The organism is Bacteroides sp. DH3716P (genome assembly GCF_025914115.1).
In the GTDB taxonomy this organism is placed as follows: Bacteria; Bacteroidota; Bacteroidia; order Bacteroidales; family Bacteroidaceae; genus Bacteroides; species Bacteroides ovatus.
Window position 1 is genome coordinate 5,872,467 of sequence record NZ_CP083673.1, and the last position, 48,293, is coordinate 5,920,759.

Annotated in this window: 39 protein-coding genes and 2 pseudogenes; 1 reads left to right on the forward strand and 40 read right to left on the reverse strand. The window is 42.1% G+C overall.

Annotated features, from left to right (window positions below; translation table 11 throughout):
- The coding region (locus KQP79_RS22485; protein WP_264386565.1) for a DUF5113 domain-containing protein at nucleotides 1-4,200 on the reverse strand (4,200 nt) is incomplete at its 3' end.
- A gap of 153 nt (nucleotides 4,201-4,353) precedes the next feature.
- On the opposite strand from KQP79_RS22485, the gene KQP79_RS22490 reads away from it, so the two are divergent.
- Entirely contained in the window at nucleotides 4,354-5,292 is a 939-nt protein-coding gene (locus tag KQP79_RS22490; protein ID WP_008777022.1) for a ribose-phosphate pyrophosphokinase, read from the forward strand.
- Between the two features lie 189 nt (nucleotides 5,293-5,481).
- Here KQP79_RS22490 and KQP79_RS22495 read toward each other — a convergent pair whose 3' ends face one another.
- The 39 genes and pseudogenes from KQP79_RS22495 to KQP79_RS22685 form a co-directional block, all read right to left on the reverse strand.
- The gene (locus KQP79_RS22495; RefSeq protein WP_008777023.1) at nucleotides 5,482-6,651 is read right to left on the reverse strand and encodes a phosphatidylinositol-4-phosphate 5-kinase; all 1,170 of its coding nucleotides are present in this window, start codon (nucleotides 6,649-6,651) and stop codon (nucleotides 5,482-5,484) included.
- 85 nt (nucleotides 6,652-6,736) lie between these two features.
- Entirely contained in the window at nucleotides 6,737-8,020 is a 1,284-nt protein-coding gene (locus KQP79_RS22500) for a M16 family metallopeptidase (RefSeq protein ID WP_008777024.1), read from the reverse strand.
- A gap of 4 nt (nucleotides 8,021-8,024) precedes the next feature.
- A complete protein-coding gene (gene kdsB, locus KQP79_RS22505) occupies nucleotides 8,025-8,777 on the reverse strand; it encodes a 3-deoxy-manno-octulosonate cytidylyltransferase (protein ID WP_008777025.1) in 753 nt (250 codons plus the stop codon).
- On the reverse strand, nucleotides 8,778-9,164 hold the full coding sequence (locus KQP79_RS22510; protein ID WP_004318143.1) for a 2-amino-4-hydroxy-6-hydroxymethyldihydropteridine diphosphokinase: 387 nt from the start codon (nucleotides 9,162-9,164) through the stop codon (nucleotides 8,778-8,780).
- Between the two features lie 4 nt (nucleotides 9,165-9,168).
- Nucleotides 9,169-11,496 carry a transglycosylase domain-containing protein gene (locus KQP79_RS22515; protein WP_004295820.1) on the reverse strand — a complete coding sequence of 776 codons (2,328 nt, stop codon included), beginning with the start codon at nucleotides 11,494-11,496 and terminating at the stop codon, nucleotides 9,169-9,171.
- Between the two features lie 253 nt (nucleotides 11,497-11,749).
- The gene (locus KQP79_RS22520; protein WP_004295819.1) at nucleotides 11,750-11,842 is read right to left on the reverse strand and encodes a smalltalk protein; all 93 of its coding nucleotides are present in this window, start codon (nucleotides 11,840-11,842) and stop codon (nucleotides 11,750-11,752) included.
- Between the two features lie 68 nt (nucleotides 11,843-11,910).
- On the reverse strand, nucleotides 11,911-12,435 hold the full coding sequence (locus KQP79_RS22525; RefSeq protein ID WP_008777026.1) for an HU family DNA-binding protein: 525 nt from the start codon (nucleotides 12,433-12,435) through the stop codon (nucleotides 11,911-11,913).
- A 160-nt stretch (nucleotides 12,436-12,595) separates the two neighbouring features.
- The gene (locus KQP79_RS22530) at nucleotides 12,596-14,158 is read right to left on the reverse strand and encodes an ATP-binding protein (protein WP_373167111.1); all 1,563 of its coding nucleotides are present in this window, start codon (nucleotides 14,156-14,158) and stop codon (nucleotides 12,596-12,598) included.
- A gap of 23 nt (nucleotides 14,159-14,181) precedes the next feature.
- Nucleotides 14,182-15,744 carry an ATP-binding protein gene (locus KQP79_RS22535; RefSeq protein WP_225483462.1) on the reverse strand — a complete coding sequence of 521 codons (1,563 nt, stop codon included), beginning with the start codon at nucleotides 15,742-15,744 and terminating at the stop codon, nucleotides 14,182-14,184.
- Between the two features lie 355 nt (nucleotides 15,745-16,099).
- Nucleotides 16,100-16,639 (reverse strand): WbuC family cupin fold metalloprotein, encoded by a 540-nt coding sequence (locus KQP79_RS22540; RefSeq protein WP_008777029.1) that lies wholly within the window; start codon nucleotides 16,637-16,639, stop codon nucleotides 16,100-16,102.
- A gap of 6 nt (nucleotides 16,640-16,645) precedes the next feature.
- Complete coding sequence (locus KQP79_RS22545; protein ID WP_008777030.1) at nucleotides 16,646-17,662, reverse strand: MraY family glycosyltransferase; 1,017 nt, start codon at nucleotides 17,660-17,662, stop codon at nucleotides 16,646-16,648.
- Nucleotides 17,663-17,702: 40 nt separating this feature from the next.
- Nucleotides 17,703-18,581, reverse strand: coding sequence for an NAD-dependent epimerase/dehydratase family protein (locus KQP79_RS22550; protein ID WP_008777031.1), 879 nt, complete (start codon nucleotides 18,579-18,581; stop codon nucleotides 17,703-17,705).
- Nucleotides 18,582-18,589: 8 nt separating this feature from the next.
- Nucleotides 18,590-19,339 carry a WecB/TagA/CpsF family glycosyltransferase gene (locus KQP79_RS22555; RefSeq protein WP_061448147.1) on the reverse strand — a complete coding sequence of 250 codons (750 nt, stop codon included), beginning with the start codon at nucleotides 19,337-19,339 and terminating at the stop codon, nucleotides 18,590-18,592.
- Between the two features lie 10 nt (nucleotides 19,340-19,349).
- Nucleotides 19,350-20,471: pseudogene (locus tag KQP79_RS22560) on the reverse strand (nucleotidyltransferase family protein).
- A 374-nt stretch (nucleotides 20,472-20,845) separates the two neighbouring features.
- The gene (locus KQP79_RS22565) at nucleotides 20,846-22,180 is read right to left on the reverse strand and encodes a glycosyltransferase family 4 protein (RefSeq protein WP_061448144.1); all 1,335 of its coding nucleotides are present in this window, start codon (nucleotides 22,178-22,180) and stop codon (nucleotides 20,846-20,848) included.
- Nucleotides 22,181-22,250: 70 nt separating this feature from the next.
- Nucleotides 22,251-23,039, reverse strand: coding sequence for a hypothetical protein (locus KQP79_RS22570; protein WP_008777035.1), 789 nt, complete (start codon nucleotides 23,037-23,039; stop codon nucleotides 22,251-22,253).
- An 8-nt stretch (nucleotides 23,040-23,047) separates the two neighbouring features.
- Entirely contained in the window at nucleotides 23,048-23,617 is a 570-nt protein-coding gene (rfbC, locus tag KQP79_RS22575; RefSeq protein ID WP_008777036.1) for a dTDP-4-dehydrorhamnose 3,5-epimerase, read from the reverse strand.
- Between the two features lie 35 nt (nucleotides 23,618-23,652).
- On the reverse strand, nucleotides 23,653-24,552 hold the full coding sequence (locus tag KQP79_RS22580; protein WP_008777037.1) for an NAD-dependent epimerase/dehydratase family protein: 900 nt from the start codon (nucleotides 24,550-24,552) through the stop codon (nucleotides 23,653-23,655).
- Nucleotides 24,553-24,592: 40 nt separating this feature from the next.
- A complete protein-coding gene (gene rfbG, locus KQP79_RS22585) occupies nucleotides 24,593-25,660 on the reverse strand; it encodes a CDP-glucose 4,6-dehydratase (RefSeq protein ID WP_008777038.1) in 1,068 nt (355 codons plus the stop codon).
- 28 nt (nucleotides 25,661-25,688) lie between these two features.
- Nucleotides 25,689-26,504: a glucose-1-phosphate cytidylyltransferase gene (gene rfbF, locus KQP79_RS22590; RefSeq protein ID WP_008777039.1), complete on the reverse strand. Its 816-nt coding sequence runs from the start codon at nucleotides 26,502-26,504 to the stop codon at nucleotides 25,689-25,691.
- A gap of 25 nt (nucleotides 26,505-26,529) precedes the next feature.
- Nucleotides 26,530-27,717, reverse strand: a complete 1,188-nt coding sequence (locus KQP79_RS22595) for a glycosyltransferase (protein ID WP_008777040.1) — start codon at nucleotides 27,715-27,717, stop codon at nucleotides 26,530-26,532.
- A complete protein-coding gene (locus tag KQP79_RS22600; RefSeq protein WP_032849724.1) occupies nucleotides 27,714-28,916 on the reverse strand; it encodes a hypothetical protein in 1,203 nt (400 codons plus the stop codon). The genes KQP79_RS22595 and KQP79_RS22600 overlap by 4 nt, the downstream gene beginning before the upstream one ends.
- A complete protein-coding gene (locus tag KQP79_RS22605; RefSeq protein ID WP_008777042.1) occupies nucleotides 28,897-30,270 on the reverse strand; it encodes an O-antigen ligase family protein in 1,374 nt (457 codons plus the stop codon). Before KQP79_RS22605 ends, KQP79_RS22600 begins: the two co-directional genes overlap by 20 nt.
- Nucleotides 30,267-31,652, reverse strand: coding sequence for a lipopolysaccharide biosynthesis protein (locus KQP79_RS22610; protein WP_008777043.1), 1,386 nt, complete (start codon nucleotides 31,650-31,652; stop codon nucleotides 30,267-30,269). Before KQP79_RS22610 ends, KQP79_RS22605 begins: the two co-directional genes overlap by 4 nt.
- Nucleotides 31,653-31,655: 3 nt before the next feature.
- The gene (locus tag KQP79_RS25935; RefSeq protein ID WP_061448142.1) at nucleotides 31,656-32,159 is read right to left on the reverse strand and encodes an acyltransferase; all 504 of its coding nucleotides are present in this window, start codon (nucleotides 32,157-32,159) and stop codon (nucleotides 31,656-31,658) included.
- The gene (locus tag KQP79_RS22620; RefSeq protein WP_008777045.1) at nucleotides 32,156-33,094 is read right to left on the reverse strand and encodes a Gfo/Idh/MocA family protein; all 939 of its coding nucleotides are present in this window, start codon (nucleotides 33,092-33,094) and stop codon (nucleotides 32,156-32,158) included. The genes KQP79_RS25935 and KQP79_RS22620 overlap by 4 nt, the downstream gene beginning before the upstream one ends.
- A gap of 18 nt (nucleotides 33,095-33,112) precedes the next feature.
- Nucleotides 33,113-34,063: a Gfo/Idh/MocA family oxidoreductase gene (locus KQP79_RS22625; protein ID WP_008777046.1), complete on the reverse strand. Its 951-nt coding sequence runs from the start codon at nucleotides 34,061-34,063 to the stop codon at nucleotides 33,113-33,115.
- 7 nt (nucleotides 34,064-34,070) lie between these two features.
- Nucleotides 34,071-35,111 carry a nucleotidyltransferase family protein gene (locus tag KQP79_RS22630; RefSeq protein ID WP_008777047.1) on the reverse strand — a complete coding sequence of 347 codons (1,041 nt, stop codon included), beginning with the start codon at nucleotides 35,109-35,111 and terminating at the stop codon, nucleotides 34,071-34,073.
- Nucleotides 35,112-35,113: 2 nt separating this feature from the next.
- A complete protein-coding gene (locus KQP79_RS22635) occupies nucleotides 35,114-35,794 on the reverse strand; it encodes a cytidylyltransferase domain-containing protein (RefSeq protein ID WP_008777048.1) in 681 nt (226 codons plus the stop codon).
- A 4-nt stretch (nucleotides 35,795-35,798) separates the two neighbouring features.
- Complete coding sequence (gene neuC / locus KQP79_RS22640; protein ID WP_008777049.1) at nucleotides 35,799-36,950, reverse strand: UDP-N-acetylglucosamine 2-epimerase; 1,152 nt, start codon at nucleotides 36,948-36,950, stop codon at nucleotides 35,799-35,801.
- A complete protein-coding gene (neuB, locus tag KQP79_RS22645; RefSeq protein WP_061448141.1) occupies nucleotides 36,947-37,954 on the reverse strand; it encodes an N-acetylneuraminate synthase in 1,008 nt (335 codons plus the stop codon). Before neuB ends, neuC begins: the two co-directional genes overlap by 4 nt.
- A complete protein-coding gene (locus KQP79_RS22650) occupies nucleotides 37,954-38,592 on the reverse strand; it encodes an acetyltransferase (protein WP_008777051.1) in 639 nt (212 codons plus the stop codon). The genes neuB and KQP79_RS22650 overlap by 1 nt, the downstream gene beginning before the upstream one ends.
- Nucleotides 38,593-38,621: 29 nt before the next feature.
- Nucleotides 38,622-39,857, reverse strand: a complete 1,236-nt coding sequence (locus KQP79_RS22655; RefSeq protein ID WP_008777052.1) for a LegC family aminotransferase — start codon at nucleotides 39,855-39,857, stop codon at nucleotides 38,622-38,624.
- Nucleotides 39,858-39,898: 41 nt separating this feature from the next.
- The gene (locus KQP79_RS22660; protein WP_008777053.1) at nucleotides 39,899-41,107 is read right to left on the reverse strand and encodes a polysaccharide biosynthesis protein; all 1,209 of its coding nucleotides are present in this window, start codon (nucleotides 41,105-41,107) and stop codon (nucleotides 39,899-39,901) included.
- A gap of 173 nt (nucleotides 41,108-41,280) precedes the next feature.
- Nucleotides 41,281-42,422, reverse strand: a pseudogene (locus KQP79_RS22665) (UDP binding domain-containing protein); the annotation flags it as partial.
- Between the two features lie 185 nt (nucleotides 42,423-42,607).
- Nucleotides 42,608-43,945, reverse strand: coding sequence for a nucleotide sugar dehydrogenase (locus KQP79_RS22670; protein ID WP_008777055.1), 1,338 nt, complete (start codon nucleotides 43,943-43,945; stop codon nucleotides 42,608-42,610).
- Nucleotides 43,946-43,983: 38 nt separating this feature from the next.
- Nucleotides 43,984-46,404 (reverse strand): GumC family protein, encoded by a 2,421-nt coding sequence (locus KQP79_RS22675; RefSeq protein WP_061448140.1) that lies wholly within the window; start codon nucleotides 46,402-46,404, stop codon nucleotides 43,984-43,986.
- A 7-nt stretch (nucleotides 46,405-46,411) separates the two neighbouring features.
- On the reverse strand, nucleotides 46,412-47,242 hold the full coding sequence (locus tag KQP79_RS22680) for a polysaccharide biosynthesis/export family protein (protein ID WP_008777057.1): 831 nt from the start codon (nucleotides 47,240-47,242) through the stop codon (nucleotides 46,412-46,414).
- A 16-nt stretch (nucleotides 47,243-47,258) separates the two neighbouring features.
- Nucleotides 47,259-48,293, reverse strand: a 1,035-nt coding sequence (locus tag KQP79_RS22685; protein WP_264386566.1) for a UDP-N-acetylglucosamine 4,6-dehydratase family protein, incomplete at its 5' end; no start/stop codon positions are given.

A 48,293-nucleotide genomic window follows, 5' to 3' on the forward strand; every position in this document is an offset into this window, starting at 1 on the left:
CAGATATTCCGTTCCCCTCAACTCCCCTTTTTCACCGGAAGTCATACGTGCCAGATTCGGATAAAATAGTTGATTCAACTCTTCCACACTCTTCTCACGTCTCGTATCCGTAAAGAGGAAACGAATATATTCATTATCCTTGCGCGCTTGCAGACGTATCACTCCATCTTCACGCACAGTCAATGCTTCATCAATCAAATTTTCCAATAGAAAACGCAACTGATTCACGTCTCCTATCACCTTCGCCTCCATCGACTCTATTTCCAATTCTATCCTCTCCGGCCGATTCTTCATCAACTTCTTGAAATATTTTCCGGCAGCATCCAAAAGTTCCTGCACCGGAATCACCGTACGCCGGAAAGTGACTTCCTCCAATTGACGAGAAGCGCACGAACTCAAAATCGTAAAAATTCCCTTATAATATTCGATCAATTCCGTCATAGTCTCCACTGCTTCACGCTCCTCCGTTTCCGAAAGCTTCTGCGTATTCAACCGCCCTACAATCTGTTTGATTTTATTCGGATAATAAATCGTCTCATGTTTAATAGTCGACAGACAGTTGTCAAGCACCATATTCTGAACATGCAACATGCTGTCTTCCCAGGAAGCCCGGCGTGTTTCTTCGTGTGCCGACTCGATATCCCGGTATTTTGTAGCCAGTTTCACCACTGCGTTAAACACAACAATAGCCACATAACGAGCTACCAGTTCAAAAAGCAGTCGATCCGTCTCCTGTTCCGTTCCTTCTCTGCGCTCCAGATAAAGCACACCAACACATTGATGCTCGCTCCCTGCTTCCACCATCAGCGGAATTGCCTGAAGATGCTGTTCAGAAAGATATTTCCCGGAACTAAAACACTGCTCTACCATCTCCGGCATTTCCTGTCCGGGACGAGAAGCATATTCCAGCCGATGTGTCGTTTCATTATAAACGGCAATTCCCATCCGGTCAATCGTCAGTAATTCATTTACCGAACCGAATGCTTCATCCACAATCCGCTGCGGAATTTCTTTAAGCATACTCTCTTCCCGTTGAAGCGCCTCTGCATTTTCCTGTTCCTGCGGTCTCACCAAAGATGCAGCAAACACCTTCTGGTTAATCTCAAGTACCTGTTCGAGATTCAAACGATTCTGCAAACGTTTTCTCATGTACAGAAAATAATATCCGACCAACGAAACAATCAATAAAACAAAGCATAAAATAATTCCTACCGTCTTATTGGTATTCGAACGCTCCAACTGCCGGCAATATGCTTCGAGAGTTTGATCCTCTCCCTGCAACTTATACAAATCCGTAAATGCCGAATTATTATAACTATATGCATCCAACTGTTTCAAAGCCAGAAAAGCAACTGACGCCTCATTCCTGATATCCAAAATTACATGATAATCCGAATCAAACAGTTCGTTCCACCAACTGATTTCAGCAGGCGTTCCCTCACCTACCAGCTTCATATACCGATGCGGGCGATCCGGACGCGCATATTTTTCATAATGCTCATTCAGAAAAAGCATCGCAGAATCTATATATTGCAAAGCCAACTCATAATTTTCATCCACATTAGCAAAATAGGCAGCATTCGCATAATCCGACGCTACATCCAGCAAATCCTCATACGCAGAATCCGTAACTACTACAATCGAATCGCCATCCTGCAACATGGGAGGAATCGGATCATGCAGACAAGAAACCATCCCCAACGGAAGCAACAAGCAAAGCAACAATACCCCCATCGCTTTACGCACTCCCGAAGGCAAACGAAAATAAAAACGGCTTCCCTTCCCCAGTTCACTCTCCACATCAAAAACGCATCCCCGGAATAAATCATTCGTTTTCTTATACTTCTCAATGATTCCCTTACAATTCATCAATCCGAAACCACTACCTTTGTTTTCTTTCAACACTTCCGGATCGGCTGCATTCTTCATTCCGATCACACGGGAATCATACACCTTCTCACCAATGATATACGCCACATCCTCTTCGGAAATACCTCTTCCGTTATCCTCCACAGAGATCTCGACATAGGCATCCTCCGTAGTGCGGGCATACACTTTAATGGTTCCTCCTTCCGGAGTATATTTACGGGCATTTTCTGCCAGCGTATTAATCATAAACAAAGTCAGTGCCCGGTCGGCCTTCACCATAACCGTAGTCGGTTCAATTTCCAACTTCTGATTTTTCATTTCAAAAGCACGTCTTCCCTTGCCTAGCAGCTCAAACAGTTCATTGAGACTGAAAGTTTCAATATTCAGGCTAAGCGTTCCTTGCTTCATCTTAATCCAAAGAGCCAGAATATCGTTGTACTCATTAATCGTAGTTACCAGTTCGTCAATGTATTGATACTTCTCTTTCTTAATCTTCGCATTATCAATATACCCCCGCTCCGTCAACTTATGCACCTCGTTCAAGATACGGTCGATATAAGGATTAATTCCATTGACAATAGCCAGACAAGCCTTCTTTATAAGATTCTGGCGTTTATTTCCTGCAATATGCTGTTCGTAAACATACCGTTGCTTTTCCAACTGCATCCGCTCGTCACTCAACGCTTCCACCATCTGCTCATTGTCCGCAGCCCAAACAATATACGGCTCAAGCACATGCACCAAAGCTTTTTCATCACGGTTCAACCGATGCAGAGGAACCAGTGCCGCTTTTCCTTCCTCCGGAATTTCCAGTTGAAGACGTCCTTTCCCAAATAATTGATCGATACCTTGTTGAATTAATGGAACATTCATCGGAATGGACGAAGTTATGTCCCGACAAAGAGTCAGAATCCGTTGCAGACGCTCCACGTCTACCTGATTCCTTATTTTAGACCGTTTATTGAAAAACCACCAAAGAATAACCACTAGTACAAGCCCGACAATAACCAAAGAAAGTACAAGCGTCATTTGTCGTGAATCGGCTTCCAATGAAAGATAGCGGCTCTCCAACTCCTTATCCTGACGGGTATAATTCAAAATATCCAAATATATATTCCGGTTGTAATCAGAAGCATACTTCATCCCGAGCCCCGCATACGACACACTCAATTGCTCCCGAATTCTTGAGATCCATTCAGGTACCGTTCTCACATCTTCCTGCATGATCCATGGAACCCCGGTATAAGTCGTATCTCCTTCTACAAAAACATGTAGTTTATCCAATGTATCCGCCGCATGGTGATAATAGAGCATGTGATGTTGATTCACACAATCCAACGCTTTTGCAAGCGTATCCAATGCCTCCGTATAACGTCCGTGCTCATTCATATATTTACCGATAGACACATACGCACCGGCAATCTGATACAAATCATTGTACTCACGAAATTTTTCAAGCGCACGCTGTGCCATTCGCAAAGGCAAAAGCGAATCTACGGGAAACCCAAACTGATCTAGCGCATATCCCCTTCTCGTCCGAAAAAGTTCGAAATTATTAGGTGAAACCATCAGATTAGCCAATCCTTGCAGACCATTTCCTTCGAAATAAGGATGATTAGTCTGAACAGCTGTCCGCCAGGTAATATAAAGTTGGTCGAACTCACGCATTTTCCGGTCTTCCGGCTTGGTTGCTTCCACCAACGAGGCCGAACCTTTAATATAATGATAATAAAGCAACTGATTAGTATCTGTCAAAGCTTCATCTTCCGGAATCCGGTTAAGAGATGTGATGGCCTCCTGCCGTTGCTGCAGATAGTAATAATAAATAGAAGAAACGATGAAAAATTCGGTGAATGCATAATCCAGCCGTAGTGCCTCGTGACGGTCGGCAAACAAATCACTCTCTTCACGAATACGTTTCATGCGCTTGAGCGCACTATTACGATAATCATAAAATTCTTTGTTCATAGCCGTCCGCTGACAGATTTTCATCAGTCCGATGTCGGCAATCAACAGTTCGAGTTCATTTTTAGTCAGTTTATATACTTCCTTATGCAACGCTTCCGCCCGGTCAAAGTCCATAGCCATAAAAGCACAGAACCCCAGGTTGTTGGATGCTTCCGCTTTCCCCGACTTGTAGAAATTCACCTGTCTATAGGCTTCATTGGCATATTTATAAGAAGAATCCAGGCTTCGATAACGATAAGCATACGCTTTCCCGTTTAATGAATCAATCAGGCGCACCTCTTTGGTCGGCACCATATCAGTGCACGAAAAAAAAGAGGCAAACAACACTATACCTATTATATATAAAGGAAAGCGTGAACTCATTTTTGACTATTAACTGTTTTCAGAAAGCAAATCTACAAATATTTCCGATAAGTTGGAGAGAAAAATATTTTTTATACAATAAGTCCTTCTAAATAATAAGAGAAATTCCTACCTTTGCAGGCAAATTAACAAATAGGTAACATCTATTACAAAATGAGCGAAAAAGCACCCTTTATGGTATTCTCGGGAACGAACTCGAGATATCTGGCAGAAAAAATCTGCGCAAGCCTGGATTGTCCTCTGGGAAATATGAACATTACCCATTTTGCCGATGGCGAATTTGCTGTTTCATATGAGGAGTCAATTCGTGGCGCACACGTATTCCTGGTTCAATCCACTTTCCCTAATTCAGACAACCTGATGGAACTTCTCTTGATGATCGATGCTGCAAAACGTGCGTCTGCAAAGAGTATTGTAGCTGTAGTCCCCTATTTCGGATGGGCACGTCAGGATAGAAAAGACAAACCCCGTGTATCTATCGGCGCTAAGTTGGTAGCCGACCTGCTGTCTGTTGCAGGTATCGACCGTCTGATTACGATGGACTTGCATGCAGACCAGATTCAGGGATTCTTCAATATCCCGGTAGATCACCTGTACGCATCAGCAGTATTCCTTCCTTATATCCAGTCATTGCAACTGGAAAATCTGGTTATTGCTACACCGGATGTAGGAGGTTCAAAACGTGCCAGTACTTTCTCCAAATACCTCGGTGTACCATTGGTACTCTGTAACAAATCACGTGAAAAAGCCAATGAAGTAGCATCTATGCAAATCATCGGTGACGTAGAAGGTAAAAACGTAGTATTGATTGACGATATCGTAGACACTGCAGGAACAATTACCAAAGCAGCCAACATCATGTTGGATGCCGGTGCCAAATCTGTACGCGCCATCGCCAGCCACTGCGTAATGTCTGATCCGGCTTCTTTCCGCGTGCAAGAGTCTGCCCTGACAGAAATGGTATTTACCGACAGCATCCCATACGCAAAGAAATGTCCGAAAGTAAAACAGTTGAGTATTGCCGATATGTTTGCTGAAACAATCAAACGAGTGATGAATAACGAATCTATCAGTTCACAATACATCATTTAATAGATGATAGGTGACAAATGCTAGTTGATAGTTGAAGTTACTTTCAACAGGAAATTATAAAATGGATAATGACCGCTTTGGGTTATTATCCATTTTTCTTTGTCCATACCAATTATCATTATTCCATCATCTGGTACATATATGCAAAAAAATAGGCCACGCAATGCGCAGCCCACTACCATTTATCATCTATTGAAGTCTTCCGAATTTATAGGTTCCTTTTTTAATCACCTTCCCATCTTTATCTGTTTCCACAAAAGGACCATTTTTCTTTCCTTGTTTGAAAAAGCCCTCGAAGCGATTACCATCTTTGTCGATTTGTACGCCCTGTCCATCTTCCAATCCGTCAACAAAGCCACCTTTATATTGCATCCCAGCAACGGTTTTCAGAGTACCCTGTCCATTGGGACGGTTGTCTTTCCAATCACCGTCATAAACATCGCCATTGCTCCATTTATAGACTCCTCTGCCATCACGTTTATTGTTTTTCCAGCTTCCTTCGTACACAGCACCATTCGCCCAGGTAAAAGTACCCTTTCCGTCTTGCATGCCATTTTTGAAATTACCTACATACTTGTCGCCGTTAGCATGATAATAAACTCCTTCACCGGTGCGTTCACCTAAGAGATAAGAACCTTCATAACGATCGCCCGTGTGAAAGTAGTAAGTACCTCTTCCGTGTTGAATATCATCCGCCCAGTCACCATCGTATTTATCTCCATTGGTATATTCAAATACCCCTTTTCCGTGACGGACATCATCTTTCCAATCTCCTTCATACTTACAGCCATCGTCCCAGTTCATGATACCTTTGCCGTTCTTCTTATCATTTTTCCAATGACCGGTATATTTGGCTCCATTCGCCCAAGTGTATGTACCTTCGCCTTCACGTTTATCATTCACCCAATGACCTACATATAAATCACCGTTATGATAATACATTGTTCCTTCACCATGCTGATAATCCTGATACCACATACCGTCGTAACGGTTGTTATTCATAAAATAATAGATACCTTTTCCATGCTGCTGATCCTGGAACCACTGTCCTTCGTACTTTTCTCCGTCAGGAAACATATAAATTCCATATCCTTCACGTTTCCCCTTCACATATTCACCTTCAAAGACATCACCGTTTTTAAAGACTGTTTTTCCTTTTCCATTCGGTTTTCGTCCTTTCATTTCTCCTGTATAGACACTGCCATCCTTAAAAGTATAGTTGCCAATCTTTATTTCAGTGGAGAATGTATCTTTAATTTTTCCGAAAAATCCGCCTTTTTTTCCTTCATTTTCTTGTGCCATCACTCCCTCTTGTGCAAGAAGAGCCAATAAAAGTGTAGTATATAGATATTTCCTCATTGGTTTTAGTCGTTACTCATTTTAGAATTACAATTTGGACAAAGATACAATTTCTATCCCAAACAGCCCACTTTCGGAAAGCAATTTATGACAACTTTTTACCTGCAATGACCTCTTTTAATGTCTCTTTGCACAAATAGCGCTGTGCCAAATCCTGTATTTCCATCGGAGTAACCTCATTCACAGCCAGCAGAGAACGTGAAAAGTAGTCATCATCCAGACCGGAAGTAGCTATGAAGATCCACGCATCCGAAAGTGAGAAAGGCGACTCATAACTACGGCACATTTCTCCCAACATATAGTTGCGTACAATAGTCAATTCTTCGGCTGACACAGGTTCCTGATGCAGGAGGTCTATTTCATGATACACTTCCTGTATCAACGGTTCCACATATTCATTATCCGTTTCTGTCGAGATAGCCAATAGTCCGCTATCCGGATAAAACATGATTCCTGCCGAAATACCATAAGTATATCCCTTCTCTTCACGAATATTAGACATCAGCCGACTACCGAAATAACCTCCGAATAAAGTCATCAATACCCGAAGTTTCAAATAATCAGGATGATTACGAGTAATGGTCGTATATCCCATCTTCACAGCACTCTGCATGGCGTCTTCACGCTCTGTAAAAATTCTCTTTCCGGGAACAGCAGTAAAAGGAAAACTTAATCTCGACACCTGCTGCTGATGCTGACCGAAAGAAGTGCCGAATGTATCTGTCACCCGGCTGATAATATCCTCCGTCACCTTACCGGACAAAAAGATAGAGCAATTACCCGAATGATAATACCGTTCATAAAATTCACGGAGCACTTCCGGAGTGATGGCATGATAATCTTCCTCCACCACTATTTTACCACATGGATGCTGTTCACCGTAAAGCGACTGCAACAGACTGCGGTGTGCCAGAAAATCAACTTTGGAAGTATTGACCTGGTATTGTTGGATATTGGTATCGAGAATGGTATGCAATTCCTTTTCCGGAAAAAGCGGTTCTCTAATCATGGATTCCACCACCTCCAATGTTTTCGCCAAATACTTATTCAACGAATAAACAGTGATATATGCATATTCCGACGAGCTGGACAATTCGAGCCATGAGCCGTAGTAATCCAGTTTTTCGGCAATGGTGGCAGCCGTATATTTTTTCGTGCCTTCGCGCAGCATCCGGTTCGTAAACAGAGCTTGCAGTTTCTGCGATTGCTGCCAGCGTCCCCCGGCAAAAAGCACATCTATGCGTACTACTTCCTGTTCACCCGCATTAATAACAGTCAACGGAATGCCGTTTGGCAACGTCATTCGAACGGGAGGAAGTATACGAAAATTTTTCAGGGTTTGTATTTCAGGTTGTATCGTACGATCCATAAGATTAGATTCTATTCTTCAAAAAATCTTCTGCCCGTTCCAAGTCTTGTGGAGTATCGATTCCAATAGTTTCCACCTCACTGATACCGACCTTTATTTTGTATCCGTTCTCCAGCCAGCGAAGCTGCTCCAAAGATTCGGCCAACTCCAAAGAAGACTGTGGAAGCATGGTAATCTCTTTCAGCACCTCTGTACGATACGCATACAATCCGATGTGCTTGTAGTAGGTATGTCCCTTCAACCAGTCCTGTTTCTCGGCATTACGCTGATAAGGAATGATAGAACGACTGAAATAAAGTGCGTTCCAGTTCTTGTTGACTACTACTTTCGGTGAATTCACGTTTTCCAGTACGGCAAACGGTTCATCGGCAGTAAAAGGCTTCACCAACGTAGCAATCTGCGTGGTTACATCTTCAAAACAAGCCTTTACCGCATCCAGTTGTGAAGGCTGAATAAAAGGCTCATCTCCTTGTATATTCACTACGACGTCAAAATCACCTCCAATCTTGGTACAGGCTTCATAACAACGATCCGTACCACTTTTATGGTGAACGGAAGTCATCACAACCTTTCCCCCGAACGCCTTAACGGCAGCTTCAATGCGTTCATCATCCGTAGCTACATAAGCGTCATCCAAAACGCCTGCCACTTGTTCGTATACGCGTTGTATGACTGTTTTTCCGCCCAACATAGCCAACGGTTTCGCAGGAAAACGAGTGGATGCATAGCGGGCAGGTATAATTCCAAGAAATTTCATCTACTTAATAAATAATGAAGAATGGAAAGCAGATAATGACTGTTGTATATATCCCCTTTGCCAATCCTCCGGTTTTAATATTTTGTTATCATATAAAAGCATGTCAATATCCAGACAAACCTTTTCCTCTTTCTTATCCTCCGAACGACGTCCGGACCTCTGTTCTATATCTTTCAGCATTTTCCTCACCGTCTCTTCATCCTTATCGGAATAGAACAGAACCACTTGATTGGAAAACAGAGCCGGATTCTTAAAAAACAAAGGTTTAGTTTCCAGTTCGGGAGCAAAACATATAGAAGAGAACGATTCAGTCAGCTTCTGCCTGGCAAAAGTCAAGTTCTCTTTCCTGTTGTAATTACTCCCTATGCAAACAATATACTTGTGCACTTCTTTAATTGAAAAGATCGTCCAATCCCCCTTCTTCTATCACTTCGCCATCAGGAGTTTCCGAACCGGCACACGGGTCAAACCCTTCAGGGAGTTTGAATCTCTCCTGCTGGTCATATCCCAAGGTCGGATCGTCATACACTTTCTTCATATACATTGCCCAGATAGGCAAAGCTGCAGCAGCACCCTGTCCATAGGTCATTCTACCGAAGTGAATATCACGTTCGTCCCCTCCTACCCAACAACCGGATACCAGTGAAGGAGTGAATCCCATAAACCAGGCATCGGAGTTATCATTGGTCGTTCCAGTTTTTCCACCCATATCGGCGGTAATCCCATATCGACGAACACGTCCACCCGTTCCTTCATTGATAACGGCACGCAGCATAACCAGCATTTTGTAAGTGCTCGACGCGCTTATTACTTCTTCCATTTGCGGTGCAAAAGTAGAAATGACATTGCCATCACTATCCTCAATACGGGTAACGAACAATGGAGCCACCCGGATTCCTTTATTGGCAAAAGCTGTGTATGCGCTGACCATTTCACCGACAGAAATTTCACAAGGTCCCAGACAAAGTGAAACCACCGGATCAATTGCTTTATTACGTACACCAAAACTATGGATCAAGCGTACCAAATCATACGGATTCAGCTTACCCATCAGATATGCAGAAATCCAGTTATCGGAGTTTGCCAATCCCCATTTCAGAGTTACCATTTCTCCATAACGCTTATCATTTGCATTACGTGGTGTCCAGGGAGTTCCATTCTCATCAATCAAAGTCTGCTCTACGTGGCGTGCCTGATCGCAAGGAGAAAATCCGTTCTCCATTGCCAATGTATATAAATACGGCTTAATAGTAGAACCTACCTGACGACGTCCCACCATCGCCATATCATACTGGAAATATACATAATTCGGTCCGCCCACATAAGCCTTCACGTGTCCGTTTGCCGGATCCATTGACATAAATCCCGTCCGCAAGAAAGATTTGTAGTAGCGGATGGAATCCATCGGTGTCATAATCGTATCTTTATCACCCTTCCAGGAAAAGACAGTCATTTCTTCCGGTGTATCGAACGCCTTACGAATCTGTTGTTCCGAAGCTCCCGCCTCTTTCATGAGGCGATAACGTTCCGTTTGTTTCATTGCTTTCGTCAACAACTCTTCCACTCGTTTTTCCGGTAGTGATCGTGCATACGGAGCATTCTTACTTCCCTCTTTTTCTTTGAAGAATATAGGTTGCAGATAATCACCCAAATGCTCTTTTACAGCATCTTCGGCATACTGCTGCATACGTGAATTGATAGTTGTATAAATCTTCAATCCATCTGTATAGATATTATAATTTGTACCGTCTTTCTTCTTGTTTTTCGCACACCAGCCATATAACGGGTTAGTTTCCCAAGCGATGGAATCTTCGTAGAATTTCTGCATTTGCCAACCACGATAATCACTTCTTACCGGTTTCGGTGCTGTCATGACGCCACGGAGATATTCACGGAAATAAGTAGCCAGCCCCTCTTTATGGTCAACACGATTGTAAGTCAGTTTCAACGGAAGAGCCTGCAAAGAATCACATTCTGCATCTGTGATATATCCAGCTTTACGCATCTGCTCAAGCACCACATTACGACGGCCACGGGAACGTTCGTTGAAACGAACCGGATTGTAGAGTGACGGATTCTTACACATACCCACCAACGTAGCTGCTTCTTCAATCTTCAAGTCCTTCGGTTCACAGCCAAAATAGGTATATGCAGCAGTTTTGATACCAACAGCATTATTCAGAAAATCAAATTTATTGAGATACATACTCAATATTTCCTCTTTGGTATAGTAACGTTCAAGTTTCACCGCAATCACCCATTCAATCGGTTTTTGGAAAAGACGTTGAAGTGTATTTCTCGCCACATTTTCTGTAAACAACTGTTTAGCTAGCTGTTGTGACAAGGTACTACCCCCACCTGCATTTTTCTGAAACATCAAACCACGTTTCACAAACGCACGGAACAATGCTTTGGCATCAATACCCGAATGCTCGACAAAACGAACATCTTCCGTTGCAATAAGAGCATTGATAATACTGGGTGACAAATCCTTGTAAGCCGTGTACACCCGGTTTTCCTTGCTGTAAGACCATGTACCAAGCACTTTCTCATCTTCAGAAAAAATCTCTGTTGCAAATTTATAGCTCGGGTTCTCGAGTTCCTCTACAGGAGGCATATAGCCAATCCAACCCTTTGAAATGGAGACAAAGACTATAACAATAGCCAATACTATGACTGCCAAGAATATCCAAAGAGCTTTTATTATTTTTCGAATCATGTTTTTTCTCGCTTAAAATGACGCATTTAATTAAGATGCAAAGGTAGATAAAATCCGCTATTCAGCCAACGAGTTTGATTATAATTTCTATTTTGTTAAAATATAGAGCGATACTCCTAACAAATAGCATGAAACAAAACAAAAAAGAGCATTTTTCAAGAAAGCAACCCTCTTATTATATCTAAACACAAACAGGCGGGAAAAATCCCGCCTGTTATTCATTCATAAATATACCTATTTATAAGATAATCAATTACAAGGTTGCTGCCTGCACACCTACCACTCCGGCAATCGCACCGGCAACAGCAATAATCACTTTCAAAATAATACTCCACGTTTTTTTCATAGACATTTCTCTTTTTAAATTAAACACTAAATGAACACTCTAACCGTCAGCTATTAATCAACGAGACATTAAGCTGCGGGATCCGGTGCCTCTCCGCTACCGCCACCTTCATCTCCGCCACCTTCGCCTTCATCCGGTTTCTCGGGATCTTCCGGAGATACAGTAACGCTAATTTTCTTCAGATATTCATCCAGACTGATCAGATCTAACTTCTCATCTGCACGGGTAGCAGTTTTGGTGACACGCAACTCTTTATTGGCTTGGAAAAAGATACGAACACTATCCACACTCTTAGCATTAATATCCTTCGCCAACTCCGCACCTTTCGAACGGGCAGTCAACATAAACACACCCAAACCTTCGATATTCACAGACTTACCTTCCAATAACTGCTCCTTCATTTTTTCCACAAAATTCTGGATTACACTCTTGATGTCACCGACAGACAGCGAAGAACGATCCTGCATTTTCTGTGCAATATATTTCAGGTTGACGGACTGACCTAAAGTGATCAGATGCGGATAATATCTCTTAGGAGAATTGGGAACACGCGGATCTGTTGGCCGCGTAATGACTTTGTAAATTACACTCATACTACGTTTTTTTAAGATTTAAATTCAAGTTATTTATTCACATTTTGTTGATCAACGATGCAAAGGTGAAGCTTTTATTCCGGATAGAAAAGAAAAAAGCCCCTTGCGGAGCTCTTTATATTCAATCAAGTATATAGCGACTTATAAATCAATGATATAATCAAGCATTTATAATCTTCCAGTCTCCAATCGTACACCGTTCGCTATCAAAACTGACAGCCACCTTTACGACAGGCAATCCACATAAAGCAAAACGTTCCGGATAATTCTTCAAATCAATTTGCTCCATCGCTTCACCAGCACTTTTATCCAATTTCAGTTCCATCACATACAATGTAGTCTTCGTACGAAGTACTATATCTACCCGTCCACGAGGAGTACGAACCTCCACATCCACGTAATACCCTAATAAACTAAATATGATATAAAAGACCTGTTGATAGTGTCCTTCGAACCTTGTATTGTCGCAGTAAGGAATCGTAGACAGAAATTCCTGCAAACGGTGTAAAGCAGCATCCATATCACCATTCTGAATATCATAAAAAAGATAAGCCACCATGGTAGTTGCTTCAGGTGTCTTGTTATTTACATAATAAGGAAGAAGGCTCTCCATAAGTCCCAGCCTTACTTCTTTATTGGGAATATCCAGCGTATAAAGATCTAGCATCTTATTATAATCCTTAATAGTGATATACCCACTTTGGTACAATAAAGGCACTGCATCAGTCACCGTTTCAGTAGGAGCATCGAAAACTGAGGACTTTAGTTGTTTACATCCAATTTCGGAAGGTTTCACTCCGAATTTATTCAGCATCTTTATCAGATATGTGGGAGTACCGCTACCAAACCAATAAGAATTAAATTTACCATCCGCAAAAGCATTTAGCAAACTGAAAGGATTATATATATCGGGCGAAGGAGATGTAAAATGATAACCATCATAATTTTCTTTCAATTTCATCAAAGCCTCTTCAGGTGTTATCTCCAATTTCTTTGCCAATCCTCCCAAATCATCCTTCATTTGCAAACGTATCTCATCTTCACTAATTCCACAGATAGCAGCGTATGGCTCATCCATACTAATATTCTTTATATTATTCAACTCACTAAAAATACTTAGTTGGGAGAATTTGGTAATACCAGTCAGAAATACATATCGCAAATAAGGATCACAAGCTTTTAACAGGCTGTAGAAGTTACGCATGATGTTACGCAATACATCCAGATTTTCCCGTTCGTGCACCACATCCAGCAAAGGAGCATCATATTCATCAATAAGTACAACCACTTTCTTTCCGGTCTGCTCATAGGCACGTTTTATCAGTCCCATCAAACGCTGATTGGGATTAACCTCCTCCTCCAGCCGTCCATAAATCTGTTCATAACCATATAGTTTCAGATTCAATTCTTGGAGCAACTGTTCACTATCCGCATGTTTGGCAGTACTCATATCGAAGTGAAGCACCGGATATTCCACCCACTCCTTCTCCAGTTTCTCCATAGCCAATCCATGAAACAGCTCCTTGCGTCCGGAGAAATAGCTATGCAGCGTGGAAGTAAGTAATGACTTACCAAAGCGCCGTGGACGGCTCAAGAACATATATTTGGCAGAGGAATGTGTCATCCGATAAACATATTCCGTTTTATCAATATAGAGGTAATTCCCCTCCCGTATTTCCGAAAATGTCTGTATCCCAATGGGGTATCTTTGCAAATCTTCCATATCAATCATATTTATTACAATACTTAAGCATTTATAATCTCCCAGTCCCCAATCGTACACCGTTCGCTATCAAAGCTGACAGCCACCTTTACGACAGGCAATCCACATAAAGCAAAGCGTTCCGGATAATTCTTCAAATCAATTTGCTCCATCGCTTCACCCGCACTTTTATCCAATTTCAGTTCCATCACATACAATGTAGTCTTCGTACGAAGTACTATATCTACCCGTCCACGAGGAGTACGAACTTCCACATCCACATAATACCCTAATAAACTAAATATGATATAAAAAACCTGCTGATAGTGTCCTTCATATTTCGTATTATCGCATTGCGGTATAGTGGACAGGAACGTTTGCAAACGGCGTAATGCAGTATCCATATCCCCATTACGGATATCACGGGAAAGATACGCCACCATCGTATTGGCTTCCGGTGCTTTGCCGCCAACATAATGTGGAAGAAGACTTTTCATCAGGCCTATTCTCACTTCCTTATTAGGAATATTCAATGTATACAAGTCTAATTCCTCATCATAATTCTTAATAGTGATATAGCCACTTTGATATAGCAGCGGGATAATACTTGTCATCCTTTCTGTTGGTGCATCAAAATCCTCGACCGAAACCCTATTATTTCCAATTTCGGAAGGTTCCACGCCAAACTTCTTCAACATATTTATCAGATACGTAGGCGTACCGCTACCAAACCAATAAGATCCAAATTTTCCATCTGCAAAAGCATTTAGCAAACTGAAAGGATTATATATATCGGGCGAAGGAGAAGTGAAATGATAACCATCATAATTTTCTTTCAATTTCATCAAAGCCTCTTCAGGTGTTATCCCCAATTTCTTTGCCAATCCTTCCAAATCATCCTTCATTTGCAAACGTATCTCATCTTCACTAATTCCACAGATAACAGCGTATGGCTCATCCATACTAATATTCTTTATATTATTCAACTCACTAAAAATACTTAGTTGTGAGAATTTAGTAATACCAGTCAGAAATACATAACGCAAATAAGGATCACAAGCTTTTAACGGACTGTAGAAGTTACGCAATACATCCAGATTTTCCCGTTCATGTACCACATCAAGCAAAGGAGCATCATATTCATCAATAAGCACAACCACCTTCTTACCTGTTTGCTCATAAGCACGCTTAATAAGATTAACTAAGCGTAGATTGGCATCCCCCTCTACTGCGTTAACAGCAAACGTACGTTCATATTCAGCAAGCATAAAATCAAGAAGACGTTCCAATCCTCCTTTATCCATATGTTTCGCCATACTCATATCAAAGTGAAGCACCGGATATTCCGTCCACTCCTTCTCCAGTTTCTCCATAGCCAATCCGTGAAACAGGTCCTTGCGTCCGGAAAAATAGCTATGCAGCGTAGAAGTAAGTAATGATTTCCCAAAACGTCGTGGACGGCTCAAAAACATATAGCTGGAAGCCGAATGAGTCATCCGATAAACATATTCCGTTTTATCAATATAGAGGTAATTCCCCTCCCGTATCTTCGAGAATGTCTGTATCCCGATAGGATATAATCTTTGCAAATCTTCCATATCAATCATATTTTTCACAAAGCTACTAAAAATTATCCATCAGTCATTGCTTTACAAAAAAAATATCAACTATCTTCACAGACGGTTGATATAATAGAAATCACATCGGATTTACACCGACATGAGGGCGTTGATCAGGAATACACCGCTGTGTATTTCCTGACCACAAAATGTAGGGATCTTCATGTGTGTAGCATGAAGTTAGGGACCTACATGTTTCATCTCACTTATAAGCATCCAATTTTAACATAACGATAAAAACTCATCCTCCGCCAGATCTCGATTGAACTGTTGATGTAATTACAGCAACAAAGATCGGTTGTATTGTTGTATTCTCATAAGGTGTAGTCGTGGCTGGAGGACACTATATACCCATTTCCTTCATACACTTTTCAACATCCTCAAGTGGGACATTGAGCATTCGGCTGACGTAGAGAGGAGTAACTACATCCATGGATCCAGACTGACGCTCCATACCGATGAGGTAAGTGATTTGCTCTTTGAGTTTCTTCATGGAATCAAATATCTCTGACCCATCCTGTCCGAAAGCAACATCTTTCGCTTCATAGATAACTGTTGGCTCAAGCACCTCTACTGTATGCCACACGTCAGCAGGGACGACACAACCAAAGTTACCTAAGGTTGGATCAAGGAGTAAGCGGTCGGTTTCGTTTCCCTCATCATCATACAACACCTCTACGAGCTTTCCGCAAAGTAGAATAACATTCTCGTTGCTTCTTGGATGGCGATGAATAGGCACCACAGTTCCAGGCATCATTGCGTTCAGCATTCTTTGAGAGGTATCACTCTCAGAAGTACGCAAATCATAATTCATACGCTTGCGCTCCGAGACTACAGCCTTATCAAATAAATTCTTTATTAGATCTTTGTCAATCTGTATCATAATAAATTACTTTTTTAATGAAGCCAAATACTCCTCATGAAGATGGTAGTACTTCTTTTTAAAAAGAATATATGCTAAAGCAAAGACAATAGCAGTAGCTACCAAATATCCCCAATGGGCTGCAATGGAATTAGGACAGAGATAAATAAAGCCTAATGATACTGCCAACTGCATAACCATGTAAAGTAGACTAATTTTTACGTGTCCAATCTTCAGTTCATTACACATTAATTGATATGCATGCTTACGATGAGCCTCTCCGAGGTTTTCGTGAAGCATGATGCGATGGCAGATAGTCAGTACGCCATCTACACCATAGATAAGCAAGAATATCAGATAAGTAAAATCACCAGTAGCAATGATTACCTTACCGATAAGGAAAAGCATGATGAATGCGATACCGATAGAACCGACATCACCAGCAAAGCACTTTGCCTTACCTTTCGGACGAAAGTTGAAGATGCAAAATACTAATACCGAAATGATGCTCACCAGAATCAGACTTAGGTCTGCATCATCTGATACCAATGCAAGAGGTGCAAGAACTGCCAGGGCATAACCAGCCGTAATGCCATTGATGCCATCCATAAAGTTGATTACGTTCGTTGCACCCACATACACAACGAGGGCGAGCATAATGAACAATCCACCCATCAGTATGCCATATTGTGAGAACCAGGCTGCATTCAGCATACCCAACTGATAGAATGCCAAAGCAGCTGCTGCGAACTGAGCTACCAAACGCACGCTATCGGGCAAAGAACGGATATCATCAATAAAGCTAACACCCGCGATCAGAGTCAAGCCCAGAATAAACCAGGGATATTGAAATCCGAAGAAAGCGCTCCACACCCATGCACCCAGCAGGAAGATGATGCCGCCACCACGAAGAACAATTGTGGAATGGCTCGAACGCTCATTGGGTTTGTCTATGATGTTGCACTTATCGGCAATCTTAAAGTATGCCAACTCAAGGGCAAGTAAGATTACTAAGATAATTCCGTAAGTAATGTAAATACTCATATAGATATCTGTTACTATGGTCTTTGAATATTCAAATTCTTTATTTTTTCTCCAAACTTTCTGCAACACGCTTGAGGGATTCCTCAAAACTTACCAACTGATAATCAAAGTCCATCTTCGACATCTCCGGGTCGTAGTAGTATGTAGCAAACATCTTGTTGATAGGCTGCAACACAAAACTGCCTAACCACACAAACGGATTCAGCAGTTTGGTGATCCAAACCTTGTGACCGGTTGCCTTTGCAAAATAACGAATGATTTCAACCGTATCTGATTGCTCTTTATTTTGAGGATAGAACGTACCAGATAACTTGCGCTTAATTGCTTGCTTTACAAACTCAGACAGATTATCTATGTAGAGCATGCTTCTCTTATTGTGCCAGCAAGGAAATACAGGCACCTTGGTCGCAAGACCTGCTAAACGAGGGAAGTTTCCCTTCGCATTCGGGCCGTATATCATACATGGACGAAGGATGCAGACTTTGAAATTCTCATCCTCCAGTGGTTTGATGCCAAGTTCTGCCTGAAGTTTACTATCCCCATAGAACCCGTTAGGATTCTCTTTAGTGTCCTTAGTCAGCACCTCTCCTTTGAGCGACTGGCTCTCATGGAAGACAATCTGTGAACTCATGAAAATGAACTGCTTCACACAATTGGCCTTAGCATGTTTCGCCACCTCGATGGTGAGGTCGCGATTCACCTTGTAATACAGTGGCTCCATCTTAGGGTCAGCATTCACATGCGCAATACCTGCCACATGAAACACCACATCATACTGACTGTAGTCTGCCATTTTCCAATTGTCGCCCATGGTGTCAACGGAATCTATCTGATACTGTTCGGGAGCAGTTCCGAGAATATAGTTGCGCACTGACTCGCCTACATAGGAGCCAGCACCTGTTATAAGTACTTTTGTCATATATTGCATTATTTACATTCCACCATTTTTCTTTTCATCGCCTTTGCTCTCTTCTTTTCCTCCAGATACATCTTAGGCATCATCAGGAGGAATTTGCCTACACGTGAGAGCTGCTTCTTGGGCTCCTTGAAAATGCGCTCCAACCAGATGAAGCGGAGGCCTCGGATCTCCTTCTTATTGTTATGAAGGTCTCCGGTATAGAAATTGAAGGCAGCTCCAATGCCGAACAATACTCCTTGCTCTATGCAGGGGAAGATGTTATGAATGAAAGTTTCCTGCTTAGGAGCACCTAACGACACCCATACGATATCCGGATGCAGTTCGTTAATCTGCTTGGCTATAGCTGGATAATCGAACTGATCAACCGGCACGAAAGGCACATCTACATGGGTTAAATCCAGGTCGAGCCCTTTTTCTGCTACCTTGGCCTTAATCTGGTCCACCTTCTTTTGTGTATTACCTACCAATACGTGCTTGTATGGTCGCTCGATGTAGTATTCAAACAACTCAGGACCATTAAAGGCAGAGTAGCTTGTGCCATAGATAGCATTGGCCATCTTGGAGATAGAGCTACCATCACAGGTATTGATATTGGCTCCCTTGACTATCTCACGATACTTCAAGTCCTTCTGTGCGATGGTGATTACATTCGCGTCCACCACACAAACGTATGCCTTTTGTTTCTTCGCAATATAATCTTCTACAGTCTTGCAGAAGATCTTTGAGTCAAACTCGATGTGTATATTAAATATGTTCATATCTTTAGGGTTATACTTTATCAAACCAATGGTTCCAGAGCATCTTGGTGTATGAAACCAATACATTCTCGTTGCGGAACAGACGATACTTCCAACTACTGTGGAATATCTTCTTCGTCTGCCATATTCGGTACTTAACAATATTCTCAGACGACATCTGTCCATGTCGGCCGCATAAGGTATCATCTAATAGTCGTTCTGCCAACTGCTCAATGCCGGGGGCTGTAGGAGGATAATCACCATCTATCGCAAACTGGTATTGGGTGATCCATCTGACAGCATTGGCAAACTTCAACATATTCAGTTGCTCCATCCATTGGAAGTAATCATTCCAATCCACCTCCTTACAACAAGCCTTTACAAACATTGCCCAATCACAAAGCTGCCTCAGCGACAACTCATCTTCCATAAAGTGCTGGTAGGCATGAACCGTTAAGAATTAAGCCTCAAATTGCGCAGAATTTCTAATCTCCAAAAGATTTTGAAGATACATTTCAAAAGATTTTTTCTCCTTCGACCCTCGTGCAGTAGTCAGCAGGCGATGGTTTTCAACAATAAGACCCTTGTAGGATATGTGCGAATGCTTGTAGTCATGGATATCCACCTTCGCGCCAAGGATCTCAGCCAAACGATTACCTTCTTCATACGCCCACTCATGACCACCCATATAGCATCCTGAAACTCCTTTGTCACCTGAAACCTGAAATTTGAAACTTGAAACTTCCATAGGCTCCTCCAACAGAAACACATCCAAGTCACCTAATGCCCGCTTTTCGGGATCGGGATAATAGCGAGCGCAAGATTCACCTTTCAGAACCACAAAAATGATACCCTTAGAACGGTACACCTCCAGCAGATCATGTGCCTTCTCTCGATAGCCCTCGTTACTGCTCTTTATGTATTCCACCTGCCCCAGCCAATCCATGAGGAGATCCATAGGGGGCAACTGGCTCTTAGGCAATTTTTCAATAGCGCTAAAAACAGTTTCCGTCAGCCCCTGATTGCTAGCCAAATCATATAGTACGTTCCAGTCCTTTTCTGTCAACGTTCCATAACCTACAAGACTGCAATCGGTTTCACCCAATGCAGACCTCAGCAGAGTCCAATTTTTTTTTTCTATTCGTTTGTTCAATGTGGTAGAAAATTCTGGTAATATAACATTTGGCGAACTATGGATTAGTTCACCTGTTTATGGTTCGTTAAAAGGAGACGGTTATTAATTTAATAAACACTCATCCACCAGATAGAATGTCAAATGTCAACTTGATAGAAGCAAAGTGTAGAACAACAAGCCAGCTTGATTGTTATGCCGGGGCAACAACAAGTCGGCAAAGCCAACTTAATCGAAATGTTTTTTTAGCAGGCTGGACAATCCAATTGTCAGCTTCTCGCCTTGTCACCTGATTATCCTTTACTCCATACTTTTCTTCAAGCACTCGAGCTTGGTCTTTCAAACAGTGCTTCGGTGAATTGCACTTCGGACTTCTTGCGACCGGCTTGATACCTCTATTTCTTCTTTGCCTTAAACCTCTCAACCGCCTTCTCGTACTCCTTGACCATCTTGCGGGCATTGGCTTCCCATGATATTTCGCGTTGGCGATCGATACATCCGGCTGAGAGTTGACGAAGAGTGTCACGCTCGGTATCCAGGTCGGCTATGATCTTAGCGAACTCCTGTGCGCTGGCTTCGGGATCCTTGGGTTGTACCTTGCGACCAATCTCGTCATCCACAATTACACCAAAACCTCGCATGTCGTGACAAACTACAGGCAGTCCGGCACTGATGGCTTCGGGAACTACAGTAGAGGTGGCATCATGCACACTGGTGAAGAAGAAAATATCCATCTCCTTCATCATCTCACGAGTCTTGACGTTAGGCACAACTCCCATCAGGTGTACGTTCTCTTTCAGACCCTTGTCCTCTACCATCTTGGTGTACTTCTCCACATCCTTCGGATATCCATTACCGGCTACCCACAGGTGGATGTTCTTCTTATCTTTCAGCAGTTCCATAGTGCGGATGGCAATTCCGAGCTGCTTACGAAGGTCATATTTTCCCACCCATAGTAGGTTCAGTTCCTTCTTGTCCGAAGCATGAGGCTTGGAAGTCTCGTCAATAAATGCACCTGTCTCGTTTATCAGAACCGTATCCGGACGATACACATCACGAAGTGCCTCATAGGTCTCCTTATATGCACCTACTATGGCATCTGCACGTCTGGCAGCCTTACCCACACGAGGCTGGAAATGGAAGGTAAGATAGTTCAGAAAGTTCTTCAGGTTCTCCTTAAACAACGACACAATGGGTTCGTCTTTCATGTATGGATTCGTCATACCGGCATAACCACCTATAGGCCCCCATACGAAAGGCTTGTTTTTTATCTTCCATAGGTACCCGGGCTCACGATAGCAGATCATATTGAGCTTATGTATCACATCAATCTCACGATGTTCTTTAAGCTCTAAACTCTCAGCTTTAAGCTCTGAAATAATCTCTTGTGCTTTTTCATAGGCTCGTCTCTCCCACTGCTCATAGTACATATAGAACTTCCATGTGCCCTGGTTCCAGCACATCTCACGCACCTCCTTCGATACCGGTAGGTAAAAGAAGTGCATGTTTTCTGCCTGATGGCGAGTGAGTCCTGTAGGGTTGACTGTCTTATCCATATTATTCATCATGGCAGCGGATAGGGATTGTTCAATCTCCGTTTGCCACTCGCCTTCTGTTATGATATACAGATTGCAGAATTTGGCAAGATTGCTCACCCAGTTCCAACCCATTCCTTGCTCGCTTCCCCAGTTAGGAGCTATTGCGTATGCGTCTATTAGAATGTTTAGCATTATCAGAATATTATTTGTAGCAGACAACTGATTCGATCAGCAGCATCGCGCCATTTGTCTGCTTGATTAATTACCGACTCATAAACTTTTGCATGATGCGTATTATAACACGAGCTGGAATCTTGAAAAAACCATGTTGCTTCATGCAACATGACATAAACTTACCCTCTACCTTACGGCCAGCTGCTTCAACATTAAAGCCATTCTCGATAAGATAACGGTAGCCTTCGCGCGTCCATATACCTTTGCGAATTCCTGTACCGTCTACCATTGGGAAACCTATATCTGCTTTGCGTTTAGAGTTTACGACCGAGCCCCTTATATTAATTTTGTTCTTCTGAATATAATCACAAATATTACGTTCGTAGTCCCAACCAGTCCATCCTTCTATACAGAACTGATGGAGGCTATCTTTTTTCCAAATAGAAGGTTGAAGACTGAAAGCATATTTGGCAGCAACAGGGTCCTCGCAATAATCTATATTCCCATGGATAGGGAGATTATCTCGATATGGAGCTTCCAAACGAATATAATCAACATTATTATCCGAACAAAAATGCACATGCTTCTCTACTGCATCTGTACTCATTGGAGCCCCAAGAAAATAGTCTTCCTGTAGATATAGTATATACTCTTCATGTATCTCTGCCAGTGCCTTCTTTGTATTACTTCCCCAGCCAAGATGCTCACCCACTTTAATCGTTCTTATGCTCTCATCACCACTATCTTTGTGATTACTGATGAGATATATTGAATATGGGCAGTCACTCCAATACTGATGGATGGAATGAAATAGTGGCTTCCAACAATCACTATACAGATCGCAGGAACTGATTACTACTGCTAAATTTGCTGCCATGTGTTGTCTTACTTTATTTTTTCCATATACTCCTTCAAACTCATCAGGTTCTTGTCCTTCTCTGAGATAATCATATTCTCGATGCCACCAATCTTGTCAAAAGGCCATACGATGCCCATGTCGGGATCATTGTAGCTGATACCAGCATCACCTTCCCCATAGAAAACTTCACCACACTTATAGCTGACAACAGAATCCTCGAGCACAAGGTAGCCATGACCGAAGAACTGAGGTATATAGAGGGTTTTCTGATTATCTCCGGTAAGGTCAAAGCCTTGCCACTTGCCGAAGGTAGGCGAATCAGGACGGAGGTCGATGATAACATCATACACGTGTCCGCTGATGCAACGAACCAACTTTGCCTGCTGCTTCACGAGCTGAAAGTGCATAGCACGAATAACACCCTTCTTGGATATGGTGTAGAATACTTCCTTAAGTTCATGCTCAATACCATTGGCCTTGAACATGTCGATATTATAATCCTTGACAAAGCCACCACGTTCGTCAGTAGCATAGAAGGGTGTAATCTCAAAAGCACCCTTCATTTCAAGTTCCTTGAATTCAAATTTCCGAACCATTTTCGTAAATGTTTAAAGTTTAATGGTTTAAGAGGCTAAAGGCTCTTGAGCCAAGCAATTGTTTTGTTGATACCATTATCAAAGTCGGTAGAGACATACTCTCCAACAGCCTCAACAAGGTCTTTGTTGCAAAACATGTCCATTGAGTACTTGATGCCATCATCAGGACGGATGCCGATGCCTACCTTGTCAGCATAACCAACCAATTCGCCAATGCGAAGGAGATAATTCTTCAGGATGCGAGGAGAGCCGGAACCGATATAGTAGAAAGCCTTCTTGGTTTCGTTGGCTCCAAGGCGATAGACTGCCTCAATCAGATCTTCTACATAGATAAAATCGTATGGTTGGAGTGCAGGACTGAAAGTAGCCTCTTTGCCTGCCATCAGTTCGCCAAGTGTGTAGCTGACCAGATTGCCGGTCTTGTTGCCTACACCATAGATATTAGAGAACTGCATCCATACGAAGTTCTGACCGATGTTCTTGCAGTAGTCCTCTACGATAAGTCGACAAGCATGCTTTGCAACACCATACATCATACCGCCAGAAGTCTGCTGAAGGTTAGAGAGGCTGAAGGTTGCGTTCTCAGCAACCGTACCTGCACAAAGGTATTTCTTCACGCTCAACTTCTTGCAGATGTTGGCACAATCGACAGCCATCTGGATATTGGCAAGCTGAACGGTAGGGTCTGCTTTCTCAGCTCCGTTGACACCTCTCCAAGCAAGGTGGTAGAATGCATCATATTCGCCAGCAGGAATCTTGTCGGCAAGAGCTGCATCCACACCCGGCTCAATCTTGGTGATGAGGTCGGTAGCAGGCAGACGGTCGCCTGCAAAAGTAATATCAACGGCAACCACCTCAACGTTGTTGGCTACCATCTTCTTGATGAGCGAAGAGCCAATAAAGCCGTTCGCTCCGGTTATGATAACTTTCTTCATTATTTGAATAAGAGTTTATTTGGTTATTGAGGTTATCAGGTTATTTACCTAAAAACTCTGCAATCTGCTTATCCATACAAGCACGAACATCGCCACCAGCGAGCCAGCACTTGCTCCACTCAACAATCTTCTCCATGGCTTCATCGAGATTCCAACGAGGAGTCCAGCCGAAGGTGGTCTTCAGCTTAGAGCAATCAAGTTTAAGGAAGTTGGCCTCATGAGGACCGCCATCGTACTTGTTGATCCAACGCATGCCCTCACCCCACTTGGTAACAAAGAGGTCAACGAGTGCACCTGTCTGGAAGCAATCTACATCATCCGGACCTACGTTATAGTAGTCGGCATACTTGCTATCCTCGTACTGCTTCATGGCGATTACGAGATATGCGTACAGAGGTTCCAGAACGTGCTGGTAAGGACGAGTAGAGAACGGATTACGAACCACAATATCCTCATGCTTTGCAGCTGCACGAATTGAATCAGGAATGATACGGTCATTAGCAAAATCACCACCACCGATAACGTTACCTGCACGAGCAGTAGATATAGGAATGATAGGCTGTCCGTCCTTGTCGGTAAAGAAGGAACGCTTGTAGCTGTGGGTAACGAGCTCTGAACAAGACTTGGAGTTAGAGTAAGGATCATATCCGTCCAACTCCTCGTTCTCGCGATAGCCCCAGTTCCATTCCTTGTTGAGATAAACCTTATCGGTAGTTACATTGAGGAACGACTTTACACAGTTCGATTGGCGAACGCACTCTAGGATATTGACTGTACCCATGACGTTAGTCTCGTAGGTATAGACAGGATCCTTATAAGAGTCACGCACAATAGGTTGAGCTGCAAGGTGCAGAACAATCTCAGGTTGTGCCTCATCGAAAGCAGCCTTAAGAGCAGCCATATCGCGAATGTCACCAATCACAGAGTGGATGTCACCCTCGATATTAGCTATCTTGAAGAGCGAAGGCTCTGTAGGTGCTTCGAGTGAATAACCGGTCACGATGGCTCCTGCATTGGCAAGCATCTTGCACATCCAAGAACCTTTGAAGCCTGTGTGACCTGTCAGGAACACACGCTTACCTTTATAGAATTCAAATATATTTTCCATTTCTTTGGTTACTGAGTTTATCGAAGTATTATTTTGCGTAATCAGGAATTTCTGGAACAACACGATCCCAACGCTTCCAAGGAGCCTTATCCTCGGCAAGGAGTTTCTCGAGCATGCTCTTCTCGCGGATGTTATCCATACACTGCCAGAAGCCAGTATGTACGTAAGACATCAGTTCGCCTTGTTCTGCGAGCTGTACAAGAGCAGTTTTCTCGAAGACACATGAATCGCCACCAGGGAACATGTCGAATACCTCAGGCTGGAGCACCATATAGCCCGCATTGATAGGAGCGCCATCAGAAGCAGACTTCTCACGGAATGCTCGAACGGCCTGATCCTTGGTGATATCCAGTACACCCTTGTCCTGAGCCATCTTGACGGCAGTAAGTGTAGCGAGCTTACCATGGCTCTTGTGAAACTCGATGAGCTTGTCAATCTCCACATCACACACGCCATCGCCATAGGTCATGAGGAAAGGCTCGTTGCCCACATACTGTTGGATGCGCTTGATGCGGCCACCGGTCATGGTATTGTAGCCGGTATCGACTACAGTTACTTTCCAAGGCTCCATATTGGTCTGATGAACGGTCATCTCGTTCTTACCATTGCGGTAGTCGAAGGTGACGTCAGAATTGTGAAGGAAGTAGTTGGCAAACCACTCCTTGATATACTCCTGCTTGTAACCTGCACAGATGATAAACTCAGTATGTCCATAGTAGGCATACTCCTTCATGATGTGCCAAAGAATAGGCATACCGCCAATCTCGATCATTGGCTTGGGTTTGAACTGGCTTTCTTCACTGATGCGTGAGCCGAAGCCACCGGCAAGAAGAACTACTTTCATATAGTTTTGACTAAGTTTCTAATTACTAATGTTTGGCAATTTTCATAAGTTCTCGTAAATACATATCAGCAACAATCTCGTCTGTTAACTGATTGACAGTTTTCCTCGCAGCATCAGCTATTGAATCTAATTCGAGACATGACATTGATTCTATCCTGTCGAGAATATTTTTTAATTCCGTGTAATTGCCTGATTCGCACAAAAAACCATTTATTCCATCTTGAATAATCCCATCCATTCCTTCGCCACGCGACGCTATGGTAATACAGCCGTTTGCCATTGCTTCAATGTATACTAATCCGAACGCCTCACCAGAACTAATCATTATGAAACACTTTGTTTCTTGTAGTAATTTACAAACTTTTTCGCGAGGGACACGACCAGCAAAGTTTACCATTTGTGCCATCTTGTACTTTTGCGATAAAGCCTTTAAATCACTCTGCATTGCTCCAGTTCCTATATAATTAATAAAATAAGAGCCTTTGTCATTCTTTAAAGCTTCAAGTAAAGCCTCAGGATGCTTTCTTTTTACCATAATACCAACGTACGTATAAATTCGTCTTCGACTTGAGACAGAGTCTACCTCATTAGGTATTAACGCTTGAGGTATTCCCGAATAGCACATAAATTGCTGTTTATCACTAAGGTCAAACTGTTTTATACAATCTTGGCGAATAGGTTCAGAACGGTATCCAATTAAGCTTATTGATTTTAAAGCCTCAATATTAGCAGAGGTGGCTGGTGGTGCTCCATGCGCTATGAATGCTACCGGGATATTATATTTCTTTAGTAACCTACTTATTATATTAAGACCTGGTCTGTCCCAGTGTATAGAAATAACATCTGGTATATAACTATTACTTTTAACAAAGTCTTCAATCTGTTTTGCATGCTGATTAAGACTCTTGTCAGTATAAAGACTATGAGGATAAGATTTGTAAATTGATCTGCGATGAACATGCACACCCTCTAACACATAGTCATCATCTTTTAGTGGACGTGTTAAAAAAGAACCTCCATACTTGTTTTGTATGAGATTCTTGCACATCATCAATAAAGGATAAACAATTTGAGGGAATTTGGGGACACTATGAATGACATGAACGTCATGTCCTGATTTTACCCATTGCCTAGCAAAATAATGAACCACAGGAGTTATATCCTTTGGAATATCCACGCCAGGATAACATGCTGTAATTATTAAGATTTTCATTGGATAGTATTGTTCAGGAATTTAACGATTAAATCGGAGGAGACTTGTTTCGATTGCATATTGATATCTATTCTATCAGCTTCCTCCTTATCTATATAAAAAGGAGTAGTATCTATCTTTACATCTATACTTAAATAATTAACAAATTTATATGATTTGAGATTATAACTATCTTTTACTAAGCCATCCTTAACAAAATCATAATAATAGCATCGGATTGGCAAATATATTGCCTCAAAAAATATTGTTGAATTTGCAGAAATCAAAACATCCGTACGTTCTAATGATTCAAGGCACGACTCTTGTTTAGGAGATATTACCTCAATGCCTAATTTTGCAAACTTATCACAATCCACAGATAGGTTAGGATGTGGTCTAAATAAAAATCTGCAATGTTTAGTACTATCGTTATTTTTTAGCAAACAGAAAAGTTCATACACTTTCTCGATATCATCAAGCAAATTTGCTGCAACAAGAATATTAATACCTTGGTGCTCTATCCTTTTCATTTTTATATATGGATCAAGCCTTGGTGACCCTAATAATATCTTCTTCGTAAAATCTGCAAATCGATACAGATGGAGAGCATCCGTGCCTTCTAAAAGTGCATAATCCGTTTTAATGGTAGGATATAAAGGACTTGCACTTGCGTGGGGTAAATAAACAGTAGGAATTTTTAAATCATGGGCAGCAAGAACTGACGATCTTAAAATAGGATGTGATGGATTCGTTATTACAACTGACTTAGGTCTGTTTTTTGAGAAGTACCTTTTAAAGGATTTGTAATAATAATAATAAGCTGCAGCATTGTAAATTTGTTTCCAAGATGTGTTAGATCTCTTAATTATGTAACTCACTTGGAATATAAAATCCCAGAAATACACCAAGGCAGGAAAATAAAATATCCTAGAATTTGATATATTCGCAGAATCAAGCCTAGGCCTAATTACCGCTATTGAATCGTCGACTAAAGGAGAAACAGAACGCATTTGATTCTGTGTCAAAACAATACATACAGTCTTGCTTGAAATATCAGGATTCTCTTTGAAAATTGAAGTGATTGTTATTAAAATTTGATTTAACAACTTACTTACAATTAAAATAATCACTTTTAATGATGAAGCTCCTGATATAATTATATCATTGCTCTGTTCCTTGCATAAGATTTCGTCATAAAGTTTATGAATATATGCTTTCATCTGATTGAATATTATTATAAGACAAACTTAACGACAATGCTAACATTATAAAATAAGGCGGTAGAGCATAAGCAACCTGGGACACATTAAACAAATCTTCACCCGTATATACAACAAAGGAAAAACATAAAATACCAATAAACAAGATAGAACCTAACATTCTCGTTCTATTTTTCATTTCTTTGTAGCTTCTAAATGCAATGAACAGCAAAGTGTAAACAAGCCAGATAAGAGCCATAATTCCTCTTTCTGCTAAGGTTGTATAGTACATACTATGTGCATTTGAGTAGTTACCAGCTCTACCTGCGTATTTAAGGTTAAAATTTGCAAAGCCTATTCCTAAATAGTGAGTATCTTCTGCAAAATCTTTTGCCGTAGACCATATCTCGTATCGCTCATCCTCCTTTGCTGATTCGAACATATTTGTACCCTGATTTGTAAAACGATCAGATATAACTTCTGTAATATCTACGCCAGAACTAACAATGTTCACAACTATTGACAAACATGCAACACCAACAAGAATTTTAATCATCTCCGTTTTATTTTGGAATGGATTAAATATTGTAACTAATAGAAGCATGAGCAATACTGCCATATACATTGTTCGTGAATTGCTAAGTAACAATATCAAAAATATTCCAAGAGTGAATAGAATTAATCGTTTCTTAGTAAGATTTTTTTTTACTATACTATCATGTGGCAAAAATAGCAATGGGAGGAACATAAAAACATTTGTCATCAAAATTCTATCGCGAAAAACACCCAATCCGGATCCTATACCATATATAAATAGGCCTTCATAATCAGGATCATATTGAACAACTCCACCTCTGAAAAAGTTAAATATTGAGATTACAAAGAATAATCCTAAGACAATGAAGAGATACTTAAATATTACACTCAAAATAGTGCTCTCTTTATGAATGTTACAATTTAGCACTTTGCTTGCAATAAGGGCAAATATAGAAGGATTGACGACAGACAGCCAATAGCCATTTAATGACCTTATGAAGTCCTGAGTATTAACAAATTGAAACAGATTAACCAGTATGTACAACGACACGAAACGAACTATTAGCCTGTTTGGCCCGATTCCAGGAATCTTTTTATAGATGAGTATCAGTATAAATGCCTGTATATACTCCAACCATACACGTTTAAATGGCAACTGTCTATATGAAAGAACTGTGTCCATTTTGTACTCTGGGAAATAAATATACTGCATCATCGGGGAGAAGGTCATTAAAAGCAGCACAAATCCTACTACACCCCAATAATCTTTAGAAGACAACGATGAAAAAACCAAATATATAATTGTAATATATATACAGATAAATACAATTTCAATCATAAATTATTCCTGATTTTATTCAATAGAATTAATATTGATATTGAAAATATAACTTTTATATATAAAGGTGTTTGCATTATAAAAAAAGCGACAACTAAGAGGGCGTGAAGAGCTATAAATATATTCCATACCTTATAAGGTAAAATATACAACTTTCTTGTTGAAGGTAGGACATATCCCAAATACCCAATCGCTAAAAATGAAAGATATGTTATAATAGCAGCAGATGTAATTCCCCATAAAGGAATGCACATACAATAGCCAAGGAATGCAATCAGGCCACCAGTAAGAGATATTTTCATCAAAGACGCTGTCTTCTCATAGTAAAACATAGCGGAAGTAACGGCAAGATACAGAGGGCGGTGTATAAAACCTGCAACTAAAATAGAAGCAATCCAATAAGTGCTTGATAAATCTTCATTCCGTACCATTACTAGAAAGATCTCTCGCGACCATATAATAAATCCGCATACAGCGATAGAAAAAAATACCAGAGATTGCTTAAATATCCTGTGAGACGCCAGGATATTACCACGCTTCAGTTCTTCCATAAACATGGGAGAAATCGCTGAATTTACGGCAGAGGCAAACAATTCAAAATAGCTCATGAATTCCGAAGCAAAATTAAATTGACCTATTGCACTTAGCGGTGTATTCGCTCTATCCATTACAAACTTATTTGATCCATTAATCAAATATGTAGAATACGCATGGGGGATTGTAGGGAGAGAAACTTTCAACACATGTTTAATAGCCTTTAGGTTTAATATGTAGGAAGGTTTCAAGCCTAATCTATGATTTAGGACATACCAATATGACGCATTAATACAGAATGTACCCAAGAAAGAGCTAATATACCAGCCCATATAGCCACTTTCTAAATATACTATAAATATCAGATTGGAAAAAACTGTTATCAACCCACACGCTAAACTCCTGAATACAACAGGCTTAGGTTCCTGATTAAGCCTATAATACATAGCACCCAGAATTGCGGATGGTCCAAAAAAGACATTGTTAAAATTCGCTAATATTATTATTAGCCAACGATTTTCTATGGCCTCTTCTGGAATTATAAAGTATAGAAGGACGGATTGAAGAATGGCAAAAAGAACCATCCAATATTGTAGGAATCCATATACCTGTCTCCAGATAATTTTATAATGACTACCGTAGTGATAGAAACTGCTTGTGATAAATGCAGTACACCCCAAAGTTGAGAAAGCTGCTATAGCTGTAGTATAGGCTACAATAGTTCCGGCGATTCCGTAATCGACAGAAGTAAGATGCATAGTCAGCAAGGGTAGCAATAAAATGCTTACAACCTTAGGGACAGCTGGTACAATACCATAATATGCTGTATTCTTGAGAAGTTTAGACATGAATTAATGATATTTTTTTGCAGAAACTAACTCTTCATAATGTGCTATGTCTCTATACTTAAATACCTTAGCTGGTACACCTCCTGCAATACCGCACTTCGGAATATCTTTAACCACCACAGCACCTGCTTGAATAATAGCTCCGTCTCCAATTGATACTCCTCCCAAGATTATGACTCCATATCCTAACCAAACATTATTACCAATGATAACATCTTTATGAATCATTGTTGAGTCATATGGTAATGCTTCACCTTCAAAATTATGATTAGATGTAATAATACGACAATGTTCACCAGAATGGAAATTGTCACCAAAGGTTACATTACCCAAACCCTGTATAATTAACCCATTGAAATTAGGATTTAACCCCAGGATTGTATTACGAGTCAACATAGTAGGTGCCGGTCCTAGGAAAAGTTCCCCTCGATGGCTTTTCACATGGCGTAAAAGATACCATCGAAAGAACTTGCGAAACAACTTAAAGCTGAAAAGCAATTGCATCATAATCCCTTGATTTTAACGTATATGTCATTCAAATGTCCCAATTGTTCCATAATAGGACACAAATTACTCGTACAATTCTCAACAAAAGCTTTCGTCTCAAGATAAAAACCTGGTTTAAATTCCTTATCCAAATGGTCATCAATTTCAACAGGAGTGATAGTGACACTACCTATATTCTGTATCTGAAGTTGTTCCATTGGACGAAGGTAAAGACGATGCTTAGCTGTTAAGATTTCAACACCCCAACGACCTGGTGCAGCCCAGTTTGCGCAATAATTGAATAGTGCGCCCTTTTCTGTCATTCCTGCTCCAGCAAAAGCCGCAGGCTTATGCCATGAGAGCTCCCCAGAAGTAAAGCAATTTATCTGTACAGGATTTCCTCCGAGGTAGAAAGCGAGATCTATAACATGGGAAGAATTTGCATACATCCAATTCTCAAGATCTCCCTTGGGTTTATCCATCTTTTCTATAACATGTCCCCATTCAGTGAATTCAAAGTTAAAAGATTTTACCCCACCATCTTCCGCGATTATCTCTTGAGCTTTAAGGACTGAAGCAAAGAATCTACGATTATACGCAAGGTAGACTTTTGCATGATTGGCTTGCGCTACCTTAACAACCTCTTCGCACTCCTCAGGATATAGAAAACCGGGTTTTTCACAAAATATCTCTTTTACCCCATACTTTATTAGTTGTATGGTGTTCTGACTGAGGGCGCTAAGGTTTGTAGCAACAATAGCCTTATCTGCTACTCTTGGATTAGTACTTAAAAATGCTTCTAATCCTCCAATAACAATATCTCTCCCTACAACTTCCTTATACTTCTGTGCGCTTGTTTCTCCACGGCCAATAACAGTATAATCATAGCCAAGGCTGTTCAACACCTTTCCGTATTCTTGTGCAATCAATCCTGCACCAATAATCCAAATATTCATACGCTTTATTTTAATAAATTAGGTTATCGGGCACGATTCAGAAGTCCAGCCCTTAATTTTATTGATAAATGGTGCAATCTTGCTAAGATATGCGACATGGTAAGATGCTGATTGTTCATAATTAGCAAGCCTACAACTTCCCTTTTCTAGAAGCTCGTCTATCAATATTCCGGATAGACCACTCTGATAGTGAACAGGTACATTTTTAAGTTCTCCATTAACTACGATTTCTCCCTTACCCTCAAAATACTCAATTATATTATTTCCATTTTTTATAATCGAACGAGACACACCATCAAATGCCGTTGTTGATGTTAATCTCAAAACGCTACCATTTGCAGTTGTAAATCTCTCGGTACCATGGATTTCTACATAACCAGGACGTTTGCTATCAACAACCTCCTGCTCTAAATCATCTATACAAAACTCAAAAGATGCTGCACCATTCAATGCCATAAAAATGTCGACAAAGTGGATAGTATTGCAGCACATGCCCCATTCGCCACCTTCAAAGGTATATTCTACAGGTAATTCAGGAACAATAAGAGACTTAATATATTCATAGCCCTCCCACATACGTCGAGGACAGTTAACCCACGTCATTACCCCTTTCTTTTTAAGAAGCTCATCTATTTCGGAATAATCGCTTAGCTTCGGGAAAAGGAACTTCTCGAGCACAAGATATTTAACACTATGCGTTGAAAGCAACTGACTTACAATTGTGTATCGAGGCTTAGAACTAGACGCAACTATAACAACATCCAATTCTGCTGGAACAAGATCTAATGAGTTAACGAAATGAGCAGTTTTATTATCAGACTCCACTTGATTATATCTCTCTTCTGCAACTGCCAATGAATCTTCGCTTAAGTCATAAACCCATATATCAAGTTCGTGTTTTGATGTTTTTACACCCTGTAGATGACGGCTACCTAACTGCCCCGCACCTGCTATTAAAACCGTTTTCATGTATAATCTATTTTATATGTTTTACTAATTCTTTTGCTTTTTGATATTCCTGCGGATTGCCTATATCAATCCAGGTTCCATTAAGAGGGAAACGGATAACCTTATAACCCTTATTCATAAGCATATCCATGAAGTCGGTGGCATTGAAGAAATCTCCTTCAGGAATAAGCTCGAGGAGCTCGCGCTTAATAAGGTAGATACCAGCATTAGCATAATAATTGTAGGTTGGCTTCTCCAATACGCCCTTCACATTACGGCCATCCAATTCGAATATACCGTAAGGTACTGATATAGTGTAAGGAACAGCGGCAATACTCATATCGGCATCATGCTCCTTGAAGTGAAGGAAAAAGTCCTCATAGTCGATATTAGTAAAGAGGTCACTATTCATCAGGAGGACAGTATCATTGTAGAAGTGCTCCACGAACTTGATACTACCTATGGTACCAAGGAACTTAGGTTCACGAACTGTCTTTACCTGTACGTTGCCTCTTGGTTCTGCAAAGTGCTCTTCGAGTTGCTCTTTGAGGTAGTTGACAGTTACAGAGAGATGACGGACACCATAGCTGATGAGACGATCAATGTTATAGTCAATAATGCACTTATTACCAACCTTTAGCAATGGTTTTGGAGTCTTCTCTGTAAGCGGACGAAGGCGCTCGCCTTTGCCACCAGCCATAAGAACGGCATCGATTGGTAGATAGGACTTCTGCTTCTTCAGGTTTACAACATCCACAATCTGCATTTGCTCGTTGAGGACCGGAAGAAGTTCAATGCCTTTTTCTTTTGCAATGTGGATTTGTTTCACATCATAATTGCCAGCTTTGAGATAAGTAAACTTCCTATTCGCAACATCAGAGACAGAAGATGAAAGATTCTTTCCGTCGATTAAACTTCTTCGAACATCACCATCTGTCAAAGTGCCTACAATCCTATTATCAGAGTCAGAAACAAATAGAGTAAAAGCCTCACCTCTTTCAATTGCATTTATTGCTTTAAGAGCATCCAATAAACTTGAAGACTCTGAGATTATATATCTGTTAAACATGGTCATCTATTTTTTAGAATCGATTCAATTAACATAAAGTCATAGATATCATCTATATCTACAGATGATTCCTTAGACATAACATATTTTACACGTTTAGTAAAACCGCCAAGTCCTTTCTCTTTGAGTGCTTCAATATTGATTACATAGATAGCACCATTAAACTCATAGAAAGTAGGAAGTGCCTGTCGACCTTCAGCTTTTTTATTGTATACGAGTTCTACATAACCATCTTCGTTGTCGTTACAGAGAACAGCAGGTGCATGTGACTTTGTTACCGACACTACCATATCAATCTCATCACTATAGAGCAGCATTGCTTCCTTTACTTCATCCACTTTACGTAGAGGAGATGTAGGTTGGAGAAGCAACATGCGGTCAAAGTGCTTGCCTTTCTTCTCGAAGAAATCTACAGCATGGAGCAACACGTCATTGGTAGTAGCGGTATCGGTAGCAAATTCTGCCGGACGCACGAAAGGTACATGCAGCCCATAGTTCTCTACTGCATCGATGATCTTCTGGTCATCAGTTGAAACACAAATATTTTCATCAGATGTGATAGCACGCGCCACATCAATGCTATATGCAATCAGTGGCTTTCCGCAAAGGTCTTTGATATTCTTTCCAGGGAGTCCTTTGCTGCCTCCACGAGCAGGAATCACTACCAATATATTGTTGTCCATAAACTTAAAGATTATAGAATTTCTTTTGTTGTAATTGTTCGAGAGGATAGGTGGAGATTACCTTGAAAATAGCATCTGCAGTACCCTCCTTATCGTATGGGTTTGTTGTAGTCTTGCAAAATAACTTAAACTCCGGTGAAAGAACTTTGTTCAAGCCTTCAATAACCGAAGCCTTGTCTGACTTGCAATCTACAGTTGATTCACTCTTTGTGCGACCATTTTGGCGATCACCAATATTGAGGGTCGGAATGTGTGCAGAAGGAACTTCGAGTATGCCACTTGAGCTATTACCGATAACTGCAGACACATACTGCAGAGCTGACAAATATCGCTTCATACCAAGGCTGGCAAACGCTTTGCAACGTAAGTTCTTAGCACAATACTTTTCAATAGCCGATTTGATGGAATCTCCACCTTGATCAGAGTTTGGCATAGTGAAGAGAACACGCATCTGAGGGAAAGCGTCTAAAGCCTCCAGGAAATCCTTTATCTCACCAGCTGGTGTGCGATTACCAAGAGTTACAGGATGATAGGTACACATGACTGTATTCACGTCTAACTCGTATTCAAGAGTTGCTTCCAACTCATCCTTTGTCATCAGCTGTACTCGTTTCAGATTTTCAACACCGATGGATCCAACATTGAACACGCGTTCCGGTTGTTCTCCAAGTTGAATAACACGCTGGCGATATTCCTCTGTAGAAGTAAAATGGAGTGAACTCATCTTGGTAATGCAATGGCGAATACTATCATCAATAGCACCCTCTGATACCTCACCACCATGTAGGTGTGCAACTGGAATACGAAGAAGCATGCAGACGGTTGCTGCAATGTGCATCTCGTAACGATCACCAAGAATGACAGCCATATCAGGAGCCAACTGACTGAGTGCCTTTGTCATACCCTCCATCTCTGTTGACATAGATGCGAGAACACCTTCTGCATCATCTGAAGGCTTTGGCATTGGCACCTTTGCATCAATGGTGAAACCATCTGCTTCGATCTCCTTGTATGTATTTCCATATTCAGGCATCAAGTGCATATTGGTGGCAATGACCTGAAGCTCGCAAGACTCACTATACTTAACTAGACGCATGAGTCGAGAAAGCAAACTATATTCAGCACGGGTGCCAGTTATAAAACAAATCTTTCTCATAGCACGATCTTGTCTTCTTCTTGATAATCCTTGATAGCTACCGTACCTAGAACCTCATTCCATCGCATAGGATTAATGCCATTACCTGGGCGCTTGACAGTTAGGTTATCCTCTGTCAGCAGTTCTCCCTTTTTGATAGGGCGTGCAGCTACGATACTCTTGCGAGCAATCTCGATGTTCTTACGCTCAGATTCAGAAATGGTCTTGTGACCTGTACCTAATGCCTGCTCGATATTACGAATAGAAGAAACCATAGCTTTCAGTTCATCAGGTTCAAGAGAAGCCTTGTGGTCGGGTCCCTCCATGTTTTTATCGAGAGTGAAGTGTTTCTCAATAACTGTAGCGCCAAGAGCAACTGCAGCAATAGGTACCTCAATACCCTTTGTGTGGTCAGAATAACCAATCTTGACACCAAACTTGTTCCCAATCTCGAGCATAGCATGGAGGTTGACATCCTGATAAGGAGTTGGATATTCAGTATTACAATGAAGTATGGTTATATCTTCCTTTTTGACACCTTCTTCCAACAGAACATTGAAAGCAGCTTCAATATCATAAAGTTCACACATACCAGTTGATAAGATGACAGGTTCCCCATATCTCGCAATCTTTCGAATGTATGGATAATTAGTCACTTCACCAGATGGTATTTTCCAAAAACCAATATTAAAGGATTTAAGAAGATCTATAGTTGATAAATCGAAAGCTGTTGAAAAAAACTTTACACCTCTTTCGTTACAGTAATCTATAAGTACCCGATGGTCAACTTCAGAAAGTTCAAGCTTCTTCAGCATTGCCAACTGACTTTCGTCTGCCTTGCCAATATTTCGTTGTTGATATTCTGCCTGTTTTGCTGATTTTGAGACAAGTTTTTCACTTTTAAATGTTTGAAATTTGATATAATCAACACCAGCTTCAGCGGCTTCATCTACCAACTTTTTTGCTAACTCGATGGAGCCATTATGGTTGACTCCAGCTTCTGCTATGATTAGTACTTTCTCCATTATGCTTTGATTTTGAGGATGGCAGGATTGCCTACATAAATACCCTTTTGACTGATTGACTTGCGAACAACAGAACCTGCACCTATGATAATATTGTCACCAACCTCAATGCCATTAGCAAGAACTGACTGGCTTCCAACAAACACGTTCTGACCTATCTTGCAGTCACCATTGACCATAGTGCCGGTTGAAATGTGACATTGGTCGCCAACGACAGCATCATGTTCAATGTTGGTGAATGTATTGAGGATAACGTTATTTCCAATCTGTGCACCAGCATTCACAAAAGCCTGATGCATGACTACTGTACCTTCGCCAAGAGTTGCGTACTTGGAAACGTGGGCGGTTGATGCAACGATAGTAGCCAACTTGCCTCCAGCTTCTTTTACCTTATTATATAGTTTGATGCGGAGGGCGGGATTCTTGATAAATCCAACGGTAATGACAAATTCGGCCTTTTCTACATATTGGGGAATATCATCATCCACACCAATAACCTTGTAGTCAAGAACCAGTTTGCCAAGTTCTTCAGGGCGATCAACGATTCCGAGGATAGTGTAGCCAGCAGATTCAGCCACCTCAATGACTGATTTGCAATGGCCACCACCACCAACGAGAATGAGATTCTTTTGTTCCATTATATAGGGTTCAAAAGGTTACAATTTATTTAGAGATCTTCAACACGTATGCTTGAAGGAATATTTACTACACGATCTGCAAACCAGATGGTGTTCTGAAGGCCATCGTTTTCGCAGTTCTCAAACATAGGAAGTCTGTTCATGAGCTCCCAAATTGGACGTGTCACGACGCCATTATCGTTAGTCTGCTGGAGGAAGTCGAGCTGAGCCTCTTTATCCTTCAGTACAACTGCAGAGAGCCAGTAGTTGGAGAATGTGTTCTCGGGTTCTGCGAAGAAATCGATACCATCTACATTCTTGAAGTGCTCAATATATTCAGCAGCCACCTTGCGCTTGCTAGCAACGTACTTATCAAGTTTCTCAAGCTGTGCGCAACCGAGGGCTGCATTGATGTTAGGCATACGATAGTTGTAGCCGATGTGGTCGTGACGGAACTCCCAACGATGAGGAACCTTTGCCTGTGTGGTGACGTGCTTTGCGTACTTGCCCAACTCCTCATCATTGAAGAGAAGCATACCCCCACCACCAGTGGTAATGGTCTTGTTGCCGTTGAAAGAGATAGCACCAATGCGACCAAAAGTACCAGTGTGCTGACCTTTATAAGTAGAGCCGATAGACTCTGCTGCATCCTCCACAAGTTCGATGTGCCACTCCTTACAAAGAGCAGAAACCTCCTCGATGCGAACAGGATGACCGAAGGTGTGCATGGGTACACAGGCCTTGATGCGACGACCGGTATTCTTGTTGTAACAAGCCTTTGTATCCTCTGTGAGTGGGTACTGAGGTGTTGCGTAATCGGTATGCGAAAGGATGTCGGCCTTAGCGATATTCTTGGTCTCGCGCACCTCTGCATTCTTGATGAGCCAGTCCTTCATTGCATCAGGAGAGAGACCCATGGTTGTTTTGTCCACATCGATAAACACAGGATGTGCACCAATGTACGAAAGAGCATTGCAAGTTGCGATGAAGGTGAGTGCCTGAGTGAGCACTTCATCATCACGCTGAACGCCTGCCAACATCAAAGACATGTGGAGAGCATTAGTACCCGATACGCACACTACAGCCTTCTTGGCACCGGTGTACTTTGCCATCTCCTCCTCAAAGCGATCTACGAACTTGCCTACAGATGAAACGAAGGTTGTGTCGATACACTCGTTAAGGTATGCTTTCTCGTTACCTTGGAAGACAGGTACTGCCAAGGGGGTAAATTCTTTATTTCCATAAACCGACTTAATAAAGTCAATTGTATTCTTATAATCTGCCATAGCGGTAAATGTTAATTGATAACTTGTTACCTTATTATATATTACATCTTCTGATCGAGGTTCTTTCCCTTCTCCTCATGCTCAAAGTTAGGGATAAAGCGCTTGATGGATTCTACAACTTCTGCCTTGGTGAACTCGGGTGATGCGAAGATACCTTCAAGTTCTGTGAAGAAGGTATTGACTTCGTTCATGTCGCGACGAGTGGTTTCCTCAACGACACCAAGAGCCATGAAGCGTTCCATATTGACTTTCTCCCCAGGGACATAGAACTCTTCGTAAGCCTTCTCACCGGTGGTATCGGACTTGAAGTAAACGACAGGGTATTCCTCTGAATCGTAGCTGATAGCGTTGGCCTTTGCCTTTGCTTCTGCATCGTTGGCGCATTCTACCTTTTTGAGGCCTTCTGCCTTTACGAAATCATCGCAGATAGCAGAGAAGGTTAGCATCTGGTCTTCGCCAAGTTTTGGGAAGAACACTTCTCCACCATTGCCGAGGATACAAGCGAGCATACAGATTTGTCCGGACTCCTCGGGAGAGACGAAATAGCGCTTCACGTCAGAAGGTGCTGCCAGAGGTTGCTTCTTCTGAAGACGATGAATCCATCCGTCAGGCAGTGAGCCGTTGGAGAAGGCTACATTGGCGAAACGTGCGGTAGTGACCTTGAAGTGACTGTTGTATGCCATCACGAGATCCTCCATAATGCGCTTGCTGGCTCCCATGATGTTGACAGGATTGGCAGCCTTATCTGTAGACACGCAGAAGAAGTGTTTAGGAGGAAAGACGGCCAGAAGATCCATGAGCTTCTTGGCCTTGATATCGTTGTTCTCGATGAGAGCCTGAACGGAATATTTATCCTTCTCGGAACGTACGTGTTTGTGAGCAGAGAAATTTGCAAAGATGTCGAAGCCTTTCTCCTCTCGGAAGATGCGCTCGAAGATAGGATCAGCGAAGTTGAGGGTGTAACAGCGAAACTCCTCAGGTACGTAGAGACCTTCGGTAGAGCGCACGTCACGAACGAGTTCTGCGAGTCCGTTTTCGTTGAGATCAACAACAACGACCGATGCAGGTTCGAAACGAAGAACTGCCTTAATGAAGCTGGAACCGATAGAGCCGGCACCACCTACTACACACACCTTCTTACCCTTGATTTCCGCGGTAAGCTTCTCGGCATTTGCCTGAATGTCCGCCTCGAACATTGAAACAGGACGACCGGTGACATAGTCACCTATGAATTTACTGAGGTTGAACATTTGTATATATAATGTTTTTAATTATTATCGTATTGTGCTGGATGATGGTATCGCACCATAAGCACAGCTCTACTTGTACATCCAGTAAAAAGAAGATGCGCGTTGCTTAGATAAAATCTTTATGTGCGGGTAATCATTGAACTAAAACTCCACGCATCTTCTTGTAAGCACTCTTAGTCGCGACGGAAAATATCGCGTGTGTAGACTTTTTCCTCCACATCGCCCAGACATTCGTCAAAGCGATTGGCGATGATAGCCTTGAACATCTCCTTGAACTTGGCGAGGTTATTGACTACCTGCGAACCGAAGAAGGTTTCACCATCGTTTAGCGTAGGCTCGTAGATAACGATATTTGCCCCCTTAGCCTTTATTCGTTTCATGATACCCTGAATTGCACTCTGACGGAAGTTGTCCGAGTTGGACTTCATCGTCAAGCGATAGACACCAATAGTAGGAACTTCCATTTGGCCTGCATATTGATTTTGGGTGCTATAGTCGTCCCAACCGGCCATACGAAGAACTGCATCAGCAATATAGTCCTTTCGGGTGCGATTGCTCTCCACGATAGCCGTCATCATGTTCTGGGGTACATCTTGATAGTTTGCCAGCAGTTGCTTGGTGTCTTTAGGAAGGCAGTAGCCGCCATAGCCAAACGAAGGATTGTTGTAGTGGGTGCCGATACGAGGATCGAGACCGATGCCGTTGATGATGGCGGCTGAGTCGAGGCCTTTGACCTCGGCATAGGTGTCGAGTTCGTTGAAGTAGGAGACGCGAAGGGCGAGATAAGTGTTGGCGAAGAGCTTGACAGCTTCTGCTTCTTTCAATCCCATAAACAAAACTGGGATGTGTTTTGTCGCTGCATACTCTTCCATGATTGCATTATCTGCAGATGGACCTTCTGCTCCTTCTACAAGGAGTTTTGAGAAAGTCTCGGCAGCCTCCTTCATGTGGTTACCCTGAATCTTGCGAATTGCTTCATTCTCCTCTTCCCATTCTGCACCCATCATTTTGGGGAAACCAACGATGATACGACTGGGATGTAGATTGTCATAGAGCGCCTTGCTCTCACGGAGAAACTCGGGGGAGAAGAAAATACGAAACTTGACATCAGAACCGCTTGCTTTCAATTTTTCTGCATACTTTACGTAGAGTGAACGGCAATAACCAACGGGGATAGTTGACTTGATAACCATTGTCGCTTCAGGATTCACCTCAAGCACCAAGTCAATCACATCCTCGATATAGTGTATGTGTCGAAGAAATTCTTGACGGGATCATAGTTGGTAGGAGCGGCAATGACTACATAGCCAGCATCGACTCAAGCGCATTCAAATAATGGGATTCCATTATCATTCTTTCTATGTCCGTGGCATAAAAGTCACCCTCACGATTTTTTCGATTATTCATTTCATGCTACGTTTTAGTTTACGCGGCAAAAATATGAATGATTTTTAACTACTACAATACGGTCTAAAATGACTGCTTACTTTTACCCGTTTATTAGTCCCGTTGAAAAATATCACGAGTATAGACTTTTTCCATCACATCATCCAAGCAACTATCATAACGGTTAGCGATGATAGCATGGCTCATTTCTTTGAATTTTGCCATATCATTCACCACTTGACTACCGAAGAAAGTATCACCGTCTTGCATGGCAGGTTCGTAAATAATAATAGATGCACCTTTCGCTTTGATGCGTTTCATAATTCCTAGAATGGCGCTTTGGCGGAAATTGTCAGAATTGGATTTCATTGTCAAGCGATAGACTCCAATCACGCATTCTTTTTCTTTTTCCTTATTATAGTCATTTTGTTCGCTATAACCATAATATCCGGCTTTAGACAGGACTTGATCAGCTATAAAATCTTTTCGAGTGTGATTACTCTCTACAATAGCCGTCATCATATTCTGCGGTACGTCTTGATAATTGGCTAATAGTTGTTTCGTGTCTTTCGGCAAGCAATAGCCACCATACCCAAAACTTGGATTGTTATAGTGCGTACCGATACGTGGATCTAGGCCGACTCCATCAATGATAGATTGCGTATCAAGACCTTTCATTTCAGCGTAGGTATCCAATTCGTTGAAATAGCTGACACGCAAGGCAAGATAGGTATTAGCAAAGAGCTTTACGGCTTCCGCTTCCTTCAAGCCCATATATAAGGTATCTATATCTTCTTTAATGGCTCCTTCTTGAAGGAGTCGAGCAAAAGTATGTGCCGCTTCTTCCAAATGACTTCCAGCTATCGCTTTTATAGCCTCATTCTCTTCACTGAACAGTTTAATCATTTTGGGATATCCTACAATGATGCGACTGGGATAAAGATTATCATAAAGAGCTTTACTTTCCCTTAAGAATTCCGGTGAAAACAGGAGATTGAATTTACGTGTAGTGTCCCACCCTTTTTCTTTGAATTTCTTTGCGTACTTCACATAGAGACTACGGCAATAACCTACAGGAATGGTACTCTTTATGACGATAGTGGCCTCTGGATTGTTTTCAAGAACAAGATCTATCACATCTTCAAGATGATGGGTATCGAAGAAATTCTTCTGTGGATCGTAATTGGTCGGAGCAGCAATAATGATAAAATCGGCATCTTTGTAAGCTGCCGCTCCATCCAATGTCGCTGTGAGATTCAATTCTTTCTCCGCAAAGAATTTTTCAATATAATCGTCCTGTATGGGTGAGATGCGATGATTGATCTTTTCCACCTTTTCAGGAATGACATCCACAGCCATCACTTCATGATGCTGAGCCAAAAGAGTCGCCATACTCATACCCACATAACCTGTTCCGGCTACGGCAATCTTCAAATCTTCAAATTTTCGCATATTATACTTACTTTATTTTACTCTTTACTTGCCCTATTTTACTCTTCACTTCCCTCATGTTCTCCATAACCATATCCATACCCATAGCGTTTGCCATACCCATAATACTTGCCATATTTACCATAGCCATAGTAATAACCGTACTTCTTCTTCTGAAGATCCAGACCATTGATAGCGATACAGAGATTAGGCAGTTTATTATTCTCGGCAAGCTCATTGATCAAAGTAAACTCCGCCTTGCGGGTGTAATCGGCACGGCAGACATAAACGGATAAATCAGCTACACGTCCTATCAGTAAAGTATCGGTTACCATACCAACAGGAGCGGTATCCAATATCACGTAATCAAAATTCTTCTTTAAAGATTCAATCGCTTTTTCCAGTCCTTCACGAGCCAGCAACTCGGTTGGATTAGGAGGAACCGATCCACCGGGAAGGATAGACAGATTCTTGCTGATATCAGATACCTGCACCAAGTCCATCAGATCCATAGAGGGATTGGTCAAGAACTGGGTGATGCCGCGCTCCTTTCTAGAGATGTTGAACACTTTATTCAAGCCGGGCTTACGAATGTCGAGACCTACGATGACTACCTTTTTCCCTAATAAAGAAAGGCTGATCGCTAAATTGGAGGAGACAAAGGACTTTCCCTCACCGGAAATGGTGGAAGTTACCAAAACCACATTTCTTTCCTTTTCAAGCATGAATTGAAGGTTGGTCCGGATATTACGGAAGGTTTCGCTCATCAGATTGTTCCGATTCTCAAATACAGCGATAGAGCCCTGCTTTTCGTCCGCCATCGGGATATCGCCCACCACAGAGACGGTGGTCAGTTTCTCCACATCGGCACGACCTTCAATCTTAAACTTAGCCAAGGCTACCAGATAGATGATGCCAACCGGGATGCCGATTCCCAATACCAGTGAAATAAGATAGATCATCAGGGGCTTGGGCGAAACGGGAAGGGCATCCGCCAAGGCCTCGTCGATTATCTTTGCGTTATTCGCAGTAGCGGCCAATGTGATGGCGTTCTCCTCGCGCTTCTGAAGCAGCATTAGGTAAAGACCCGCCTTGATTTCCTGCTGACGGGCGATGCTGACAAATTGGCGTTCCTGCTTCGGAGCATCGTTGATGCGGCGGGTATAGCGGCTTGCCTCACGGGCTAAGTCGGCTCTCGTAATCTCCAATCCTTTCAGGGTCGCGTCCAAGGTGGCTTGCACATTGCTACGCATGGCGTGTATGCTGGTGTTCAGATTGATGATGGCCGGATTGTTTTCCGTGGAAGTGCGCAACAGGCGTTTACGCTCCACCAACATTTCGTTGTAACGGGCGATGGCACCGGCCGAGGCGGCGTCACTCAAACCGATGTTGCCGGGCAACACCTCATATTCCGCTCCTGACATATAGCGTTGGAGGTCTTTCACCAAGTTGATTTGTGTCTGGTTCTCCACCCGTTTCTTTTCGTATTCAGCGTTTCCCGTCAAGGCGATCTGCGCCTCGCTGCTCAAATCGGTGATGCCGACGCTGCGCTTGAAATTTTCCAAGTCCTGTTCCGTAGTGCCCAGCTCCTTGGAAATGATGCCAATACGCTCGTTTATAAATTCAGCCGTTTTCTGCGCTACTTCATTTTTATCGTTGTTGGCGTTGATGTTGTACATCTCGAGCAGCTTGTCGATGAAGTCTTTGCCACGACGGGTACTGGAATTGTTCAGCGAGATGACCGCTACGGAAGTCGTTTTAGACGTGGCGGCAATGGATAAAGAGTTGGTATATCCTTTCGCTACAGAAGAAGGCCGGTGAATGAAGGCCGTGATATGACGCTCTGTGGTCACACTATCCGGACGAACCGATGTTAAAGTATCGCTGTTAGCGAAAAAAGCGACCGTTCCTTCATCAGTGGGGAACACAGCTGGTAATTTATCAAACTGTTTCTGATATTCTTTTTCTCCTACCGTGATCTGTACATCCATCGCACCCGACGGTTGCAGAATCATAGCGACTTCCATAGGCTTCGGAAGATTGTCCGCCTCCTGGGGGGTAAGGCTCACCGTGATGGGAGAAGTGCGGTAGAGTTCTCTGACGGGAAACTCATCCTTATCTTTATAGGTGACAAATAAGTTCAGCCGCTCGACGACTTCTCTCGCCAGTGACTTGGACTTTAAGACTTCTATTTCATTGTCTACGTTGCTTGACGAGGAGACAAATCCGTCCAGTCCCATTTTTTCCAGTTCGGAGGACATACTAGCGCCTCCTCCTTTCTTGTCGTCCTTGATCAGGACGGTGGCGGATACATTGTAAACAGGTGTGGCCAGACGCAGGTATCCCCACGCGGCGGCGACACATATCACGACCGAAGCCACAAACCACGGCCAATGGATTAAATAACGGAAAAGGAGTTCCTGAATATTTATCTGCTCTTCAGGCTGTGCACCTTGTTGTTCTTTTCTTTCCTCAATCATAGGGAGATTATCTGAAGATGGTTACTAATAAACTTGCCAGAGACACCAGGATGGAGGTGGCGGAGAACCACAGGCTCGTACTGTTACCGATATCCGAATTGCGCGCTTTCGCCTTGTTGGGGGTCACGTAAACGATGTCATTCTGCTGCAACCAGTAATAAGGGGAAAGAATGGTCTCAGCCTTATTCAGATCCAACGTCACGATTTCCTGCTTTCCGTCCGCACCTTCACGAATCAGTCTCACGTTGTCACGAAGCCCCCAGACGGTCATGTCGCCCGCCATGGCCAGTGCTTCGAGCAAGTTCACTTTCTCATTGCTGATGGTGAATGTTCCGGGACGGGTGACTTCTCCGATTACGGAGATTTTGTAGTTTACCATACGAACCGTTACTATCGGCGTTTCCTTTATATAGGGTTCCAGTTTTTCCACTATCATTTGTTCAGCCTGTCTCTTGGTCAAACCGCCCACTTTCAATTCTCCAAGGACGGGAAAATTTACCTTTCCATCGTTGTCTACAAGGTATTGTTGCAATGAAGGCTGGGTGGTTATCTGACTCTTGACAGATATGCTTATAGGGCTGGCTACCGTCAAGTTGAAGGGTATGGCCAACTCCGGACTGGTGCACGAAACAACGATGGTCAGCAGGTCTTTCGGCATAATCTTGGCGTCATACAGGGTTTTCTTTTGAGATGTCCATTCCACCGACTCCGCATCCTGCAAGTAGGGTACTTTCTTGTAGGACTGACAGGATGCGAACAGGGAGATCGCCACCAAACAGGCAATCACATCGCGCCCCATTTTTCGCACACTCGTGTGCATACAAAATGATTTATTCATAAAATAGATAAGTTTATTATTCTTTATCCAGCACTTCAAACTTCGGAGAGTTTTTCGACTTGAATTCAGGTACCACCTTCTTCATCAGTTTCACTGTATCCAGAATCTTCACCGCACGAGACAGTTTTTCAAACTCAGCGTATGTATCAAGAATATCAGCGTATTCATATCTCCGCACTTTCGCTATCATGATTTTCTGATTTTCCGTCGGAATCGTATTTTCCTTATCGCTTAATACCTCTTCATAAAGTTTCTCACCGGGGCGCAAGCCCGTAAATTCTATCTTTATATCTTTATCCGGACGATAACCGGCCAATTCTATCATACGAGTCGCCAAATCGACAATCTTCACCGCCTGTCCCATTTCAAAAACGAAAATTTCATTCCCCTCTCCCATGGTAGCCGCCTCCATCACTAGGCGACAGGCTTCGGGAATAGTCATGAAGAAACGAATGATATCAGGATGGGTGACGGTGACCGGACCGCCATTCTCTATTTGCTCCTTGAAGCGGGGGATCACGGACCCATTGCTACCCAGCACATTTCCGAAACGGGTCGTAATAAATTTAGTTTTTCCTTTCACTTTTCCCTCACGAATAGCACATCCCAGACTTTGAACATAGATTTCAGCTAAACGCTTGGAACAGCCCATTACATTAGTAGGATTTACAGCTTTATCCGTAGANTCCGTAGACACCATAATCATCTTTTCAGCACCATATTCCACAGCCATATCAGCCACCTGACGAGAACCGGTCACATTGACAAGTACAGCCTCACAAGGATTTTCTTCCATCAATGGTACATGTTTATAAGCGGCGGCATGAAAGACGATTTGAGGATGATAAAGATCAAACACCATACGTACTCGCTCTTTCACACGCACGTCACCAATCACCGGAACAAAATCTATATTTGGATATTTTTTCTCAAACTCAAGACGGACATTATGCAAAGGTGTCTCTGCAGAGTCGAACATGATAAGTTTCTGAATTCCCATCTGCACTAATTGACGGCAAAGTTCACTACCAATACTGCCTGCCGCACCAGT

Excerpts from the sequence above, each read along its gene's own strand:
- KQP79_RS22490 (WP_008777022.1), top strand. The coding sequence starts at position 4,354 with ATGAGCGAAAAAGCACCCTTTATGGTATTCTCGGGAACGAACTCGAGA.
- KQP79_RS22495 (WP_008777023.1), bottom strand. The coding sequence starts at position 6,651 with ATGAGGAAATATCTATATACTACACTTTTATTGGCTCTTCTTGCACAA.
- KQP79_RS22500 (WP_008777024.1), bottom strand. The coding sequence starts at position 8,020 with ATGGATCGTACGATACAACCTGAAATACAAACCCTGAAAAATTTTCGT.
- kdsB (WP_008777025.1), bottom strand. The coding sequence starts at position 8,777 with ATGAAATTTCTTGGAATTATACCTGCCCGCTATGCATCCACTCGTTTT.
- KQP79_RS22515 (WP_004295820.1), bottom strand. The coding sequence starts at position 11,496 with ATGATTCGAAAAATAATAAAAGCTCTTTGGATATTCTTGGCAGTCATA.
- KQP79_RS22520 (WP_004295819.1), bottom strand. The coding sequence starts at position 11,842 with ATGAAAAAAACGTGGAGTATTATTTTGAAAGTGATTATTGCTGTTGCC.
- KQP79_RS22525 (WP_008777026.1), bottom strand. The coding sequence starts at position 12,435 with ATGAGTGTAATTTACAAAGTCATTACGCGGCCAACAGATCCGCGTGTT.
- KQP79_RS22530 (WP_373167111.1), bottom strand. The coding sequence starts at position 14,158 with ATGGAAGATTTGCAAAGATACCCCATTGGGATACAGACATTTTCGGAA.
- KQP79_RS22535 (WP_225483462.1), bottom strand. The coding sequence starts at position 15,744 with ATGATTGATATGGAAGATTTGCAAAGATTATATCCTATCGGGATACAG.
- KQP79_RS22540 (WP_008777029.1), bottom strand. The coding sequence starts at position 16,639 with ATGATACAGATTGACAAAGATCTAATAAAGAATTTATTTGATAAGGCT.
- KQP79_RS22545 (WP_008777030.1), bottom strand. The coding sequence starts at position 17,662 with ATGAGTATTTACATTACTTACGGAATTATCTTAGTAATCTTACTTGCC.
- KQP79_RS22550 (WP_008777031.1), bottom strand. The coding sequence starts at position 18,581 with ATGACAAAAGTACTTATAACAGGTGCTGGCTCCTATGTAGGCGAGTCA.
- KQP79_RS22555 (WP_061448147.1), bottom strand. The coding sequence starts at position 19,339 with ATGAACATATTTAATATACACATCGAGTTTGACTCAAAGATCTTCTGC.
- KQP79_RS22565 (WP_061448144.1), bottom strand. The coding sequence starts at position 22,180 with ATGCTAAACATTCTAATAGACGCATACGCAATAGCTCCTAACTGGGGA.
- KQP79_RS22570 (WP_008777035.1), bottom strand. The coding sequence starts at position 23,039 with ATGGCAGCAAATTTAGCAGTAGTAATCAGTTCCTGCGATCTGTATAGT.
- rfbC (WP_008777036.1), bottom strand. The coding sequence starts at position 23,617 with ATGGTTCGGAAATTTGAATTCAAGGAACTTGAAATGAAGGGTGCTTTT.
- KQP79_RS22580 (WP_008777037.1), bottom strand. The coding sequence starts at position 24,552 with ATGAAGAAAGTTATCATAACCGGAGCGAACGGCTTTATTGGCTCTTCG.
- rfbG (WP_008777038.1), bottom strand. The coding sequence starts at position 25,660 with ATGGAAAATATATTTGAATTCTATAAAGGTAAGCGTGTGTTCCTGACA.
- rfbF (WP_008777039.1), bottom strand. The coding sequence starts at position 26,504 with ATGAAAGTAGTTCTTCTTGCCGGTGGCTTCGGCTCACGCATCAGTGAA.
- KQP79_RS22595 (WP_008777040.1), bottom strand. The coding sequence starts at position 27,717 with ATGAAAATCTTAATAATTACAGCATGTTATCCTGGCGTGGATATTCCA.
- KQP79_RS22600 (WP_032849724.1), bottom strand. The coding sequence starts at position 28,916 with ATGAAAGCATATATTCATAAACTTTATGACGAAATCTTATGCAAGGAA.
- KQP79_RS22605 (WP_008777042.1), bottom strand. The coding sequence starts at position 30,270 with ATGATTGAAATTGTATTTATCTGTATATATATTACAATTATATATTTG.
- KQP79_RS22610 (WP_008777043.1), bottom strand. The coding sequence starts at position 31,652 with ATGTCTAAACTTCTCAAGAATACAGCATATTATGGTATTGTACCAGCT.
- KQP79_RS25935 (WP_061448142.1), bottom strand. The coding sequence starts at position 32,159 with ATGATGCAATTGCTTTTCAGCTTTAAGTTGTTTCGCAAGTTCTTTCGA.
- KQP79_RS22620 (WP_008777045.1), bottom strand. The coding sequence starts at position 33,094 with ATGAATATTTGGATTATTGGTGCAGGATTGATTGCACAAGAATACGGA.
- KQP79_RS22625 (WP_008777046.1), bottom strand. The coding sequence starts at position 34,063 with ATGAAAACGGTTTTAATAGCAGGTGCGGGGCAGTTAGGTAGCCGTCAT.
- KQP79_RS22630 (WP_008777047.1), bottom strand. The coding sequence starts at position 35,111 with ATGTTTAACAGATATATAATCTCAGAGTCTTCAAGTTTATTGGATGCT.
- KQP79_RS22635 (WP_008777048.1), bottom strand. The coding sequence starts at position 35,794 with ATGGACAACAATATATTGGTAGTGATTCCTGCTCGTGGAGGCAGCAAA.
- neuC (WP_008777049.1), bottom strand. The coding sequence starts at position 36,950 with ATGAGAAAGATTTGTTTTATAACTGGCACCCGTGCTGAATATAGTTTG.
- neuB (WP_061448141.1), bottom strand. The coding sequence starts at position 37,954 with ATGGAGAAAGTACTAATCATAGCAGAAGCTGGAGTCAACCATAATGGC.
- KQP79_RS22650 (WP_008777051.1), bottom strand. The coding sequence starts at position 38,592 with ATGGAACAAAAGAATCTCATTCTCGTTGGTGGTGGTGGCCATTGCAAA.
- KQP79_RS22655 (WP_008777052.1), bottom strand. The coding sequence starts at position 39,857 with ATGGCAGATTATAAGAATACAATTGACTTTATTAAGTCGGTTTATGGA.
- KQP79_RS22660 (WP_008777053.1), bottom strand. The coding sequence starts at position 41,107 with ATGTTCAACCTCAGTAAATTCATAGGTGACTATGTCACCGGTCGTCCT.
- KQP79_RS22670 (WP_008777055.1), bottom strand. The coding sequence starts at position 43,945 with ATGCGAAAATTTGAAGATTTGAAGATTGCCGTAGCCGGAACAGGTTAT.
- KQP79_RS22675 (WP_061448140.1), bottom strand. The coding sequence starts at position 46,404 with ATGATTGAGGAAAGAAAAGAACAACAAGGTGCACAGCCTGAAGAGCAG.
- KQP79_RS22680 (WP_008777057.1), bottom strand. The coding sequence starts at position 47,242 with ATGAATAAATCATTTTGTATGCACACGAGTGTGCGAAAAATGGGGCGC.